Source organism: Streptomyces sp. NPDC043878 (assembly GCF_056435735.1).
In genome coordinates this window covers 1-41,390 of record NZ_JBWKDW010000004.1, presented here as the reverse complement: position 1 = coordinate 41,390, position 41,390 = coordinate 1, and the positions used below count along the sequence as shown (strand labels likewise).

36 protein-coding genes and 4 pseudogenes are annotated in these 41,390 nt (G+C 72.7%); 20 read left to right on the top strand and 20 right to left on the bottom strand.

Annotated features, from left to right (window positions below; translation table 11 throughout):
• Positions 1 to 139 precede the first annotated feature (139 nt).
• Both AC07AZ_RS07910 and AC07AZ_RS07905 read right to left on the bottom strand, forming a co-directional pair.
• On the bottom strand, positions 140 to 526 hold the full coding sequence (locus tag AC07AZ_RS07910) for a hypothetical protein (protein ID WP_478844940.1): 387 nt from the start codon (positions 524 to 526) through the stop codon (positions 140 to 142).
• A gap of 174 nt (positions 527 to 700) precedes the next feature.
• Positions 701 to 2,767 (bottom strand): SpoIIE family protein phosphatase, encoded by a 2,067-nt coding sequence (locus AC07AZ_RS07905; RefSeq protein WP_478844938.1) that lies wholly within the window; start codon positions 2,765 to 2,767, stop codon positions 701 to 703.
• 333 nt (positions 2,768 to 3,100) lie between these two features.
• Between AC07AZ_RS07905 and AC07AZ_RS07900 the strand changes: the two genes are divergently transcribed.
• Positions 3,101 to 5,797 (top strand): winged helix-turn-helix domain-containing protein, encoded by a 2,697-nt coding sequence (locus AC07AZ_RS07900; RefSeq protein ID WP_478844936.1) that lies wholly within the window; start codon positions 3,101 to 3,103, stop codon positions 5,795 to 5,797.
• A 166-nt stretch (positions 5,798 to 5,963) separates the two neighbouring features.
• Here AC07AZ_RS07900 and AC07AZ_RS07895 read toward each other — a convergent pair.
• Positions 5,964 to 6,196: pseudogene (locus tag AC07AZ_RS07895) on the bottom strand (IS481 family transposase); the annotation flags it as partial.
• Positions 6,197 to 6,377: 181 nt separating this feature from the next.
• Between AC07AZ_RS07895 and AC07AZ_RS07890 the strand changes: the two are divergent.
• Entirely contained in the window at positions 6,378 to 7,037 is a 660-nt protein-coding gene (locus AC07AZ_RS07890) for a TetR/AcrR family transcriptional regulator (RefSeq protein ID WP_478844934.1), read from the top strand.
• Positions 7,038 to 7,125: 88 nt separating this feature from the next.
• On the opposite strand, the gene AC07AZ_RS07885 is transcribed toward AC07AZ_RS07890, so the two are convergent.
• The 8 genes from AC07AZ_RS07885 to AC07AZ_RS07850 form a co-directional block, all read right to left on the bottom strand.
• The gene (locus AC07AZ_RS07885) at positions 7,126 to 7,932 is read right to left on the bottom strand and encodes an amidohydrolase family protein (RefSeq protein WP_478844932.1); all 807 of its coding nucleotides are present in this window, start codon (positions 7,930 to 7,932) and stop codon (positions 7,126 to 7,128) included.
• A gap of 10 nt (positions 7,933 to 7,942) precedes the next feature.
• The gene (locus AC07AZ_RS07880) at positions 7,943 to 9,070 is read right to left on the bottom strand and encodes an alpha/beta hydrolase (RefSeq protein WP_478844930.1); all 1,128 of its coding nucleotides are present in this window, start codon (positions 9,068 to 9,070) and stop codon (positions 7,943 to 7,945) included.
• Positions 9,071 to 9,250: 180 nt separating this feature from the next.
• Positions 9,251 to 10,183, bottom strand: coding sequence for a quinone oxidoreductase family protein (locus AC07AZ_RS07875; protein ID WP_478844928.1), 933 nt, complete (start codon positions 10,181 to 10,183; stop codon positions 9,251 to 9,253).
• Between the two features lie 257 nt (positions 10,184 to 10,440).
• Positions 10,441 to 11,985 (bottom strand): FAD-dependent monooxygenase, encoded by a 1,545-nt coding sequence (locus AC07AZ_RS07870; RefSeq protein ID WP_478844926.1) that lies wholly within the window; start codon positions 11,983 to 11,985, stop codon positions 10,441 to 10,443.
• 386 nt (positions 11,986 to 12,371) lie between these two features.
• Entirely contained in the window at positions 12,372 to 13,739 is a 1,368-nt protein-coding gene (locus tag AC07AZ_RS07865; RefSeq protein WP_478844924.1) for a ferredoxin reductase family protein, read from the bottom strand.
• Between the two features lie 49 nt (positions 13,740 to 13,788).
• On the bottom strand, positions 13,789 to 14,145 hold the full coding sequence (locus AC07AZ_RS07860) for a DoxX family protein (RefSeq protein ID WP_478844922.1): 357 nt from the start codon (positions 14,143 to 14,145) through the stop codon (positions 13,789 to 13,791).
• Between the two features lie 606 nt (positions 14,146 to 14,751).
• Positions 14,752 to 16,197: a glyceraldehyde-3-phosphate dehydrogenase gene (locus AC07AZ_RS07855; RefSeq protein WP_478844920.1), complete on the bottom strand. Its 1,446-nt coding sequence runs from the start codon at positions 16,195 to 16,197 to the stop codon at positions 14,752 to 14,754.
• A gap of 27 nt (positions 16,198 to 16,224) precedes the next feature.
• Positions 16,225 to 16,737 (bottom strand): carboxymuconolactone decarboxylase family protein, encoded by a 513-nt coding sequence (locus AC07AZ_RS07850; protein WP_478844918.1) that lies wholly within the window; start codon positions 16,735 to 16,737, stop codon positions 16,225 to 16,227.
• Between the two features lie 90 nt (positions 16,738 to 16,827).
• Between AC07AZ_RS07850 and AC07AZ_RS07845 the strand changes: the two are divergent.
• Both AC07AZ_RS07845 and AC07AZ_RS07840 read left to right on the top strand, forming a co-directional pair.
• Positions 16,828 to 16,975 (top strand): annotated as a pseudogene (locus AC07AZ_RS07845) (esterase); the annotation flags it as partial.
• Positions 16,976 to 17,143: 168 nt separating this feature from the next.
• Positions 17,144 to 17,545 carry an SseB family protein gene (locus AC07AZ_RS07840; RefSeq protein WP_478844916.1) on the top strand — a complete coding sequence of 134 codons (402 nt, stop codon included), beginning with the start codon at positions 17,144 to 17,146 and terminating at the stop codon, positions 17,543 to 17,545.
• A 171-nt stretch (positions 17,546 to 17,716) separates the two neighbouring features.
• Here the strand turns inward: AC07AZ_RS07840 and AC07AZ_RS07835 are convergent, their stop codons facing one another.
• The 3 genes from AC07AZ_RS07835 to AC07AZ_RS07825 all read right to left on the bottom strand — a co-directional run bounded on the left by AC07AZ_RS07835 (position 17,717) and on the right by AC07AZ_RS07825 (position 19,757).
• On the bottom strand, positions 17,717 to 18,124 hold the full coding sequence (locus tag AC07AZ_RS07835; protein ID WP_478844914.1) for a MarR family winged helix-turn-helix transcriptional regulator: 408 nt from the start codon (positions 18,122 to 18,124) through the stop codon (positions 17,717 to 17,719).
• Between the two features lie 87 nt (positions 18,125 to 18,211).
• Positions 18,212 to 18,562, bottom strand: coding sequence for a VOC family protein (locus tag AC07AZ_RS07830; RefSeq protein ID WP_478844912.1), 351 nt, complete (start codon positions 18,560 to 18,562; stop codon positions 18,212 to 18,214).
• A gap of 163 nt (positions 18,563 to 18,725) precedes the next feature.
• On the bottom strand, positions 18,726 to 19,757 hold the full coding sequence (locus AC07AZ_RS07825; RefSeq protein WP_478844910.1) for a LacI family DNA-binding transcriptional regulator: 1,032 nt from the start codon (positions 19,755 to 19,757) through the stop codon (positions 18,726 to 18,728).
• 351 nt (positions 19,758 to 20,108) lie between these two features.
• Here AC07AZ_RS07825 and AC07AZ_RS07820 point away from each other — a divergent pair, with 351 nt between their 5' ends.
• The 11 genes from AC07AZ_RS07820 (at position 20,109) to AC07AZ_RS07770 (ending at position 29,735) form a co-directional block, all read left to right on the top strand.
• The gene (locus tag AC07AZ_RS07820) at positions 20,109 to 20,396 is read left to right on the top strand and encodes an ArsR family transcriptional regulator (protein WP_478844908.1); all 288 of its coding nucleotides are present in this window, start codon (positions 20,109 to 20,111) and stop codon (positions 20,394 to 20,396) included.
• A 204-nt stretch (positions 20,397 to 20,600) separates the two neighbouring features.
• The gene (locus AC07AZ_RS07815; RefSeq protein ID WP_478844906.1) at positions 20,601 to 21,563 is read left to right on the top strand and encodes an SMP-30/gluconolactonase/LRE family protein; all 963 of its coding nucleotides are present in this window, start codon (positions 20,601 to 20,603) and stop codon (positions 21,561 to 21,563) included.
• A gap of 186 nt (positions 21,564 to 21,749) precedes the next feature.
• Positions 21,750 to 22,205 (top strand): fluoride efflux transporter CrcB, encoded by a 456-nt coding sequence (gene crcB, locus AC07AZ_RS07810; RefSeq protein WP_478844904.1) that lies wholly within the window; start codon positions 21,750 to 21,752, stop codon positions 22,203 to 22,205.
• Positions 22,202 to 22,606, top strand: a complete 405-nt coding sequence (locus AC07AZ_RS07805) for a DUF190 domain-containing protein (protein WP_478844902.1) — start codon at positions 22,202 to 22,204, stop codon at positions 22,604 to 22,606. The genes crcB (AC07AZ_RS07810) and AC07AZ_RS07805 overlap by 4 nt, the downstream gene beginning before the upstream one ends.
• Entirely contained in the window at positions 22,603 to 22,977 is a 375-nt protein-coding gene (gene crcB / locus AC07AZ_RS07800) for a fluoride efflux transporter CrcB (RefSeq protein ID WP_478844900.1), read from the top strand. Before AC07AZ_RS07805 ends, crcB (AC07AZ_RS07800) begins: the two co-directional genes overlap by 4 nt.
• A 132-nt stretch (positions 22,978 to 23,109) precedes the next feature.
• Entirely contained in the window at positions 23,110 to 23,946 is an 837-nt protein-coding gene (locus tag AC07AZ_RS07795; RefSeq protein ID WP_478844898.1) for an undecaprenyl-diphosphate phosphatase, read from the top strand.
• A gap of 163 nt (positions 23,947 to 24,109) precedes the next feature.
• Positions 24,110 to 24,790 carry a FadR/GntR family transcriptional regulator gene (locus AC07AZ_RS07790; protein WP_478845354.1) on the top strand — a complete coding sequence of 227 codons (681 nt, stop codon included), beginning with the start codon at positions 24,110 to 24,112 and terminating at the stop codon, positions 24,788 to 24,790.
• On the top strand, positions 24,787 to 26,229 hold the full coding sequence (locus AC07AZ_RS07785) for an amino acid permease (protein ID WP_478844896.1): 1,443 nt from the start codon (positions 24,787 to 24,789) through the stop codon (positions 26,227 to 26,229). Before AC07AZ_RS07790 ends, AC07AZ_RS07785 begins: the two co-directional genes overlap by 4 nt.
• Positions 26,230 to 26,261: 32 nt before the next feature.
• Positions 26,262 to 27,263: an asparaginase gene (locus tag AC07AZ_RS07780; protein WP_478844894.1), complete on the top strand. Its 1,002-nt coding sequence runs from the start codon at positions 26,262 to 26,264 to the stop codon at positions 27,261 to 27,263.
• A gap of 92 nt (positions 27,264 to 27,355) precedes the next feature.
• Entirely contained in the window at positions 27,356 to 28,768 is a 1,413-nt protein-coding gene (gene aspA / locus AC07AZ_RS07775) for an aspartate ammonia-lyase (protein WP_478844892.1), read from the top strand.
• Positions 28,769 to 28,802: 34 nt separating this feature from the next.
• The gene (locus AC07AZ_RS07770) at positions 28,803 to 29,735 is read left to right on the top strand and encodes a glutaminase (RefSeq protein WP_478844888.1); all 933 of its coding nucleotides are present in this window, start codon (positions 28,803 to 28,805) and stop codon (positions 29,733 to 29,735) included.
• Positions 29,736 to 29,903: 168 nt separating this feature from the next.
• Here AC07AZ_RS07770 and AC07AZ_RS07765 read toward each other — a convergent pair.
• Positions 29,904 to 29,963: pseudogene (locus tag AC07AZ_RS07765) on the bottom strand (hypothetical protein); the annotation flags it as partial.
• 418 nt (positions 29,964 to 30,381) lie between these two features.
• Here AC07AZ_RS07765 and mptB point away from each other — a divergent pair.
• A complete protein-coding gene (gene mptB, locus AC07AZ_RS07760) occupies positions 30,382 to 31,788 on the top strand; it encodes a polyprenol phosphomannose-dependent alpha 1,6 mannosyltransferase MptB (RefSeq protein ID WP_478844886.1) in 1,407 nt (468 codons plus the stop codon).
• On the top strand, positions 31,785 to 33,167 hold the full coding sequence (locus AC07AZ_RS07755; RefSeq protein WP_478844884.1) for a glycosyltransferase 87 family protein: 1,383 nt from the start codon (positions 31,785 to 31,787) through the stop codon (positions 33,165 to 33,167). Before mptB ends, AC07AZ_RS07755 begins: the two co-directional genes overlap by 4 nt.
• A gap of 59 nt (positions 33,168 to 33,226) precedes the next feature.
• On the opposite strand, the pseudogene AC07AZ_RS07750 reads toward AC07AZ_RS07755, so the two are convergent.
• Together AC07AZ_RS07750 and rho are read right to left on the bottom strand one after the other, a co-directional pair.
• Positions 33,227 to 34,063 (bottom strand): annotated as a pseudogene (locus tag AC07AZ_RS07750) (D-alanyl-D-alanine carboxypeptidase family protein); the annotation flags it as partial.
• 183 nt (positions 34,064 to 34,246) lie between these two features.
• Positions 34,247 to 35,389, bottom strand: coding sequence for a transcription termination factor Rho (rho, locus tag AC07AZ_RS07745; RefSeq protein ID WP_478844882.1), 1,143 nt, complete (start codon positions 35,387 to 35,389; stop codon positions 34,247 to 34,249).
• A gap of 484 nt (positions 35,390 to 35,873) precedes the next feature.
• Between rho and AC07AZ_RS07740 the strand changes: the two genes are divergently transcribed.
• The gene (locus AC07AZ_RS07740; RefSeq protein WP_478844880.1) at positions 35,874 to 37,118 is read left to right on the top strand and encodes a cytochrome P450 family protein; all 1,245 of its coding nucleotides are present in this window, start codon (positions 35,874 to 35,876) and stop codon (positions 37,116 to 37,118) included.
• A gap of 37 nt (positions 37,119 to 37,155) precedes the next feature.
• On the opposite strand, the gene AC07AZ_RS07735 is transcribed toward AC07AZ_RS07740, so the two are convergent.
• A complete protein-coding gene (locus tag AC07AZ_RS07735) occupies positions 37,156 to 37,554 on the bottom strand; it encodes a nuclear transport factor 2 family protein (protein WP_478844878.1) in 399 nt (132 codons plus the stop codon).
• Positions 37,555 to 37,633: 79 nt separating this feature from the next.
• On the opposite strand from AC07AZ_RS07735, the gene AC07AZ_RS07730 reads away from it, so the two are divergent.
• Together AC07AZ_RS07730 and AC07AZ_RS07725 are read left to right on the top strand one after the other, a co-directional pair.
• Positions 37,634 to 38,197, top strand: coding sequence for a PadR family transcriptional regulator (locus AC07AZ_RS07730; protein WP_478844876.1), 564 nt, complete (start codon positions 37,634 to 37,636; stop codon positions 38,195 to 38,197).
• Between the two features lie 5 nt (positions 38,198 to 38,202).
• A complete protein-coding gene (locus AC07AZ_RS07725) occupies positions 38,203 to 38,928 on the top strand; it encodes a class I SAM-dependent methyltransferase (protein WP_478844874.1) in 726 nt (241 codons plus the stop codon).
• Positions 38,929 to 39,057: 129 nt separating this feature from the next.
• On the opposite strand, the gene AC07AZ_RS07720 is transcribed toward AC07AZ_RS07725, so the two are convergent.
• Positions 39,058 to 39,798: a GntR family transcriptional regulator gene (locus AC07AZ_RS07720; RefSeq protein WP_478844872.1), complete on the bottom strand. Its 741-nt coding sequence runs from the start codon at positions 39,796 to 39,798 to the stop codon at positions 39,058 to 39,060.
• Between the two features lie 130 nt (positions 39,799 to 39,928).
• On the bottom strand, positions 39,929 to 41,095 hold the full coding sequence (locus AC07AZ_RS07715; RefSeq protein ID WP_478844868.1) for a serine hydrolase domain-containing protein: 1,167 nt from the start codon (positions 41,093 to 41,095) through the stop codon (positions 39,929 to 39,931).
• Positions 41,096 to 41,390 lie beyond the last annotated feature (295 nt).

Sequence of the window (41,390 nt, the reverse complement as noted above, 5' to 3'; positions counted from 1 at the left end):
CAACACCGGCAAGAAGAAAAAAAACAAAACGCCCCCCCCCCCCCCCCCCCCCCCCCCCCCCCCCCCCCCCCCCCCCCCCCCCCCCCCCCCCCCCCTCGGCCGCCCGGTGGGCATCGCCGGACGGGAAACGTCGGACGGTTTACCCGGCCCGGCGGCCGGGCGGGGTGTCCTTGGGGTCCACGCCCGTGTACGCGGAGGCGTCCTTGGTGCCGGCCGGACGCCGGGAACGCCCGTCGCGGCCGGTCGTCTCCCTGCCCTCCTCGCCCTGCTCGGCGTACTCCTCACCGCGCTTGCCGGTGCTCTCGACCGTGTCACCGCGCACGCCCTTGCGCTCCTGCGCGGACTTCGTCCGGCCGGGGCCCGGTTCGCCGGCGTGTTCGTCCGGGTGGAAGGAGCGGTGGGCGCTCGGGTTGTCCTGCTGCCGCGTCTCGTCCACGTCCGGCGACCAGCCGTGCTGTCCTTCACCGTGGTGACGGCTCGGCCCCTCGCCGTGTGACGGCTCGGACGGATGTGGTTTCTTCGCCATGGACCGACCTGCCTGTTTCCGTTTCCGTGGGAGACACGGGTGTCGCGCTCCTCGATGCGTTAATTGTCCCACTTTGGAACGGGTGGGGCATGTGGGCTCACACCATGGGGGTTCCCACCCTGTGGCCTCGGCCATGGAGGTCTACGCCATGTGGGTGGGCGACACGGGATCAGGTCAGAGGGTCTGCTCGGTCCAGATCGTCTTGCCCGGAGCCGTGTACCGGACGCCCCAGGCCTGGGCCAGCTGCGCGGTGATGAACAGCCCGCGGCCGCCCTCGTCGACGCCGGCCGCGTGACGCAGGAGCGGTGCCTCCGCGCCGGCGTCCCGCACCTCGCAGGTCAGCGTCCGGTCACAGATCAGGCGGAGCTCCAGCGGCGGACTGCCGTAGCGGACGGCGTTGGTGACGAGTTCGCTGACGATGAGCCGGGTGTTGAAGGCGGTCTCATCGTCCACGTCCCACTTGGCGAGCTGGTGGCCCGCACGGTGCCGGGCGACGGCCACGGCCGCGGGGTCCCGGTCGAGAGGCCAGGCGACGAACCGGTCGGTGGAGAACGCCCGGGTACGGGCGACGATCACCGCCGCGTCACCTGCTCCGAGCCCCGCCGGGAGGGCGTACACCAGGGCGTCGCAGAGCTCCTGGAGCGGGCGGTCGCGAAGGTCCGGCGCCGAAGCCAGCGGCCCCGAGGACTCGGCGAGGTAGGCGGTGAGGACCGGGTCGCTGGTGAACACCAGAACACTGCCGTCCGGCACCTCGACGTCCGTGGTGGCGAAGGGGGCGCCCTCCGCCGTGCCCAGCCGGGGCCCGCCCGGGGCGGCGGGAAGCGTGACGCTGTGGTCGGGGCGGACGACGACGGGGCCGAGGTGGCCGGCCGTCGCCATCGTGAACCTGCCGGTCACCGGGTCGTGGACGGCGTACACGCAGTCCGCCGTCAGCACCTCCCGGCGGAGCGGATCGCCGAGCGGGAGGTACCCGCGCTCGGTGGCCAGATGCCCCGCCGTGGCGTGCAGCCGGGCGAGGAGCTCGTCGGGCGGGAGGTCGAACGCCGCCAGGGAGCGTACGACCGTACGCAGCTGCCCCATGACCGCGGCCGCGGTCAGCCCGCTCCCCGACACCTTGCCGACGACCAGGGCGGTGCGGGCGCCGGACAGCGCGATGGTGTCGTACCAGGCGCCCGGATCGCCGCCGGTGACGGACAGGTAGGCGGTCTCCAGCGACGGGTGGCTCACCGCGCGGCGCGGGAGCAGTTGCCGCTGGACCGCGGCGGCGACGGTGTGCTCCCGCGTGTAGCGGCGGGCGTTGTCGACGCACAGCGCCGTGTGCGAGGCCAGTTCGGCCGCGAGCTCCCGGTCGGTCTCGTCGAAGGGCGTCGAACGTCCGGTGCGGTACAGACTCACGATGCCGAGGGCCGCGTCGCGCAGTGTCAGGGGCACCACCAGCAGGGAGTGCGCCCGCGCCGAGCGGATCGCCTCCGCGACCGCGGGGTCGACGGACAGCCACGACGGGTCCGGACGCAGCGGCACCACCCGGGGCCGCAGGTCGGCCATGGCCTGGGTGAACGGGGTCGGGGCGGGCAGGCGGCGGACCTCGCCCACCGGACGCGCCTGCGCCGGCCGGGCGTGGACACTGCGGAACGCGGTACGCATCACGGGCATGCCCGTGGGCAGCGGCGCCACCGGTGGTTCGTCGCCGCGGATCACGGCGTCCACCACCTCCACGACCGCGATGTCGGCGAACCCGGGGACCACCGCCTCGACGAGTTCCTCACCGGTCACTGCCGGGTCCAGGGTGCGGCCCACCTTGGCGCGTACGGCGTCCAGCACCACGGTCCGGGCCCTGGCCCGCTCCCGCTCGGTGACGTCGACCGAGGTGAGGGCCACCCCCAGCACCGCTCCGTCCGGACCCTCCAGGCGCAGCGCGGTGACCTCGAACTGACGCTGGGGCGGCGACTCCGCCGCCACGTAAAGGCGCACGACGTGCCGCAGCAGGGGGACGCCGGTGGCCAGCACCTCACCCAGGAGCTCCTCCACGTCCTCCTCGACCATGGCGTAGGCGTCGCGGGCCCGGCGCCCGGCCAGTTCCTGAGCGGGCACGCCCCGCATGGCGGGGGTCGCGGTGTTGATCCGCACCACGCGCAGCTCGGTGTCGAGCAGGTGGAGGCCGATCGGCGACTGCGTGAAGAGCGCCTCCAGCATCGAGACCGCCGTCTCGGCGAAGTGCCGGCCGGGATCGCCGTGGGCCACGGGGATACCTCCGAGCTCGGTCCTGTACGTGCCCCGGTGCGCGGCTCCCGCGAAACCGGGTGCGCCTCCAGAGTGCTCCGAGGCCGTCCCGTGTGCACCCGGAGGCTCCCGCGCACACCGGGCGACCGGAACCCGTCCGCCGTGGTCCGCCACGGCGGACAGGGCGAAACCGGCCGGACCGCACCCCGCCCGCAGGCCCTGAGTCGCGCGGTGCCGCCCGGGAGCGGCGACAGCCGGACCCGGGCGTTCCCGCGGCGCGCGGGTGTGCCGGAACACTGGGATGCTGAGGAAGGAGCGCTGCCCATGATCTGACGAGCAGTGGTGGTGAGCGCCATGGCTGGGTTCGAGAAGAACGATCCGGGATTCACGGCACCGAGCGCGGATCCGCAGGGCGATCCCTTTCTGCGGACCCGGTTCGCCGTTCCGGCCAGGCCCGCCACGTTCCTGCGGCGCGGGCGCCTGGTCAAGCACCTGGACCAGGCTCTCCTGACGCCTCTGACGATGGTCAACGGAGCCGCCGGCGCGGGCAAGACCCTTCTGGTCGCCGACTGGGCCGGCCGACGCGACCGGTCCGTCGCCTGGCTCACCAGCGACGTCGTCGACCAGGGCTGCGGGATGTTCTGGGCCTACCTGCTCCAGTCCCTGCGCGTCTCCGGTGTGCCGCTGCCCGCCGAGGTCGACTTCCCCGCGGACGCCGGTCACGTGGACCACGCCCTCCTCGCCCGGCTCGCCGCCGACCTGAGTGCTCGGGACCGGCCCGTGATCGTGGTGCTCGACGAGTACGACCGGGTCACCGACCCGCAGATCGCGGAGCAGCTGGGATTCGTCCTGCGCAACGCGGGGGCCGGTATGCGCCTGATCCTCGTCACCCGCACGGAACCGCTGCTCCCGCTGCACCGCTACCGGGCGGCGGGGCACCTGACCGAGATCAGGGACGCGGAGCTGGCGTTCACCGCCGAGGAGGCCGCCGCGCTCCTGGACCTGCACGGCCTGTCCCTGCCGGTGCCCGCCGCGCGCGCCCTGGTGGAGCGCACCCGGGGCTGGGCCGCGGGGCTGCGGCTGTGCGCGCTGGCCGCCCGCGAGCGCCCGGACCCCGAGCGGTACCTCAAGGAGTTCGAGGCCGACCGCACCACCGTCGCCGACTTCCTCCTGGCGGAGGTGCTGCGGCGGCAGACCCCCGAGACGCAGGACCTCCTGCTGCGGGTCAGTGTCCTGGACCGGTTCTGCCCCGAGCTGGCGAACGTGCTGACGGAGCGCACCGACGCCGAGCCCATCCTGGCCGCGCTGCGCCGCGAGAACGCCTTCGTCGAGGACCTCGGGCACACCTGGTGCCGTCTGCATCCGCTGTTCGCGGAGATCCTCCGGGCACACCTGCGTGAGCGTTCCCCCGGTCTCGAGCCCGAACTGCACCTGCGGGCCGCCCGGTGGCTGCGCCGCTTTGGCTCCCTCACGGAGAGCCTCGGGCACGGGGCGGCAGCGGGCGACTGGGAGTTCACCGCCGACGCTCTCGTCGACGACCTGGCCATCGGGCAGCTCTTCACCGGCCTGCGCTGCGACGACCTGGCCGAGCTGTTCTCCCGGATGGGCCCCGAGGCCAGGAGTCCCGCCACCGACCTGGTCCGCGCGGCCCGTGAGCTGTCCAGCTGCGAACTCGACCGCGGCCTGACCCATCTGCGGCACGCGGAGCGCGGCTTGGCGGAGGAACCGGAGCCGGGGCGGCACCCGGACGGGCTGGCGGCGGCCCGGCTCAGCTGCGCCCTGCTCGAAGCGCTGGCGGCCAGACTCACCGGCTCACCCCGACGGGCGGAGCTCGCGGCGGAGTCGGCCGGCAGACTGTGGGACCAGGTTCCGGCGCACCTGCTCGACAGGCATCCCGAACTCACCGCCCTCCTGCTGACCCATCTCGGTTCGACCCGGCTGTGGGCCGGACGGTTCGAGGACGCGCGTACCGTCCTCGCCACGGTGGCCGAGGGCTCCGGCGGGGCCGCCACAGCGCTCCCGCGTGAGGACTCCCTGGGCCGCCTGGCACTGATCGACTACCTGAACGGCTGGCTCGGCAGGGCGGAGCGCAAGGCCGTGGAGGCGCTGGCCGAGACCGAGCGGTTCAGCCTGTCGCAGCCCTCCGGCTCCGGTGTCGGACGGCTCGTCCTGGCCGCCGTCGCCGTCGACCGCGACGAACTGGACCGGGCACAGAGCCTCCTCGACGGGGCGGCCGACTCCCACCCGGCGATGCGGGACCCGGTGATGGAGGCGGGGCGGACCATCGCGACCGCGGGTCTGCTGCTGGCCCGCGGCCACGCACAGGCCGCGCTCGACCGGGTGGACACGGCTGTCACCGCCGCGGTGGCCTCACCGTGGGCGGAAGGCCGTACGGCCCTGGTCGCCGCCGCCGCACACCTGGCCGAGGGGCGCCCGGAGACGGCCGTCAAGCTGCTGCGTGCGGTGCCCGAGGACCAGGTGGCGTGTGCCGTGGGCGCGGCACGGGCCCGGCTCGCAGCGGGGGAGCGGGGCGCGGCGCTCGACCTCCTCGACCGGGTGCGCGATGAGGGCCGCCTCGGCCCGGCGGTGACCGTGTGCGCGGCGCTGGTCAGGGCGCAGGACGCGGAGCAGAGCGGGGACTCGGCCACCTCGCGCCGGCTCGTCGCGCAGGCTCTGCGGGAGGCGCGGCAGGAACGGCTGCGGCGCCCCTTCCTGGAGGCCGGGGCGTGGCTCCAGCCGCTGCTGAACGCGGAGCCGCTGCGGCGGCTGGCGGAGGGCTGGCTGTTGCCCGGCGCGCCCCCGCAGGGCGGTCGGACCCGGCCCGAGGAGCGGCCGGAGGAGCGGTTCCCGCAGGTCGTGGAGGAGCTCAGCGGTCGCGAGCACGACGTGCTGGAACGGCTGGCGCAGATGATGTCGACGGAGGAGATCGCAGCCGAGCTCTACGTGTCGGTGAACACGGTCAAGACCCACCTCAAGAGCGTCTACCGGAAGCTGGGGGTCAACCGGCGCAACGACGCGGTCCGACGCGCACGCGAACGGGGCCTGCTGTGAGCACCCGGGTGACCACACGGCCGTGACCCTCGCGCCCATGGCGAGTGCGAGGGCCGCCAGGCGGCACGGCCGGTTCACAGGGTCTCGGCCCGGACCCTGCCGGAGCGGGCGGCGGCGCCCAGCGTCTCGAGGTCCCGCTCGTTCTGGTCGGGGGTGCGCCTGGGTGGCCCAGGACCCTGTGTCCGCCGCCGTCGGGATGTCGCCGAGCCTCTTGATGTCGACGTGCACCGGCTCGCCGGGCCGCCCGCGTTCGTGGCTGGCGTACGACCTGGCCGGTGGCCCGGTCCAGGTGGGTGAGTCGGCCAGGCCGTAGCGGGTCAGGACACGGTGCACGGTCGAGGGCACCAGTCGCAGCGGGTGCGCGATGCGGGCGGGTCCCCACCGGCGCGGGACGCGGACCGTGCCGCCATCTGAAACGGATACGATAAGGCCGAAACTCCTGTTCTGGATACCTGTCCTCAATGGATCTGGCCGAGAGGGTGACCGCTTCATGGCTTCGGAGGGCCAGTCCGTTCCGGGAAGTCCTGCCTGGTGGGCGAGCCGGACGCCCGCCCCTGCGTACCGGCGAGGGCGTCCCCCGATGGACGCCGGCCGGATCGTCGCCACGGCCCTGAAGCTCATCGACGACGTCGGGATCCAGGCGCTGACCCTGCGCATGCTCGCCGAAACCCTGAACTCGGGCACGGCGACGCTCTACCGGCACTTCAACGGCAAGGACGAACTCCTCGCTCTTGTCGCCGACAGAATCCTGGGCGAAGTCCGCGTCCCACCCGAGGAGTTGGACGGCCTGCCCTGGCGGGAAGCCGTGAGTGTCGCGGCGGAGGCGCTGTACGGCACGCTGTGCCGGCACCCCAACGCGATTTCCTTGCTGGCGGCCCAGGTGCCCGTCGGCCCCAACGGCCTCCGCGGCAGGGAACGGCTCATCACCCTGTTCCTGGGGCACGGGTTCCCCGTCGGCCTGGCCGCCCGCGCGTTCACGGCCATCGGCCATTATGTGATCGGCTTCGCCATCCAGCAGCACGGCCCCGGGACGCCACGCCCCGAGGACCAGGCGCAACTGCGGGACTACTACCACTCCCTTGACCCGGTCGCGTTTCCGGCCACGATGGCTGCGGCCGACGAGTTGACCTCCGTACCGCTGCACGAGGAGTTCCGGTTCGGCCTGGACCTGCTGCTCGATGGGCTGGAAAAGGCCAGACTCAACTCGTCGCACGAGCCTGCCGAAGTCGGGGGGCACTGAGCTCGGCGGTATGCGACCGTGGTCCCGGAGGGCTCTCCTTCCCTCCGGGACCACGGCGACGTGGCAGCCGCGTCGACCGTTTCGCTGCTCAGTGCCAGCCGATCCAGTCGGCCACGGCGCGGCCCATGACGAGTTCCAGGTCGCGGCCTCGCAGCCAGTGCAGCTCCTCGGTGAACATCGTCACGGCCTCGCGCCATGTGCACTGCAGCCGCGTGATGTCGGTGCCCCAGAACATTCGCTCGGCGCCGTACGCGTCGAAGACCTGGCGCAGCACGGCGTGTGTGCCGGCGAACGGGTACGGGTCGGTCGCCATGCCCGGGACGCCCGTCGCCTTGACCGCGATGTTGGGGTGGCGCGCGAGGGCGAGGAGGGTGTCGAGGTGCGCGGTCGCGTCGGGCAGCTTCTGAAAGGGGTTGGCCGCCAGGTGGTCGATCATCACGCGCATGTGCGGGAACCGCTCGGCGATGTCGCCGACGGCGGGCAGGTACGGGGGCATCACCATGAGGCCCACGGGGATCCTCCGCCGGTCGGCGGCCGCCCACAGCCAGTCGAGGCCGCCCGACGCGAGGCGGTCGGCCATCTCCGGCGCCGCCAGCATGAACCGCAGGCCCAGCATGCCGGGTTTGTCCAGCCACGCGTCGACGAGGGACGCGTCCGCGGCCTGGTCGAGGGGGAACCAGCCGAGCGTCGCGAACCGCTCGGGATGCTGTTTCGCCGCCTCCACCGCGTAGTCGTTCGCGTCGGCATCCCAGATCGCCGGACAGTTGACCGCGCGGTCCACCCCGGCCTCGTCCATGTCACGCAGCGCGGTGTCGACGGTGTACGGCGCGCGCCAGTGGTGCGGCGGCGCGCTCTGGCCGGCCCAGAGGTGGATCTGGGCGTCGATGATCTGCACGAGGGTCCTCTCAGTTCGCGATCACAGGGCTCGGCAGGCCGCACAGGCGCGCTGTCATCCAGTCGGCTATGAGTACGTCGCGGTCGTATCTGTGGTTGTAGACGCAGTGATTGCCGTCGGAGAAGACGAGCATCTGTTTGTCGTCCGTGGGGGCGCCCTGCAGAAGGAGCTGCGCGAGGTCCATTGAGATCATGGGGTCCTTGCCGCCCTGCACGACCAGAAGCGGGTAGCCGGAGTTCGGTCCGTCGGCGAGCGGGGTGACGGTCTTCCAGACGTCCACCGCTGCGTCCGCGTCGGTGGTGCCGCAGGCGGCCACCATCTTTGAGAAGAAGGTCCCCATGGTCGGCGGCACGAGCCACGGGGCGTGGATGCCGCCGTTGTCGACGCACGCCCGGATCCGGGTGTCCTGCGCTGCGACAGCCATGGCGACGCTGCCTCCCATGCTGTTGCCGATGAAGCCGATCGGGCGGCCCGGCCGGCGCCGGTCGAGGAAGTCGACGGCTCGCCCGTACGCGTCGCGCCAGTGAGCAGTGAGGTAGTGCGCGTGTGTGAACCTTGTTTCGCCCTGCCCCGGGCCGTCGAGCAGGAGCGCGTCGATGCCCCGTGCCGCGAGCGCCTCGCCGAGGCTGTCGAAATCCATGGCCCAGCCCTCGACGCCACCCATGACGATGGCCGAACCGACTGCGGTGCCGCCTGCGGGGACGAGCCACCCCGCCAACGGACCACGGCCGGTTTCGATCATGACGCGCTCGCGGTCACCACTCGGTTCGGCGGCCCGCGCGTAGAGCTCGGCGGCCCGCGAGAAGATCGCCCGGCGCTCGGCGGTGTCGGACAGCATCATCATCTGACTCATGCGCAGCAGGGCCGACGTGCGACGCAGGTACCCGATCCGGGTGGGCCTCCCGGCGGCCCCAGGAGCAGCCTCAACCCGGCGCAGGCACAGGTCCGCCAGCTCCGTGGCGGCCGAGCGCCAGTCCTGCCCGTCGACCACGCGGGCACGCAGCTCGATGGCATCCGCGTGATCGACGCCGTAGCCGGTCATGCGTTCCAGCGAGAACTGGCGCAGCGCTGCCTGCGATTCGCCCGAGAGCCCCGACGTGGCATCCTCCGTCTCCGCGCGGCTGCCGACGAAGTTCAAGGTCACGACCGGGGCCAAGCGGCCCTCGGTGACCTCCTGCTCTGCTGACATTCGTGAAGCTCCTCCTGTTCGGCGTGGGCCCCCGCAGCCTCCGTGCTCGAAGACGCGTCCGGCCGTCCGCTCGGCCCGGGTTCGGCGCTTCGGCCGATGTGGACACCCGGACGCGCAATCCGGTGCGTGTCAGGGGACGAGGACGATGCGGTCGGTGGTGTGGGCGGCGGTGGTCCACGCGTGTTCGACGTCGGCGAGGGGGAGGGCGCGGGCCCTGACGTCGAACGCGCCCTGGGCGACGGCGGATGCGAGTTTGGGGAGTTCCTTGACGAAGTCGCGGCCGGGGACGGCGCCGATGCCGGATCCGACGATCTGCAGCCGTGTCGAGCGCAGCGCCGCGGAGGGGATGGGGGCGGTCGGGCCGGCGACCGAGCCGATCTCGATCCAGGTGAGCGGTGCGCTGCGGTCGGTGCGGGCGGTGAGCATGTCGGCCATGGCGCGGGCGGTGGGCTCACCCCACACGTAGTCGATGACGACGTCGACGTCGGCGGCCCGGGCGAGGTCGTCGAAGGTGCAGGTTTCGTCGGCGCCGAGGGCCGGCAGTTCGGCGAGGCGGGCGGTGTCGCGTCCGGCCGCGATCACGTGCGCGGCGCCGAACCGCTTCGCGACCTGGATCGCCATCCGGCCGGCGTTTCCGGTCGCGCCCAGGATGAGGACGCGCTGTCGGCGTGCGAAGTCGATGCGTCGGCGCAGCGCGACCCAGGACGACATCACGGGGTTCATCGCCGCCGCGACCTGGACGGGATCGGTTCCCTCGGGGAGGACGACGCTGCGGCGGAGGTCGATCACGGTGCGCTCGGCCATGGTGCCCAGGACGGTGTCGTCGAGGACGGTGTACCGGATACGGCCCTTGGGGTCGCGTACGACGCCGTCGATGCCCGGGACGAGCGGGAGCTCGTCGGTGCTGGAGTAGTGCGAACCGGCCGCCTGGGAGCGGACACGCGGGTGGAGGCCGGCCGCGAGGACCTCGACGACGACCTCGTCGGGCTCCCGGGCGACAGGATCCGGGTGATCGCAGTACCGCGGTGGGGCATCGAACGACGTGACAACCGCTGCATGCACGACAAAAACCTCCAGTGGTCAGAACTCGGCGGTGCCGACGAAGGCGCGGCACCCCTGTGTGCGGTCCCGTTCGCCGAACGGCCGGCGGGCACAGCGAGGACGTACAGGGGACCGACCGGATGTCCCGCAAGGAACCGAGGGATGAAGACGGATGGACCAGCTCAACGACGGTGCCCGGCCCGTAGGGAACCGGCGGTAGGAGGTACTGCCGAGGGGTCACCTGGGAAGTTCGCCGGCGCATACGGGAAGCGGGTGCTTCACATGGTCTGCGGGTTCCGCTGCCGACCTGTCCCTGTCCGCGCGTCCAGGGTGAATGCCTTGGCCGCGTTGGCGAAGGAGGCCACCCAGTCGGTTGTGATGACGCTGCCGACGTATCCGTCGGGCCGGATCAGGATCAGCGCGTCGCCCTCGACGCCGTAGATGTCGGTCAGTTGGCCGGTGGCGTCGGTGAGGTAGCCACTGTCGATTCCGCGCCCGGTGCGCACTGCGTAGCGGCGCAGTTCGGCACCCTCAGCCGGCCACGTCAGAGTGGGCAATGCTGCGGTGGCCTTGGGGCCGAAGGCGAGCAGGGTGAAGTGCGGTCCTCGGTAGACGTCGAACAGGCGGCGGGTGCCGGGTGCGGTGCACGGCGCGTCCGGTGCCCGGTCGCCCGCGTGCAGGGTTCTGGTGGCCGGCGCGTCAGCGGGGGCGAGCGGGCCGCCGTGGTAGGTGAGTCCGAGCTGGCGCTCTTCGTCTCCGCGCTTGAGACCGGCGACGCGGTGTTTGCTGAGGCTCTGGTAGAGCTCGCTGGACTTGCCGAGGACGCCCGCGGCGATGGGGAGGCGTTCGGCCTCGTAGCTGTCGAGCAGGCTGTCCGGTGCGCCGGCGATGACCTGGCCGAGCTTCCAGCCCAGGTTGTAGGCGTCCTGCACACCGGTGTTGAGGCCCTGCGCGCCGGCCGGGGTGTGCACGTGGGCGGCGTCGCCTGCCAGGAAGACGCGGCCCTGGCGGTAGTGCTCGACGAGTCGGACGTTGGGCCGGAACGCCGAGACCCAGGTGATGTCGCGGAGCTTGAGGCCGGTGAGCGTGTGGAACTGCTCGGCCAGGGCGGCATGATCGAGGTTCGGTGTGTCGCCCGCCTTCAGCCGGATCATCACCTGGAACTGGTCGGAGTGCGGCAGCGGGCATGCTCCTGCGGACGCGCGGGGCCACATGTGCCACCGGTCGCGGGACAGGCCGTCGATCGTGCAGTCGATGATGAGGGTCTTGTCGGAGTCGTCGGTCTCGCCGACGAAGCCGAGACCGGTGGCCACGCGGACGGCGCTCGCGCCGCCGTCGGCGCCGACGAGGTACTTGCCGCGCACCTGCTCGCCGGTGGAGAGCGTGGCGGTGACGCCGTCCGCGTCCTGCTCGAAGCCTTCCAGGGCGACCCCGTACTCGATGCTCAGTCCGAGACGTTCGAGCAGGCGGTGCAGGATGGCGTCGGTCCGGTGCTGCGGCAGCAGCAGGATGTTCGGGTAGGGGACGTCCGGGGTCGGCTTGCTCCGCTGCTGCATCTTCCACGGCGCGGTGACAGGCCCGACGTGGAGTCCCGCGAGCGGGTAGGGACCACCCTCCGCTTGCGCCTCATGCAGTACACCGAAGTCCTCGAGAACCTCCTGGGTACGGGGCTGGATCCCCTTGGCGCGTGAGCCCTCGAAGGCATGCGGCGCCTTGTTGACGACACGGACGCGCAGTCCGCGCCGTAGCAGGTCGGCAGCCAGGGTGGAGCCGGTCGGGCCGGCTCCCGCGACGAGGACGTCGATGTCGTGGGGTTCTGTCATGGTGCTCGACCTCAATCGACTCTCTGGAACAGGGCGGCGATCGACCGCGGCGCTGTGGGGATCTTCGAACTGGACCATGCGTCCGCACTGGGCGGCGGCGGATGGCACTCGACTGAAGGGAGTAGTTCCCGGTCGGCGTCGACCGTCCGGGGCGTCTCGCCTCCCAGGTATTGGCTACGGTGTAGCCGATATCTTTCGGATACACCGTAGCCGTTTACGGGGGAGGGGGCAAGCGGAGGGGGTCGGTGGTCGGGCATGCTCAGCGCCGTCGTGGTGTGAGGGCCGGGGTGTGGTTGCAGTTGATCGTGTGAGGGCGCGGCCTGTCAGGCGGCCGGATCACGGTGAAGCCGAGTTGTTGGCGGCGAGACAAGGGGAGATGGCCGGGTTCAGCGGAAGGTGAAGTGCTCGGCGTGGACGTGGTTGCGGGGGATGCCCTGGCGGTGGAGATCGCGGCTGAGGTCTTCGACCATGGACGCGGGGCCGCAGAGGAAGATGTGGGTGTCCGGGGTGAGCGGTCCGGCGGCTGCCCGGATCCCGTCGGCGGTCAGGCGGCCCTGGCCGCGGCTGAACGTCGGGTGGAGCCGGAGAGCGGGGAGGCGCTCGGCGGCCGCGGTGAGTTCCGGGAGGAACGGTGCGGCGTCGGCGCTGGGAGCGCAGTAGAACAGGTCGGCACGGGGGAGCGTGTCGCTCGGGTGGGTGAGCCAGCCCAGGAAGGGAGCGACGCCGATGCCACCGGCGATCCAGATCTGGCGGGATCCGCCCAGGGTGTGGTCGAACATGCCGTACGGGCCGTTGAGGGTGGCGGGCAGTCCTTCGCGCACGTCCGTGCAGAGCCTGCGGGTGTCGCGGCCGAGGGCGCGGATGGTGAGACGGACCGAGCCGTCGGGCTGGACTCCGGCCACGCTGAAGGGGTGTTCGCGCCAGGCCCGGCGGCCGCCGACGCGCAGGTAGACGAACTGACCACCTGTCAGGGGCAGCGCGTCCGGGCTGGTGGGAGTCAGAGTGAGGTCGACGATGTCGGGCGCGGGCCGTTCGACGCGGCGGATGGTGTAGTCGGCCCGGGGCTCCCTGCGGCGAAGCACCAGTTCGTCGTAGGCGTAGGCGGCCATGCCGGCGCTGGCCATGGTGACGTAGACGGCCAGGAGAATCGTGGACCCGTTGATGACGAGGTCGAGGAACCAGCCGTGCATGAGAGCGGACAGGAGCAGCAGGCCGGTGAGGCGGTGCAGGAAGAGCCAGCGCTCGTAGGGCAGCCGCAGTATGCGACTGACCTGGCCGAGGGAGACGACGATGAGCGCGAGCAGGCCGATTGCGGAGACGGCGCCGAGGAGGTGCCCCATCCCCACGAGCTGGGCGGCCCGGGGGGTGCCGGCGTAGGCACTTGCGCTCCCGTCGAAGCCGGAGAGGAAATGGAGGAGGAGGTGGGGGGTGAGCAGGAGCATCGACAGCAGGGCGTACTGCTTGTGCCGCAGATACATGCGGTCCAGGCCGCCGAACCACTGCTCCAGCCATGGCAGCCGGGTGGCCAGCACCAGAGTGACCGACATCAGGTATGCGGCGCCCACGCCGGCGAACTCGCCCACGAAATACGCGGTGTGGATGCCGTCCGGGCGGAGCCAGTCCCAGGCCAGGTAGAGGACAACGGCGACAGCCGCCACCGTCAGCGGGCCGGCGTGGCGCTTCTTCAGGCGCACGTCCACGGGAGCGCGCGTTATCCGGACGGCGTAGAAGGCCATCGCGATCAGAAAGGGCATGGTCGGCCTTTCGGCGTGCAGGAAGGGCTACGACGCGTCGTAGCCGGGCTCACCCGGATGCGCCCAGGTGGAGGGCCAGGTGGACGGCGACGAGCAGTGCGGTCACCATTGCGGCTGCGTACTTCTGCGGCCCGTCGCCCTGGCGGACGTGGATGATGACGGCGCCGACGAGCAGGGCCAGCAACCCGGCACCGGCGGCCGTGCCGAGGATCGGTACCGCCAGGCCCAGCAGCGCACCGGCCGCACCGGCGATCTCCAGTGCCCCGATACGCCGGTAGGCCGTGGTGGACATGCCGGACTCTGCGGCCAGTGCACGCATCGGAGCCAGGGCCGGCAGCTTGGCCACGCCCAGCGAGGCGAAGAACACCGCGAGGAGCACGGCAAGGGCTGTCGATACGACGTTCATGATGGCTCCGGCGCTCGATGCCTCAGGTTCTTGTTCATCCGGCGTCGCTGACGCGGGAGCGGTGCCGGTCAGTTCATCGCGCTGCCGTCGGCGGCCGCCGTGATCCAGACAACACAGCTCTGCGCGCCGTGTAGCGTGCAGCTCGTTTCGACCGCCTAGGTGTCGGCGAGGGGGTCGGCGCCTCATCACTGTAACGGATACATCGTTGCCGTTAAAGGGGGTGCGCCGGGCGGCCTCGCTGACGTTGGCGCAGGGTGCTCGACCGTACGGCGGGCCCGAATCTGATGGCTGAAACCATGGCGCGGCCTTGAAGGTGGCGTTCAGTGCCTCGGTCATCGCGTCGTCAACGAGGCCGCGACCGAGTCGACGGAGGCTGAGGCGACGATGTCGGCGAGCCGGTCGCTATGCCGAATCAATACGTATTGACTGCCCACGCCCGAACGATGAACCAACCCTGGTCCAGCGGGAGTTCAGGCGCGGTCGCGGCGCCACAAGGCCAGGCCGAGGGCGTCGAGGACGAGCGTGGCCCGCTTGCGGGCGGCGGCGGACCAGTGCGCATCTCGCACCCGCGTCGCGCACTGATCCGCGGATCCTGCAGCGCGCCGGTCAGACGGCCGGCGAGGGGTAGGTCGGGTACTCGACCCCGGAGACGTGCTGGACGACACGGATGACCTGGCAGGAGTAGCCGAACTCGTTGTCGTACCAGAGGTAGAGGATCGCGTTGTCGCCGTCGACCTTGGTGGCGCCGGCGTCGACGATCGAGGCGTGGCGTGAGCCCATGAAGTCGCTCGACACCGCGTCGGGGGCGGTGGTGAAGTCGATCTGGCGCTTCAGCGGCGAGGTCAGCGACACGTTGCGGAGGTACTCCAGGACGTCCTCGCGCGTGGTCTCACGGCCGAGCCGCAGGCTGAGGATCGCGATCGACACGTCGGGCACCGGGACACGGATCGAGCTGCCGGTGATCGGTGCCTTGAGGTCGGGCAGCGCCTTGGCGACGGCGGAGGCGGCACCGGTCTCGGTGATGACCATGTTCAGCGGCGCGGAGCGCCCGCGGCGGTCGGCCTTGTGGTAGTTGTCCAGCAGGTTCTGGTCGTTGGTGAACGAGTGGACCGTCTCCACGTGGCCGCGGAGCACGCCGTACTCGTCGGCCATCGCCTTCAGCGGCGGGACGATCGCGTTGGTGGTGCAGGAGGCGCAGGACAGGATCTGCTCGTCCGGCTTGATCGTGTCGTGGTTGACGCCGTGCACGATGTTGGGGACGTCGCCCTTGCCCGGCGCGGTCAGGACCACCTTGTCGATACCGGGGCGCAGGTGCTGCGACAGGCCCTCCCGGTCACGCCACCGGCCCGTGTTGTCGATGAGGATGGCGTCCTTGATGCCGTACGCCGTGTAGTCGACCTCCGACGGGTCGCCCGCGTAGATCACCTTGATCTCGTTGCCGTTGGCGACGATCGTGCCGCTCGCCTCGTCGACGGTGATCGTGCCCTGGAACTGACCGTGGATGGAGTCGCGGCGCAGCAGCGAGGCCCGCTTGACGATGTCCTGGTCCCCGCCCCGGCGCACCACGATGGCGCGCAGCCGCAGGCCGTTGCCGGAGCCCGACTTCTCGATGAGCAGGCGGGCCACGAGACGGCCGATGCGGCCGAAGCCGTAGAGGACGACGTCGCGCGGCGCGCGGCGCTCGACCCGGTCGGCACCGGTGGCACCGGCGACGGCCTCGGCGGTGAACTCCTCCACCGTGAGGCCGCGGCCGTCGGCCCGGTGCGTTGCCGCGAGCATGCCGATGTCGATCTGGGACGGCCCGAGATCGAGAGCGGTGAGCGCCCGCAGGAACGGCAGGGTCTCGGTGACCGAGAGCTCCTCGCCGGCGATCTGCCGGGCGAAGCGGTGGGTCTTGAGGATGCTGACCACTGACTTGTTCACCAGGGAGCGGCTGTGCAGCAGGACCGTCACGTCCCGCTCGCGGTGCAGCTTCCCGATGATCGGGATCATGGACTCCGCGATCTCCTCGCGGTGCTTCCAGTTGGTGAACGAGTCGTCGTTGACAGTCACAGAGTTATCTTTCGAGCTAGGGGGCGCTCATATGCTAACCCCATGGCTCGGACCCGTTTCGGGGGGCCTCCGGACCGGGTGCCTGCTCATGATGGAGACGCGGTTGAAGGCGTTGATGGTGACCGCGACCCAGATCACCGCGGCTATCTCGTCGTCGCCGAACACCTCGCGCGCACCGGCGTAGGCGGTGTCCTGGGCGGCCCGGTCGGCCGGGGCGGTGGTCGCTTCGGCCAGCGCGAGCGCCGCGCGTTCCCGCTCGGAGAAGAGCTCCGTGTCGCGCCAGGCCGGCAGCACGCCCAGGCGCTGCGTCGTCTCGCCCGCCCGCAGCGCCGCGCCGGTGTGCAGGCTCAGGCAGTAGGCGCAGCCGTTGACCTGGGAGACGCGGAGGTTGATCAGCTCCACGAGCCTGCGGTCCAGGCCCGCGTCGGCCGCGGTCGCGCGCACCGCCTCGGACGTCTGGACCAGGGCGTGGTACGGCTTCGGACTCTGCTTGTCGATGTAGACGCGCCGGTCCGCTCGGCCCTGCGTGGTGTCGCTCAACCCGGTCTCCTCGTGGACGTGTGGGATGGGTGGGGGCATGAGGGAACGCGCCGGCCCGCTGGACGACGCGGCCCGCGCGTCTCGCCCCCCAACAAGCTCCGCCAGGCCGGCGTCCCCGTCACCGCCGTCTGCTTCCAGGGCATCATCCACGACTTCGTCACCCGCCCTGCGCCAGGCCCACGCCGAAGCCGTCACCCTCGCCGTCACCACCCCGCGCACCGCCCTCCCCACCGACTGACGGCTCCCCTGGCTCATCGTGGGGGTGCGGGCCGACCGCCGGTAGGGGCGGCCGATTCGTCGGCGACCCGAGGGTTGCCCCGGGTCGGGTCGGGTACGCGTGGGGAACCGCGCCTCGGGCGATCAAGCCCACGTGGTCCGTACGACCGCCGCTACCAGGGAATCTGCCATGGAGACACCCGCGTACGACAACACCGCCACCCCGGCCCAGCAGGCGCTGGACGCGCTGACGGTGAACACCGACGACACAGCGGCACTGGACGCGCTCGCGAGCAGTGACGTGCTTGTGCCGGTACCCGACGACGCGAACCAGGAGGAGACCGCCGACCCCACGGCGGTGGCGCTGCCCGTGCTCGAACAGGAGGACGGCGACCCGGTGGTTCCGGTGTTCACCTCGGAACCGGCCATGGCCGAACTGCTGCCGTTCGTGTCGCGTTACCGCCTGGTGCCACTGGGCGTCCTCGCCGCGCAGTGGCCGGCGGACGAGCTGTCGCTGTCCATCGACGGCGGCTCGGAGCATCCGCTGACGCTCACCTCGGAGGGTGTGCGCACCCTGCTGGCCCGCCCGTAGGACCGTCTGCTGGCCCGCCCCTGGGACCGTCTGCTGGCCCGCCCCTGGGACCGTCTGCTGGGCCGTCCCTGGGACCGTCTGGCCCGCCCCCAGGGCCGTTGGCGAAGGGCCCGGCCGCTCCCTCACCGAAGGGGAGCGGCCGGGCCCTGACGTGCGGGGAGTGTTCCCGGCCTAGTCGCGGGGGGACGGGGTGGCACCGAGCATCCGGGCCAGCACCGCCCGCTGGACGGGGAGCACCTCCGCGTGCAGGTCGCGTCCCTTGCGGGTGAGGGCCACCCACACCCCGCGCCGGTCCTCCACGCACACCGAGCGCTCCACGAGTCCGTCCTTCTCCAGCCGCCCGATCAGGCGCGACAGGGCGCTCTGGCTGAGGTGGACCCGGCCGGCCAGGTTCTGCACCCGGCACTGGTCGCCCTCGGCGGGCGACTCGGTGGCGAGGAGGTCGAGCACCTCGAAGTCGCTGCCGCCCAGACCGTGCGGGTGCAGGACGCGGTCTATCTCGCACATGGTGCGCGCGTGCACCGACAGGATGTCCCGCCAGCGTTCCTCTAGCCCGGTGTCGGCCGTCTTGACTGCCATACCCGCACGGTAACACCGTTCCCCCCGTTTGTTGAGCATGCAACTAGTGAGTGTGCAACCAGTGAAGGTGCACACTCACTGCCGGTCTCAGGCGGCCGGGTCCTGCGTGAGTCCGACGAGGTTGCCGTCCGCGTCCTTCACGAAGGCGATCAGCTTGCCGCCGCCGACGTCCTGGACGTCGTGGAGCGTCTCCGCGCCGGCGGCCAGCAGCGCCGCGAGGGTGCTCCTCAGGTCGGCCACGTGCCAGTAGGGGACCGGCCCGGTCATGCCCTTCGCGTGCCCGTTGGGGTCGAGGCCGATCTCCTGCCCCGCGGCCCGGAAACCGACGTAGTACGGTTCGTCCGCGTACGGCTCCACCCCCAGCAGGGCGCTGAACAGGGCCTTTGTCGCGTCGAGGTCCTTGACGGGGTAGATGATCGTCTTGAGGCCGTCGGTCATGTCGTACTCCTAGCCACTGCGCGGACCGACGAGGTGTGTCGGTGTCGACCGGCGGATCTCGCCGGTGGTTCCACGCTAGGGCGCGCCGGCGTGGAGTGGCTTCTCGAATCCTGACCGGTCGTGCGGAGCGCGGCCGGCGACTCCCGCCGCACGCCCCCTCTTCCTACGTCGACTCCCGGCGCACCAGCTCCGTCGGCAGGATCACCGCCGCCGGCTCGTCGCCGCCGATCTGGGCCAGCAGGACCCGGACCATCTCCGCGCTGATGCGGTCCCACGGCTGCCGGATCGTGGTCAGGGTCGGGCGGGCCGAGAGCGCGGCGGGCGAGTCGTCGAAGCCCCCGACCGCGACGTCCTCGGGAACCCGCCGCCCCGCCCGTTCGAGCGCCGTCAGCACCCCCTGCGCCATCAGGTCGGAGGCGACGAACACGGCGTCCATGTCGGGTGCCTGGGCGAGCAGCCGTTCGGCCCCCGACTCCCCGCTGGCCCGGCTGTAGTCGCCGCAGACCACGAGCCGGTCGTCGACCCCGGCGCCCGCCTCGGTGAGGACCTCGCGGTAGCCGGCGAGGCGCTCGACACCGCCCGGGGTGTCCAGCGGCCCGGTGACCACTCCGATCCGGCGGCGGCCAAGCGACAGCAGGTGGCGCACCATGTCCCGGGCGCCGTCCCGGTCGTCGGCCGCCACGTAGCTCACCTTCGAGCCGAGGCCGATCGGCTTGCCGCAGGCGACCAGCGGCACGCCCGCCGCGCGCAGCTCCTCGGCGACCGGGTCCCCGGAGTGGCTGGAGACCAGCAGCACGCCGTCCACGTGACCGGCCGTGATGTACCGCGTGATCCGCCGCCGTTCGTCCTCGGTGCCGGCCAGCATCAGCAGGAGCGGTACGTCGTGCGCGGCCAGGGCCTGGGTGCAGCCCCGCAGCAGGACGTTGAAGTTGGGGTCCTCGAAGAACCGCTCCTGCGGCTCGGTGAGCAGGAAGCCGACCGAGTCGGACCGCCCGGTGATCAGCGAACGGGCGTGCCGGTTGACGACGTAGCCCGTCTTGCGGATGGCCGCGTTCACCGCCTCCAGGGCGGCCGGGCTGACGTAGTGCCCGCCGTTGAGCACGCGCGAGACGGTGCCCCGTGACACGCCCGCCACCCGCGCCACGTCGTGAATCGTCGGCGGTCTGCGCCGGCCCCCCGGATTGTTCATGGTCACGACTTTACGACTCCGGGCGGCGGGGCGAGGGCCATCGGCGGGGGAGGCGCGGAGGGCGGGGCAGGCAGGTCGCGGCGCGTCCGGTGACACGCCCGGCGCAGGCGGACCAGCCGTCCCCGGGCCGGGGGCCGGGGCCCGCCGGGGGGTCGCGAACCCCCTGTCGCCCGCGCCGGCCGAGGCCTCGCCCGCAGGTGAGACGGGTCTTCGGCAGTCGCGCCCGAGGCGACTCGTACACCTGCCTCCCGCATGGAGGTTCGGTTACCGGACAAAAGGCGCGGAGTCGCGGACATGCCGTCCCGGTGTGCGGGAGAGTGGGGGCGCGGTCGGGGCGGCTCGGACGGAGGGGACGCGATGCTGAGGACTTCCGCCAGTGCGAGGCGGCTGGACATCCTGGAATGGCTGAAGGACCCGCTCGCGCACTTCCCGCCGCAGCGGCACGGTGACCCCGTCGAGGACGGGGTCACCGCGGACGCCGTCGCCCGCAGGCTCGGAGTGCCGCGCCCGGTCGCGGTCACCCACCTCGGTCTGCTCGTGGACGTCGGCCTGCTGCGTACCAGGACGATCCGGCGGCGCACCTACTACCGTCGTGACGAGGTCCGCATAGCCGAGGTGGCCCGCATGTTCGAGAAGGGCTGGTGAGGCAGGGGGCGGTGAGTCAACGGCCGGTAGCGTAAAGGCTGATGACGCGGCGCCCGTCCGCCGGCGGCCGGCGAGAACGGGCGCCCGGGCACGCCGGTGACGCCCCGCTGTTCCGGAACGGCCGGCAGGACCCGGCGGGGCAGGCGCCGCCAGGGGGTACGCACCCGCGAGGCCCCTTCGGGCGACAGGGAAGGACACACGCGCATGGAACGTCCCACAGCTCTCGTCCCGCGGCACTACATCGCGATCGGCGGCCGCGGCCCCGAGGACGTGGTCGCCGACGACCGCGGCCGGGTGATCACCGGCGTGGAGGACGGCCGCATCCTGCGCATCGACGGTCTCACCGACCCCGCGGCCACCCGCGTCGAAGTGCTCGCCGAGACCGGCGGCAGACCCCTCGGCCTCGAACTGCTCCCGGACGGCGCCCTGTTGGTGTGCGACGCCGAACGCGGCCTGCTGCGCGTCGACTTGGCCGACGGCGCGGTCCGTGTCCTCGCCGACTCGGTGGCGGGGGAGCCGCTGCGGTTCTGCAGCAACGTGGTCGCCCTCTCCGACGGCAGCGTCTGCTTCACCGTCTCCAGCCGCCGCTACCCCCTGGACCAGTGGATCGGTGATCTGGTCGAACACACCGCGACCGGACGGCTGTTGCGCCTCGCCCCCGGCGCCGGCACCCCCGAAGTACTGCTGGAGGGACTCCGGTTCGCCAACGGTGTCGCGGCGAGCGGCGACGAGTCCTTCCTCGTCGTCGCCGAGACCGGCGCGTACCGCCTGACCCGCTACTGGCTCACCGGGCCCAAGGCCGGACGCGCCGAGCCGTTCGCCGAGAACCTCCCCGGCATGCCCGACAACCTGTGGCGCGGCGGCCCCGACGGGCTGATCCGGGTCGCCCTCGCGGGCCCCCGGGTGCCACCGCTGGACCTGTTGCGCCGCGGGACGCCGACGGTCCGCCGTACCGCCGCCCGCGTCGCCGTGCGCGCCCCCTTCCGCCCCACCGGCACGATCGGCGTGCTGGCGTTCGACGACCAGGGCGCCCTCGTCCAGCATCTCGCCCGCCGCCGCTCCGGTTTCCGCATGGTCACCGCCGTCTGCGAGGCCGCCGGGCACCTGGTGCTGGGGAGTCTGTGGGAGCGGGGCGTGGCGGTGTGCGAGGCGCCCGCCCCGAAATGACCCGGGCGCGGGCCCGGCGTTAACCTGTTGCCCGGCCGTGATCATCCTCGCGGCCCGGCGGTGGGGCCCGCCGTACCCCGATCGCGGCACGACAGCCGCCGACGGGCGTGCGCGTGACGCCGAAGCCCGCGAGGGGCCGGCGGAGCGTGTACGGTCCGCGCCCCGGCGAGTAGGAGTCGTACGACGATGACAGCCCCGGAAGCCGACAGCCTCGGTGTCCGCCCCCGGCGGCGGCCCGCCCGGCGCGGTCAGGCCCCCGTCGTCGCGGTGGTCGCCCTCGGCGGAGCCGTCGGTGCCACCGCCCGCTACGCGCTCGCGCTGTGGTGGCCCACGCGGCCGGGGCACTTCCCCTGGGCGACCTTCTGGACCAACGTCACCGGCTGTGCCGTGATCGGCGTGTTCATGGTGGTCATCACCGACGTGTGGGCCGCCCACCGGCTGGTGCGCCCGTTCTTCGGCACCGGCGTGCTCGGCGGCTTCACCACCTTCTCCACGTACGCCGTCGACTTCCAGAAACTGCTCGACGCCGGTCACCCCCTCACCGGTCTGGTCTATCTCGCCGCGACGCTCCTCGCGGCGCTCACCGCGGTGTGGCTCGGGGTCCTCGCCGCCCGCCGCGTCCTGAAGTGGAGGCAGCCATGACGAGGCTGACCGGCAGCGCCCTGCGCGTGACCGTCTTCGTCGGCGAGAACGACACCTGGCACCGCAAGCCGCTGTACTCGGAGATCGTGCACCGCGCCCACGCGGCGGGCCTGGCGGGCGCCAGCGTGTTCCGCGGCATCGAGGGCTTCGGCGCCTCCTCGCTGATCCACACCACCAGGCTGCTCTCGCTCAGCGAGGACCTGCCCGTGGCGATCGTCATCGTCGACACCGAGGAGAGGGTCCGCGCCTTCCTGCCGGAGCTGGACGAACTCGTCACCGAGGGCATGGTCGTCCTCGACACCTGTGAGGTCGTCCGGTACACCGGCCGCCGGGGGAGCGAGACCGGCACTCCCGGCGAAACGGACGCGGGCGGCGACGTGAAGGGTAAGAGGTCGTTGTGAACTGGCTGCTGGTGGTCGCCGGCGCGATGGTCGGTGCCCCGCTGCGCTACCTCACCGACCGTGCGGTGCAGGCCAGGCACGACTCGGTCTTCCCCTGGGGCACCTTCGCCGTCAACCTCGCCGGCTGTCTCGTCCTGGGCCTGCTGACCGGCGCGGCGGCCGCCGGCGCGGCCGACTCCCGCCTCCAGATGCTCCTGGGAACCGGCCTGTGCGGTGCTCTGACGACGTACTCCACGTTCTCGTACGAGACACTGCGGCTGACCGAGACGGGGGCGGGCCTCTACGCCGCCGCCAACGTCGTCGGCAGCGTCACGGCGGGTCTCGGCGCGGCCTGGGCCGGGGCGTCGCTCGCCCAGGCCGTGTGGTCCTAGGGGGCGACGCCGGATCCCCGCGGCCTCGCGAGGATCCGCCTCACACCCCCGGGCGACCGGGTACCCCGCGCGCGTAGTTCAGACTGTCTACAGCACAGTCGACAGTCGGCCCACTCCTCAGAACTGGATCCCATGAGCGTCATCAACGTCGGTCAGGCCGTGATTCTCGGAGCCGTCGAGGGGGTGACCGAGTTCCTGCCCGTCTCCTCCACCGGCCATCTGAAGATCACCGAGGGGCTGATGAACATCCCCGTCGACAACGACGCGGTCGTGGGATTCTCGGCCGTCATCCAGGTCGGCGCGATCGCCGCCGTGCTCGTGTACTTCTTCAAGGACATCGTGCGGATCGTCACCGCCTGGGGCCGTGGCCTGCGCAACAAGGAGGAGCGCTACCACCACGACTACAAGTTCGCCTGGTGGGTGATCTACGCGACGATCCCGATCGTGATCGTCGGCCTGGCCGCCAAGCCGCTGATCGAAGGGCCGCTGGCCTCCCTGTGGGTGGTCGCCGGCTCGCTGATCGCCGGCAGCGCCGTGATGTGGGCGGCGGACCAGATGGGGCGGCACAAGCGCGGGGAGGACGACACCTCCTTCAAGGACGCGATGCTGGTGGGCAGTTCGCAGATCCTCGCCCTGCTCTTCCCCGGGTTCTCCCGCTCCGGCGCCACCATGTCCACGGCCCTGATCCTCGACCTGGACCGGGTCGCCGCGACCCGTCTGTCCTTCTTCCTCGGCATCCCCGCCCTGACCGGCGCGGGCCTGTACGAGCTGAAGGACGCCCTGGGCACCGGTGTGGGCGCCGCCCCGCTGCTGGTCGGCACGGCGGTCTCGTTCGTGGTGGCCTACGGCTCCATCGCCTGGCTGCTGAAGTTCGTCGCCAAGCACTCCTTCAACGCGTTCGTGATCTACCGGATCGTGGTCGGCCTGGCCCTCTTCGGGCTGCTCGCCGGGGGCGTGCTCGACAGCTGAGCCACCGCGCGCCACGGGGTGTGCGGCCTGCTTTCAGGTCGCGCACCCCGTGAATCTTTTCTTTCACCCGTCTTGACAGTGCGCTCCCGCCGCCCGCAGGATCACTCCCGTGAACCTGTCAGACAGCCAGACAGGTGGTGCGGTCCCGCGGCGCGTCAGCGCCATGGAAGCGGTGCTGGCCCACCTCCGCGGCGCCATCGAGCGCGGCGCGTACGCCATCGGCGACAAGCTCCCCTCCGAGGCCGAGCTGTGCCGCACCCTCGAGGTCTCCCGCCCCGTCCTGCGCGAGGCCCTGCGCGCCCTGCAGACCATGGGGCTGACGGTGTCCAGGACCGGCAAGGGCACCTTCGTGGTCGCCAGCACCGTCGAGGACCCCACCTTCGGCGACTACGCGGCCAGCGACCTGCTGGAGGTACGCCGCCACATCGAGATCCCGGTCGCGGGCTACGCGGCGCTGCGCCGCACCCCGGAGAACCTGGACCACCTGGCCCACCTCCTGGACCGCATGGAACAGGAGACGGACACCACCGCGTGGGTCGCCATGGACTCGCTCTTCCACCTCGCCGTGGCCGAGGCCGCCCAGAACCCGGTCTTCCGCCGGGTGATCGAGGAGATCCGCGACGCGCTGGCCCGCCAGTCCGCGTTCCTCAACGAACTCGGCGGCCGCCGCGAGCAGTCCAACCGCGAGCACCGCGCGATCGTCGAGGCGCTGCTCGACGGCAGCGAACACGACGCCGTCGAAGCCATGACCCACCACCTCGACCGCGTCGAGACGACCCTCACCGACATCGTGCGCAACCCCCGGCGCGCGGACACCCCCATGGAAGGCGGACCCGAGGCGTGAGCGAGCAGCACCTCCGGCAGGAGACCCGCACCCCGGCCGCGCACGTCGACGCCGGGGACGAGGGCTACAGCAAGTCGCTGAAATCCCGGCACGTCAACATGATCGCCATCGGCGGCGCCATCGGCACCGGCCTCTTCCTCGGCGCCGGCGGCCGGCTCGCCGACGCCGGCCCGTCCCTGTTCATCGCCTACGCCGTCTGCGGCGTCTTCGCCTTCCTCGTGGTGCGGGCCCTGGGCGAACTCGTCCTGTACCGGCCGTCCTCCGGCGCCTTCGTCTCGTACGCGAGGGAGTTCCTCGGCGAGAAGGGCGCCTACACCGCGGGCTGGATGTACTTCCTGAACTGGGCCACCACCGGGATCGCCGACATCACCGCGGTGGCGACCTACACCCACTACTGGGGCATGTTCTCCGACGTCCCGCAGTGGGTGATCGCGCTGATCGCCCTGGCCGTGGTCCTCACGGTGAACCTGATCTCGGTGAAGATCTTCGGCGAACTGGAGTTCTGGTTCGCCATCGTCAAGGTCAGCGCCCTGGTGATCTTCATGTGCATCGGCATCTTCCTGCTGGTCACCCGGCACCCCGTGGACGGCGCCACCCCCGGCCCCTCCCTGATCGCCGACCACGGCGGCATCTTCCCCAGCGGCCTGCTGCCCATGCTGCTGATCATCCAGGGTGTCGTGTTCGCCTACGCCTCCGTCGAACTGGTCGGTGTGGCCGCCGGCGAGACCGAGAACCCCGAGAAGATCATGCCGAAGGCGATCAACTCGATCATGTGGCGCGTCGGCCTGTTCTACGTCGGCTCGGTGGTCCTGCTGTCGATGCTGCTGCCCTGGGACAGGTACTCCGCCGGCGAGAGCCCCTTCGTCACCGTGCTGTCCAAGGTGGGTATCCCGGCGGCCGGCGGCGTGATGAACCTCGTCGTCCTCACCGCGGCCATGTCCTCGCTCAACTCCGGGCTCTACTCCACCGGCCGCATCCTGCGCTCCATGGCCATGTCCGGCTCCGCCCCGAAGTTCACCGCCGCGATGAGCCGCAGCCAGGTCCCCTACGGCGGCATCCTGCTCACCAGCGGCATCTGTGTGCTCGGCGTCGGCCTCAACTTCGTCGTGCCCGCCGACGCGTTCGAGATCGTGCTGAACTTCGCCGCGATCGGCATCCTCTCCACCTGGGGCATGATCATGCTCTGCCACCTGCTCTTCTGGCGGAAGACCCAGCAGGGCGAACTCACCCGCCCCGGCTACCGCCTGCCGGGTTCCCCCTGGACCGAACTCGTGACGCTGGCCTTCCTCGCCACCGTCCTGGTCCTCATGTACGCCGACGGCGGCGCCGGACGCACCACCGTGCTGTGCCTGCCGCTGATCGTCGCCGCCCTGGCCGCCGGCTGGTTCGCCGTCCGCGGCCGGGCCGCCCGCACACCGACCACCGGAGCGGACGCGTGACCCGCGCACCCGCCCACGATCACCAGGCAGTCATGTACACCAGCTCCGTCGCGGACGCACCCCTCGTCCGCGAACCCCTCCACGCCCCCGTCGCCCACCTGATACGCGGCGGGATGACCGAGGGCATCCACTACGGATCCGTCGTCGTCCTCGGCGCCGGCGGCGAAATCCGGCTCCAGATCGGCGACATCGAGGCCGCCTGCTACCCGCGCTCGGCGCTCAAGCCCGTCCAGGCCGTGGCCATGGTCCGGGCCGGCCTGCCCCTCGACGGTGAGCTGCTCTCGCTCGCCGCCGCCAGCCACTCCGGCGAGGAACGCCACCTCGCCGGCGCCCGGCGCATCCTGGAGCTCGCCGGCCTCACCGAGGACGCCCTGCGCAACACCCCCGACCTGCCGTTCGGCCCGGCCGTCCGCGAGACCTGGCTGCGCGAGGGCCGGCCGGCGTCCCGGCTCGCCCAGAACTGCTCCGGCAAGCACGCGGCCATGCTGTACGTCAGCCGGCTCAACGGCTGGTCCCTCGACGACTACCTCGACCCCCGCCACCCGCTCCAGCAGGCGATCGCCGAGATCGCGGAGGACCTCACCGGACAGCGCGTCGCCCAGGTCAGCGTCGACGGCTGCGGCGCGCCCCTGTTCGCCGTCTCCGTGCACGGCCTCGCCCGGGCGGCCGCCCGGATCACCACCGCCGCCCCCGGCACCCCCGAGGCACGCGTGGCGGACGCGGTGCGCGCACACCCCGAGATGGCCTCCGGCTCCGGCCGGGACGTGGCCGCGCTGATGCGGGCCGTGCCCGGACTGCTCACCAAGGACGGCTTCGAGGGCGTACAGGTGGCCGCGCTGCCGGACGGCCGGGCCGTCGCCGTGAAGATCGCCGACGGCGCGGACCGGGCCCGTGTCCCGGTCGCCGCGGCGGCGCTCGCCCGGGCCGGCGTCGATCCCGCCGCCCTCACCGCGTTCGCCGGTGAGCCGCTGTTCGGCGGCGGCAGGCCCGTCGGCGGTGTCCGCCCCGCCCGCGCGCTGGATCCGCTCACCTGAGGCCGGCCCTCCACGGAGCCGCGACGCCGTGGAGACCCGCAGGCCCTTGCCACCCACCCGTACTCCTCGCCCGAGAGAAGGCCCGCACCGTCATGACCGCAGCCACCCGCAGCGAGCACGACCTCCTCGGCGACCGCGAGGTCCCCGCCGGGGCGTACTGGGGCATCCACACCCTGCGCGCCACGGAGAACTTCCCCATCACCGGGACCCCCATCTCCGCCTACCCGCATCTCATCGACGCCCTGGCAGCCGTCAAGGAGGCCGCCGCCCTCGCCAACGAGGAACTGGGCCTGCTGGCCCCGGAGAAGGCCGCCGCCGTCGTCGGGGCCTGCCGTGAGATCCGCGCGGGCGGCCTGCACGACCAGTTCGTCGTCGACGTCGTCCAGGGCGGCGCCGGCACCTCGACCAACATGAACGCCAACGAGGTCATCGCCAACCGCGCGCTGGAACTGCTCGGACACGCCAAGGGCGACTACGCGCGGCTGCACCCCAACGAGGACGTCAACCTCGGCCAGTCCACCAACGACGTCTACCCCACCGCCGTCAAGGTCGCGACCGTCTTCGCCGTGCGGGGCCTGCTGCAGGCGATGGCCGTGCTCCAGGACGCCTTCGCCCGCAAGGCCGTCGAGTTCCGTGACGTCCTGAAGATGGGCCGCACCCAGCTCCAGGACGCGGTGCCGATGACGCTGGGCCAGGAGTTCTCCGCGTACGCCGTCATGCTCGACGAGGACCGCCTGCGGCTCGCCGAGGCCGTGGAGTTGATCCACGAGATCAACCTCGGCGCCACCGCCATCGGCACCGGCCTCAACGCCCCCGCCGGATACGCCGAGTCGGCCCGCCGCCACCTCGCCCAGATCACCGGGCTGCCGCTGGTCACGGCGGCCAACCTGGTCGAAGCCACCCAGGACTGCGGGGCGTTCGTGCAGATGTCCGGCGTGCTCAAGCGGATCGCGGTCAAGCTCTCCAAGAGCTGCAACGACCTGCGGCTGCTGTCGTCGGGTCCGCGTGCCGGACTCGGTGAGATCAACCTGCCGCCGGTGCAGGCCGGTTCGTCCATCATGCCCGGCAAGGTCAACCCGGTGATCCCCGAGGTCGTCAACCAGGTCGCCTTCGAGGTGATCGGCAACGACGTCACCATCACGATGGCGGCCGAGGCCGGACAGCTCCAGCTCAACGCCTTCGAACCGATCATCCTGCACTCCCTGTCGGAGAGCATCACCCATCTGCGCGCCGCCTGCCTGACCCTCGCCGAGCGCTGCGTCGACGGGATCACCGCCAACACCGAGGTGCTGCGGCGCACGGTGGAGAACTCCATCGGCCTGGTCACCGCGCTCAACCCGCACATCGGCTACACGGCCGCCACCGACATCGCCAAGGAGGCCCTCGCCACCGGCCGGGGCGTGGCCGAACTCGTCCTGGAGAAGGGCCTGTTGCCGGCCGAGAAGCTGGCCGCGCTGCTGCGGCCGGAGATCCTCGCGGGCAGCGGCCCGGCCACCCTGGTCTGACCGCGGGGCGCACCAGGACCGGCCCGGAGGCACAATGGTGATCATGACCTCGTCCATGACCTTCCAGCCGGTCCTGGAACGCATCGCCGCCGAGATCGAGCGGACCCCCGGCCGCGGCCGGCCCGCCGACTACATCCCGGCGCTCGCGGCCTGCGACCCGCGCCGCTTCGGCATGGCCGTCGCCGAGCTGGACGGCACGGTCTACGGGGTGGGGGACTGGCGCGAGCCGTTCTCCACGCAGTCCCTCACCAAGGTCTTCACCCTCGCGCTCGACCTGGCCCGTGAGGGCGACGAACTCTGGGAGCACGTGGGCCGCGAGCCCTCCGGCAACCCGTTCAACTCCCTGGTCCAGCTGGAGTACGAGAGCGGTATCCCGCGCAACCCGTTCATCAACGCCGGCGCGCTGGTCGTCACCGACCGGCTGCACAGCCGGACCGGGGACGCGGCGGGCGAACTGCTGGCGTTCCTGCGCGCGGAGAGCGGCAACCCGGCGCTGGACTTCGACAAGGAGGTCGCCGACTCCGAGTCCGCGCACGGTGACCGCAACGCCGCCCTGGCCCACTTCATGGCCTCCTACGGCAACATCGACAACCCGGTGCCGGCGCTCCTGGACCAGTACTTCCGGCAGTGCTCGATCACCGCCTCCTGCGCCGACCTCGCCCTGGCCACCGGCTTCCTGGCCCGGCACGGCATCCGTGCCGACGGCAGCCGGCTGCTCACCCGCAGCCAGGCCAAGCAGGTCAACGCCGTGATGCTGACCTGCGGGACGTACGACGCGGCGGGCGAGTTCGCCTACCGGGTGGGCCTGCCCGGCAAGAGCGGGGTCGGCGGCGGCATCATCGCGGTCGTCCCGGGCCGCTGCACACTGTGCGTGTGGGGGCCGGGGCTGGACGAGCGCGGCAACTCGGTGGCTGGCGTCGCGGCCCTGGAGCGCTTCACGACCCTGACGGGCCTGTCCGTGTTCTGAACGACGTACGCCCCTTCGGCCGCAGGGCTCAGCCGAGCCTCGTCGAGGACCGGCAGCGGCAGGGACGTGGGTCGCATGAGGGACACGTGCGTGGTGCTTGGCCGCCGGGACCAGACGCCCGACGTGCTCGGGGTGGCGCACGGCGATCTCCAGGGCGGTGAGTCCGCCGAGGCTGAAACCGACGAAGTCGGCCTGTGCGATGCCGAGTTGGTCCAGCAGGGCGACCACGTCCGTGGCAAGGGCCAGGCACCGTCATCGCGCGGCCGAGGCCGGCGGTGTGGCCGTGGCCCCGGAGTTCGGGGGTCCCGACGTACCGGCCGGCCGACAGCGCGGGCAGCACCGCCCCGAACGTGAGGCCGGCGGCCAGCACACCCCCGTGCAGCAGCACCGGCGGCCGGCCGCCGTCACGGACGGTGCCGTGGACCTCGTAGTACGTCTTCGGGCCGTCGACGTCGGCGTACCCGGAGCCGCTCGGCATGGTCATCACGTCCGTTGCGTGGAATGCGGACAGCCGGGAGACCTCCGCGCGGCCACGAACTCATCGGTTCCGGCCGGAGCACGCACCGGACACACGCAGGTCCCCGCGCGGAGAGTCCCGCGTCCCTTTCCGGCCACCCTGCGTTGCGACGCTTCCCGAGTGTTGGCCATGGCTTTGCCTGTCGATCTCCGCCGCTGCCAGGTGCTCGGGCTGCTCGGTACCGCCTGCCTCGCCGCGGGAGGTGAGGCCGCGGGCGCCCTGCCCGTGCGGGAACTGCTCGCGCCCGCCTCCGCGCGCGCCGCGCTCGGCCTGGTCGGCGTGTACTTCGGCGTCGTCCTGCTGATAGCGGCCTGGGCGCTGCTGGGACGGCTGGTCCGCGGACCCGAGCCGCCCACTCCGCGTGCCCTGCTGCTGGTCCTCGCCGTGTGGGCCGCCCCGCTGCTGCTGGCGCCCCCGCTGTTCAGCCGTGACGTGTACAGCTACCTGGCCCAGGGCGCCATGGTCGACGCCCACATGGACGTGTACGCGCACGGGCCGGCGCGGCTCGGCGGTCCGCTCGCGGACGAGGTCGCCCCGGCGTGGCGGAACACCGGAGCCCCCTACGGCCCGGTGTTCCTCGCGGTCGCCTCCGGGCTGTCCGGCCTCACGCGCGGGCAGTTGCCCGCGGGCCTCTTCGGCATGCGCCTGGTCGCGCTGCTCGGGGTGGCGCTGATGGCGGCCGCGCTGCCCCGGCTGGCCCGGCACAGCGGCGCCGACCCGGCCGCCGCGCTGTGGCTCGGCGCCCTCAACCCGCTCGTGCTGCTCCATCTGGTCGCGGGCGCCCACAACGACGCCGTCATGCTCGGCCTGCTGGGCCTCGGCCTGGTCGCGGCGCTCGGCCGGTGGCCCGTCCTGGGCGCCGTCCTGGTCACCCTCGCAGCCCTGGTCAAGGCACCCGCCGTCCTCGGGCTCGCCGCGGTCGTCGTCCTGCAGACGCGCACCGGTCGCGGTCCGGCGAAGGCCGTCCTGACGACGGCGCTCGCGGCCGGGGCGACCACGGTCGCCGCGACCGCCGTCGCCGGCACCGGCTACGGCTGGATACGCGCGCTCGACACCCCCGTGTCCCCGCACAACTGGGCCCTCACGAGTCTCCTCGGCCGCGCCACCGGGGCCCTGCTGGACCGGCTCGGCAGCGATCTGGCACCGCTGGCCGTCCCGGTCTGGCACGCCCTCGGCATGGTGGCCGTCGTCGTCGCCGTGGCCGTCATATGGCTGCGGCTGCGCCCGCGTCCCCTGTACGCGCTGGGCCTGAGCCTGGCCGCGGTGGCGGCCTTCGGCCCGGCGATCCGCCCCTGGTACGCGCTGTGGGGACTGTTCCTGATCGCCGCCGCGGCCCCCAGCACCTCGGTACGGCACCGGGTGGCGGCCGTGACGGGCGTGCTCGCGCTCACCGTCCTGCCCGGTGGCGGCGCCGCGGACACCGGGCAACTGGTCCTGGCCGTCTCCGGCGGGGTCCTCGCGGTGGTCGTGCTGTGGCAGGCCCACCAGACGGCACAGGCACAGGCACAGGCACCGGCACCGGGACGCACCGCATGACGCTTCCGCACACCGAGCGCGGCCGGCTGGCGGTGTCGCTGGCCCTGGTCGCCGCCGTCACCGCGTTCACCGCGACCGTGCCGCTGCTGCGCGACTGGTTCGACCTGCGTGTCTACTACGGGACCGTGGACACCTGGGTCCACCACGGCGGCCACATCTACGACTACCGGGTGCCGGGTACGGCGTACGGCTTCACGTACCCGCCGTTCGCGGCCGTGACCATGCTGCCGATGGCGCTGCTCGGTCTCCGCGCGGCGATCGTGGTGACGCTGCTGCTGAACCTCACCGCGCTGGCGGCGGTGCTGCGCGTCCTCACCGGGCGGGCCTGGCGGCGCCACGGCTGGTACGGCTGTGTGCTGGGCGCCTGCGCGCTCGCGCTGTTCGAGCCGGTGCGCGACACCTTCAGCTTCGGCCAGGTGAACCTGATGCTGCTGGCCCTGGTGCTGGCCGACGGGTGGCTGCTGACGTCCGGCCGGGGGCGCTGGGCGGGCGCCGGGATCGGACTGGCCGCCGCGGTCAAGCTGACGCCGGCGCTCTTCGTCGTCCTGCTGCTGCTCGGCGGCCGCCGGCGGGCCGCCGCGCTCGCGACGGCCGTCGCGGCCGCGGCCACGGCTCTCGCCGCCTGGGTGGCGCCGGACGCCTCGCGCTTCTTCTGGACGGAGGCGATGTGGGACACGACCCGTGTGGGCCGTCTCGACTACGTCTCCAACCAGTCGCTCCAGGGTGTGCTGGCCCGGCTGGGCGCGGAGGGCCGGCCGGTGTGGGCGGCGGTGGTCCTGGTGGTCCTGTGCGTGTGGGGGGTGCGGGCACGCCGGGCGGCGGTCGCGGGGGACTGGCCGGGCGCCCTCGCCCTCACCGGACTGGCCGCCTGCCTGGTCAGCCCGATCACCTGGGTGCACCACCTGGTGTGGCTGCTGCCGTCGTTCGCGGTGCTGGTCCGCGCCGGGCATCCGCGGGTCGCGGCCGCCCTGTACGCGGTCCTGTGCACCAGTGTGGTGTGGCTGTGGTTCGACGACGCGTCCGGCCTCGACGGGTTCCTCGGCGGCAACACCTACGCCTGGATCACCCTGGGTCTGCTCCTGTGGCTGCCGGCCGGTCAGCTCCGCTCCGGGCGCCCCAGCGCGAACCGCAGTGCCAGGGCCACGGCGCCCGCGCCCAGACCCGCGGCGCCCGCGATCACCCCCGCCTCGGGCCAGCCGGGCCGGCCGGGAGTGTCTCCTTCCGGGGAGACGACGGCCGCCACGGGCAGCCGGGCCGACGCGGGCCTGACCCGCAGTGCGTCCAGGGACCCCACGGGGTCGACCCGCCCGGCCGCGCCGAAACCCCAGTCGAGCAGCGCCCGCGCCTCCTCGTACACGGTGAAGCCGCCGCCGGCCTGAGGGTTCATCACGGTGACGACCAGGGTGCGCCCGCCGCGGCGGGCGGCGGCCACCAGGGTGTTGCCGGCGTTGCTGGTGTAGCCGTTCTTGACGCCGATCAGGCCGGGGTAGCGCTGCACCCCGTCGGCGCCGGTCAGCAGCCGGTTGGTGTTGCGGATGCCGAAGGGCTGGTCGCCGGCGCCGGGGAACAGGGCCTCGGTGGTGCCGCAGTACCGTGCGAAGTCAGGGTCGCGCAGCCCGGCGCGCCCGAACACGGCGAGGTCGTACGCCGACGACACCTGGCCCGGCGTGTCGTACCCGTCGGGTGACCGCACGTTCGTGTCGCGGGCCCCCAGCGCGCGGGCCTTTGCCTGCATGCGGGCGGCGGCGCCCTGCCAGCCGCCGGTGAGCGCGGCCAGGACGTGCACGGCGTCGTTGCCGGAGTTGAGGAAGACCCCGCGCCACAGGTCGGCGATCTGGTAGGTGCGGCCCTCGGCCACCCCGACCAGGCTGCTGCCGGGGCCGATGCCCGCCAGTTCCGCCGCGGTGACCTGGTGCCTGATCCCGCCCGGCAGTGAGGGCAGCACGGTGAGGGCGAACAGTGTCTTGAGGGTGCTGGCCGGTGGCAGTCTGCGGTGCGCGTCGTGCGCGGCGAGCACCTCGCCGGTGTCGGCGTCGGCCACCAGCCAGGACAGCGCGGAGAGGGCCGGGATCCGGGGCGCACCGGCCCGCGGCCGGACCTGGGTGCCGGAGCGGTAGAGCAGAGCGGGCTGCGGGGCGGCCGCCCGCGCCCCGCCTGGTGCGCCGGGGTCGTTCCCGGCGGGCGCGGCGGCCGCGGCGGGGGCGAGCGCGAGCAGGCCCACCACACAGAACGCGCAGGCCGACACAGCCGTCCGAGAAGAAAAGCCGATAGTCATACCGCAAATGTAGGAACGCACCCGCCGCCGGGGGCGCTGCCCCGGCCGGGCGGGGCCCGCGAGCACCCGGATGCCGCACGGGGGACCCGGAGGGACGCCGGAACCCGGATGCCGCACGGGGGACCCGGAGGGGCGCCGGAACCCGGATGCGCGGGGGGCGCGGGTGCCGGCCGGTGCCCGAGGTCAGCTCGCGGGCAGTGTCGGCTGGATGCGGCGCAGGAACGTCGCGTTGTCCGGTGTCTCCCGCATCCGGTCCAGGAGGGTCTCCAGGCTGGTCTGCCCGTCCCGCGTCTGCAGCACCCGGCGCAGTCCGCGCATGGCGGTCAACTCGGCCTGGCTCAACAGGAGTTCCTCGCGCCGGGTGCCGGACGGGTTGATGTCGACGGCCGGGAAGACGCGGCGGGAGGCGAGGTCGCGGCTGAGGCGGAGCTCCATGTTGCCGGTGCTCTTGAGCTCCTCGAAGTAGAAGTCGTCGGCGCGGGAGCCCGTTTCCACCAGGGCGGTGGCGAGGATGGTGAGGGAGCCGCCCTCCTCGGCCAGACGGGCGGCCCCGAAGAACCGCTTGGGTCCGTGCAGCGCGGCCGCGTCGACGCCGCCGGAGAGGGTGCGGCCGCTGGACGCGCCCGCGTTGTTGTGGGCCCGGCACAGCCGCGTGAGGGAGTCGAGGAGGATGACGACGTCCTCGCCCGCCTCGACGAGCCGCTTGGCCCGCTCGATGACGAGTTCGGCCAGCGCGATGTGCTGCCGGGGCGCCCGGTCGAAGGTCGAGGCGTACACCTCGCCCCGCACGGAGCGGCGCATCTCGGTGACTTCCTCGGGGCGCTCGTCGAGCAGCACCACCATCAGCCGGGCTTCGGGGTGGTTGCCGGCCACTGCGGCCGCGATCTGCTGGAGCAGGACGGTCTTGCCGGTCTTGGGCGGGGCGACGATGAGCCCGCGCTGACCCTTGCCGACCGGCGCGATCAGATCGGCGACCCGGCCGGTGAGCCCGGCCGCGGGATGTTCCAGGCGGATCCGTCCGCGCGGGTGCAGCGGGGTGAGGTCGCCGAAGTGGCGGCGGCCGCGCAGTTCACCGGGGTCGCGGCCGTTGACGCGGGCGACCTCGGTGAGGGCCCGCTGGGTGCCGCGGACACCGTCGACGAGGTCTCCCTTGCGCAGGCCGTGACGGCGGATGAGCGCGGGCGGTACCTGGAGGTCGGTGGGCAGCGGCGTCAGGTCGGTGGAGCGAAGGTGCCCCTTCCCGTTCGCGTCGATGTCGAGGACGCCGGTCGCGACCCGGGCGGGAAGCTCCTGCCGGGCGGGAGGGTGCTGGAGTGTGGTGGTCATGGTGGTCGGTCCTTTCGAGGACACCGGACATGAGGCATGCGAGGGGGAGGGAAGGCCGCGAAGGGAGGGCGCACGGCGCACCTCGGCGGCGGGAACGGCACCGGCCTCGGCCACGGCGGAGCCGGGGCGTTGAAACGAGGCGGTGCGGAGAGGCCGTGTACCGGCGGAAGAGGCCGGTGTGTCGGCGGAACTGAGGAGGAACAGGCACCGGCGCCCGGAAAACTGGGGCGTGCACGAGTGCTGTTGGGACTGTACCACGCGGTTCGGGTCCGCTGTGCGCTACCTGACCCCGCGCGTCGGTTCCGACGTTCTCAACGCACTCGGGTCCTCATCTGTTCCGCCTTGCCGGAAGACGGTCGGCGGACGGGCGGGGCGGTCCGCGCGGCGGTCGGGCGTCCGGTCGCGCCGAGGGGCTGCGCCCGCCGTCGCGAGCAGGGAGAATCGATCGCTCGTACGGCGTCAACCAGCCCGCAGGGAGCCCCCGTTGGACACCTCGCCCGTCACGCCGCACCGTCTGGACCCCGCGGGCGGCTGCCCGCACGCCGACAACGCCCGGCTGCTCGCCCGGGCCGCGGTCGCCCCGGTCGTCCTGCCCGGTGACGTCGAGGGGATGGTCGTGCTGGGCCACGACGCGCTCAGGGAGTTCCTCGCGCACCCCGAAGTCGCCAAGAACGCGCGGCACTTCACGGCCCTGCGGGAGGGGCGCGTGACCGCCGGCTGGCCGCTGCTCACCTTCGCCACCGTGCACGGCATGACCACCGCCGACGGTGACGACCACCGGAGGCTGCGGTCGCTGGTGAACCGGGCGTTCACGGCCCGCCGTGTCGAGGAACTGCGTCCGCGCGTCGAGGAGTTGACCGCCTCCCTGGTGGAGGAGCTGGAGCGGGCGGCCGAGGCGGGCGGAGGTGTCGCCGACCTGCGGCGGCATTTCGCGCTGCCGCTGCCCATGAGCGTGATCTGTGAACTGCTCGGCGTCGACCCCGAATACCGGGAGCGGCTGCACCGGCTGTCGAGCCAGGTCGTCGCCACCGACATCGCGCCGCAGGACGCCGTGGCGGCCAACCGGGAACTCGTCGCTGTCCTCGCGGGCATCGCGGCCGCCCGGGCCCAGCGGCCCGGCGCGGACCTCACCAGCGCCCTCATCGCCGCCCGCGACGAGGCCGGAGACCGGCTCGGGCAGGAGGAGCTGATCGGGACCCTGGTCCTGATGATCATCGCCGGGCACGAGACCACGCTCAACCTGATCACCAACGCCGTACGGGCCCTGTGCGGGCACCGCGACCAGCTCGACCTGGTGCTGAGGGGCGGGGCGAGCTGGGCGGACGTCGTGGAGGAGACGTTGCGCTGGGACGCGCCCGTCAGCTACTTCCCGTTCCGCTACCCGGTGCGGGACCTGACCCTCGCGGGGACCGTCATCCCCCGGGGCACGCCCGTCCTCGCCGGGTACTCCGCCGCCGGGCGGGACCCGGCCGTGCACGGGCCGGACGCCGGCCGGTTCGACGTCACCCGGACGGCGCGGGAAGGAGCCGTACGCCATCTCTCGCTCGGACACGGCGTGCACTACTGCCTGGGCGCCCCGCTGGCCCGGATGGAGGCGGGCGTCGCCCTGGAGCGGCTGTTCGCCCGCTTCCCCGGCCTCGACCTCGCGGTCCCGGAGGGGGAGCTCACCCGGCACTCCAGTTTCGTGGGCAACAGCGTGCGAGCGCTCCCGGTGCGCCCGGGCCGCTGAACCCGTACGGCGGAACCGGGCCGGGGGCGGCGGCCGGTCAGCCGAGCCGGGTCCGCGCGTCCTCGGTGATCTGCTCGAACCGCGCGCCCATGGCGGCAGCCAGCGCCTGCGCGCCCGACAGCGGACGGACCATGACCATCAGCTCGTCGATCAGACCGTCCTCGTCGAGGTGGATGAAGTCGCAGCCGGTCAGCTCACGGCCGTCGACCCGGGCGGTGAAGACCAGCGCGCTGTCGCGGCCGTCGCCGCCGCCGAACTGGCGGACGTAGCGGAAGTCCTCGAAGACCTGCGCGACGGCCCGCAGGATCGCCGCCGTGACGGCCTTTCCGGTGTACGGCTTGAAGACGACCGGACTGGTGAAGACGACGTCCGGCGCCAGCAGCGCCTCGGCGGCGTCGAGGTCCTGTGCCTCGACCGCCTCGCGGAATGCACGCATCGACCGTCTCCCGAACTCTGATAGTCAAAAAGTTGAGTAGGTGCGGATGAGAATAGTCACCCGCTGCTAGCGTGTCCACATGTCGTTGAAGTACGCCGTCCTGGCCGCCCTCCTGGAAGGGGAGGCGTCGGGCTACGAGCTGTCCAAGGTGTTCGACGTGTCGCTCGCCAACTTCTGGCCGGCCACACCGCAGCAGCTCTACCGCGAGCTGGAGCGCCTGGCGCAGGACGGCCTGATCGAGGCGCGGGTGGTGCAGCAGGAACGCCGCCCCAACAAGCGGATGTTCACGCTCACCGAGGCCGGCCGCGGCGACCTCGCCGCGTTCGCCGCCGAGCCGACCCGCCGGCCCACCGCCATCCGCGACGAACTCCTCATCAAGATCCAGGCCATGGACGGCTCGGACCCGGCGGCCACCCGCGCCCTCGTCGAGGAACGCCTCGCCTGGGCGCGCGGCAAGCTCGCCCGCTACGAACGCGTCCGCGAACGGCTCCTCGGCGGGCGCGCCGAGCGGGAGTACCTGCGGACCGCCGACCGGGTCGGGCCCTACCTCACGCTGATGGCGGGCATCTCCTTCGAGGAGGAGAACGTGCGCTGGTGCGGGCGCGTTCTCACGGTCCTCGGACACCGGGTTCCTCTAGGCTGACGCTGATGTTCAGTCCCGAAGGCCCCGGCCTGCGCGAACTCGCCGCCCAGGCACTGTCGTCCGTCGAGCGCGGCTACGACCTGCTCGCCCCGAAGTTCGACCACACCCCCTTCCGCACTCCCGACGCGGTGCTCGACGCCGTGGCGTCGGCCCTGGAGCGGACCGGCCCCTGCGACGACGGCCTCGACCTGTGCTGCGGTACCGGCGCCGGAGTCGGCGTGCTGGCGCGGGTGTGCCGCCGTGGTGTCACCGGGGTCGACTTCAGCGCCGGCATGCTCGCGGTCGCCCGGGAGCGCAACCGCGTCACCTCGCCGCCCGTCTCCTGGGTGCGTGCGGACGCCCGTGCCCTCCCGTTCGGTCCCCGCTTCGACCTCGTGGTCAGCTTCGGGGCGTTCGGCCACTTCCTCCCACGCGAGCTGCCGGTGCTGTTCGCGCAGGCCCGTTCCGTCCTGCGGCCGGGCGGGCGCCTCGCCTTCCCCGTCGTCGCCCCGCCCCGCCCGGGAACCCGCGCCTACTGGATGCTGCTGGTTTTCGACGCGGTGATGCGGCTGCGCAACGCCGTGTGGCGGCCGCCGTTCGTCATGTACTACCGCGCCTTCCGGTTCGGGGACCTGCGGCGGGAGTTGGAGCGCGCCGGCTTCCTGGTCGAGTTCCAGGCCCTGCCCGAGTTCGGGCGGCGGCGCGACGGCGGCCCCCGGGTGCGGCTGGTCGTGGCCCGGCGGCCGGCGTAGCCGCTCCCGCTCCGCCGCCTCCCGGCCAGGTCCCGCGCCGCCGCCTCCCGGCCCGGTACGGAGGCCGCCGCGCGCCGGTCCGGACCCGGGCGGGCGCCGGCTCCGGACAGGGCGGCCGCCGCCGTCCGCTCAGCCCGCCGAGGGCAGCGTGAACTCGTAGACCAGCGCGCCCTGTTGGGTGTCCACGATCAGGTCGGTGATCTCCAGCGGGCGGGCGTACTGGTCGTGGACGCGCCGGGTGACCCGCACCGAGGGCGCGTCGGCGAGCGGAGTGATGGAGTCGCGGTGGTGCAGGGTGAGGCCCGCCCGGCGCATCCAGTCGTAGGTGCGCCGCAGTTGGGCGGAGGCGGACCCGTCGGCGCGGTCGCGGTACCGGGCCAGTTCCTCCACCTCGGCGAGGGCCACGGCGGAGAAGGACGTCACGGCGCTGCGCCGGCCCCGACCGTCCGTGCCGGCGGACTCGTAGCGGTGCATCAGGGTCGGGCGGTGCGGAGCCAGCCCCAGTGCCTCGGCGTGCTCGGGCGGCGGCGCTTCCCAGGTGACCGTGGCCCGGTCGGCGGCGCCCGGTTCCGCGTCCCGGGCACCCACCGGGAAGGCCAGCGAGGAGTGGTTGTCCAGCGGCGGGCCCGACAGGGTGGCGTAGCTGCCCCGCCGGTCGGTGGCGACCAGACCGTCACGGCGCAGTACCTCCAGCGCCTGCCGGACGGTCTCCCTGCTCACCCCGTAGTGCTCGGCCAACTGCCGCTCACCTGGCAGCCGTTCGCCGGGCGGGACGGTCCTGTCACGCAGTTCGCCGAGCAACTCCCTGGCGATCCGCCAGTACAGCGGCTGTTCTTCGGTGGACGGGTGGTCGTGGGTGGTGCGGTCCATGCCGCGCCTCCTGTTGGTGACGTGCCGTAGCGGTGCGGGCTCAGTGCGCCACCAGATCTAGCATTGGTCTAAACCGCCAAGGAAGGGTGGCCCGGCGGTTCGGCCGAAACCGGCTGCCCCGGTCACCCCCTCAGAGCGCGCTGTACAGAGCCTCGACCAGCGCCGTCTTTCGCGGGTCGTCGGCGATGTGCGGCCCCATGCGGTTCATCACGTACCCCAGGGACACCCCCGCCTCCGGGTCGGCCAGTCCGCAGGAACCGCCGAAGCCGTCATGTCCGAAAGCGCGCGGGTTCGGCCCGTACGAGCCGCTCGGCCCACTGAGCCACAGGCCGAGCCCGATCTCCGTGTCGTGCGCGAGACCGGCGCCCAGGACCAGGTCGCGGCACTCGCCCTGGCCCTCGCGCACCCGCTCGGCGGCCTCCGGGGAGAGGACGCGCCGGCCGTCGTAGGTGCCCCGGCCCGCGAGGACCCCGTAGAGCGCCGCGACGGCCCGCGCGGTGCCGTGCCCGTTCGCGGCGGGAATCTCGGCGGCCCGCCACGTGGGGGAGTTGGCCTCGGCCGCACCCGCCAGGGGGTTGGTCAGCGCCGCGAGCGCCGCTGGCGTCAACTGGCTGAAGATCGCAGCCTGTTCGCTGCTCGACGCGGTCGGCGGACGCACCAGCTCGGCGGCCCGGCCGGCCTCCTTCTCCGGCAGCCCGATGGTGAAGTCGATCCCGAGCGGTCCGGTCACCTCCCGCTCCAGGAAGGCGCCGGGCAGCAGCCCCGAGACGCGCCGCACGACCTCGCCGACCAGGAAGCCGTACGTCAGCGCGTGGTACCCGGACCGGGTCCCCGGCTCCCACCACGGCCTTGTCGCCGCGAGGCGGCGCGTGGTCAGCTCCCAGTCGTACAGGTCGTCGAGCGAGTGCGGTTCCCGCAGGCCGGACAGTCCGGACCGGTGCGACAGCAGATGCCGTACGAGGACCTTCTCCTTGCCGGCCGCGGCGAACTCCGGCCAGTACGCGGCCACCGGCGCGTCGAAGTCCAGCAGCCCCCGGTCGGCGAGGACGTGCGCGCACAGCGCGACCGGTCCCTTCGACGTCGACCACACGTTGACCAGTGTGTCCCGCTCCCAGGGGCGTGTGCGGCCCGCGTCGGCCCAGCCACCCCACAGGTCCACCACCGTCTCGCCGCCGACCGTGACGGTGACCGCGGCGCCCAGTTCGCCGCGCGCGCGGAAGTTCTCCCCGAACGCGGCGCGCACCGCCTCGAACCGTGTGTCGCAGTGACCGTGAACGTCTGCCTCGTGCTCGGACATGGGCCCTCCGTCGTTCGCCGGGAGCCCGGGCGGCGACGCTGCGGCCCGGACTCCCCGAACATACCGACTGGTCGGACTGCGCGGAAGGAGTCGGTCGGTCCCGAGCGGAACGGAACGGAGGCTGCGGAACGGAGGGTGCGGAACGCAGTCTGCGGCACGGAACGGAGGCTGACGAGGAGGGGTGGGGCGGAGGGAACGGGGCGGGGGGGGGGGGGGGGGGGGGGGGGGGGGGGGGGGGGGGGGGGGGGGGGGGGGGGGGGGGGGGGGGGGGGGGGGGGGGGGGGGGGGGGGGGGG

What these genes read in the sequence shown, in the direction of transcription:
- AC07AZ_RS07715 (WP_478844868.1), bottom strand. Translation starts at nt 41,095, where the DNA reads ATGTCCGAGCACGAGGCAGACGTTCACGGTCACTGCGACACACGGTTC.
- crcB (WP_478844904.1), top strand. Translation starts at nt 21,750, where the DNA reads ATGACAGCCCCGGAAGCCGACAGCCTCGGTGTCCGCCCCCGGCGGCGG.
- AC07AZ_RS07865 (WP_478844924.1), bottom strand. Translation starts at nt 13,739, where the DNA reads ATGCCCTTTCTGATCGCGATGGCCTTCTACGCCGTCCGGATAACGCGC.
- AC07AZ_RS07795 (WP_478844898.1), top strand. Translation starts at nt 23,110, where the DNA reads ATGAGCGTCATCAACGTCGGTCAGGCCGTGATTCTCGGAGCCGTCGAG.
- AC07AZ_RS07790 (WP_478845354.1), top strand. Translation starts at nt 24,110, where the DNA reads ATGGAAGCGGTGCTGGCCCACCTCCGCGGCGCCATCGAGCGCGGCGCG.
- AC07AZ_RS07840 (WP_478844916.1), top strand. Translation starts at nt 17,144, where the DNA reads ATGGAGACACCCGCGTACGACAACACCGCCACCCCGGCCCAGCAGGCG.
- AC07AZ_RS07770 (WP_478844888.1), top strand. Translation starts at nt 28,803, where the DNA reads ATGGTGATCATGACCTCGTCCATGACCTTCCAGCCGGTCCTGGAACGC.
- AC07AZ_RS07805 (WP_478844902.1), top strand. Translation starts at nt 22,202, where the DNA reads ATGACGAGGCTGACCGGCAGCGCCCTGCGCGTGACCGTCTTCGTCGGC.
- aspA (WP_478844892.1), top strand. Translation starts at nt 27,356, where the DNA reads ATGACCGCAGCCACCCGCAGCGAGCACGACCTCCTCGGCGACCGCGAG.
- mptB (WP_478844886.1), top strand. Translation starts at nt 30,382, where the DNA reads ATGGCTTTGCCTGTCGATCTCCGCCGCTGCCAGGTGCTCGGGCTGCTC.
- AC07AZ_RS07815 (WP_478844906.1), top strand. Translation starts at nt 20,601, where the DNA reads ATGGAACGTCCCACAGCTCTCGTCCCGCGGCACTACATCGCGATCGGC.
- AC07AZ_RS07755 (WP_478844884.1), top strand. Translation starts at nt 31,785, where the DNA reads ATGACGCTTCCGCACACCGAGCGCGGCCGGCTGGCGGTGTCGCTGGCC.
- AC07AZ_RS07830 (WP_478844912.1), bottom strand. Translation starts at nt 18,562, where the DNA reads ATGACCGACGGCCTCAAGACGATCATCTACCCCGTCAAGGACCTCGAC.
- AC07AZ_RS07820 (WP_478844908.1), top strand. Translation starts at nt 20,109, where the DNA reads ATGCTGAGGACTTCCGCCAGTGCGAGGCGGCTGGACATCCTGGAATGG.
- AC07AZ_RS07835 (WP_478844914.1), bottom strand. Translation starts at nt 18,124, where the DNA reads ATGGCAGTCAAGACGGCCGACACCGGGCTAGAGGAACGCTGGCGGGAC.
- AC07AZ_RS07725 (WP_478844874.1), top strand. Translation starts at nt 38,203, where the DNA reads ATGTTCAGTCCCGAAGGCCCCGGCCTGCGCGAACTCGCCGCCCAGGCA.
- AC07AZ_RS07900 (WP_478844936.1), top strand. Translation starts at nt 3,101, where the DNA reads ATGGCTGGGTTCGAGAAGAACGATCCGGGATTCACGGCACCGAGCGCG.
- AC07AZ_RS07720 (WP_478844872.1), bottom strand. Translation starts at nt 39,798, where the DNA reads ATGGACCGCACCACCCACGACCACCCGTCCACCGAAGAACAGCCGCTG.
- AC07AZ_RS07735 (WP_478844878.1), bottom strand. Translation starts at nt 37,554, where the DNA reads ATGCGTGCATTCCGCGAGGCGGTCGAGGCACAGGACCTCGACGCCGCC.
- AC07AZ_RS07890 (WP_478844934.1), top strand. Translation starts at nt 6,378, where the DNA reads ATGGACGCCGGCCGGATCGTCGCCACGGCCCTGAAGCTCATCGACGAC.
- AC07AZ_RS07780 (WP_478844894.1), top strand. Translation starts at nt 26,262, where the DNA reads ATGTACACCAGCTCCGTCGCGGACGCACCCCTCGTCCGCGAACCCCTC.
- AC07AZ_RS07870 (WP_478844926.1), bottom strand. Translation starts at nt 11,985, where the DNA reads ATGACAGAACCCCACGACATCGACGTCCTCGTCGCGGGAGCCGGCCCG.
- AC07AZ_RS07860 (WP_478844922.1), bottom strand. Translation starts at nt 14,145, where the DNA reads ATGAACGTCGTATCGACAGCCCTTGCCGTGCTCCTCGCGGTGTTCTTC.
- AC07AZ_RS07910 (WP_478844940.1), bottom strand. Translation starts at nt 526, where the DNA reads ATGGCGAAGAAACCACATCCGTCCGAGCCGTCACACGGCGAGGGGCCG.
- rho (WP_478844882.1), bottom strand. Translation starts at nt 35,389, where the DNA reads ATGACCACCACACTCCAGCACCCTCCCGCCCGGCAGGAGCTTCCCGCC.
- AC07AZ_RS07730 (WP_478844876.1), top strand. Translation starts at nt 37,634, where the DNA reads ATGTCGTTGAAGTACGCCGTCCTGGCCGCCCTCCTGGAAGGGGAGGCG.